Source organism: Microbacterium sp. p3-SID336 (genome assembly GCF_025143365.1).
In the GTDB taxonomy this organism is placed as follows: Bacteria; Actinomycetota; Actinomycetes; order Actinomycetales; family Microbacteriaceae; genus Microbacterium.
In genome coordinates this window covers 1-55995 of the sequence record NZ_JALXPE010000025.1, presented here as the reverse complement: position 1 = coordinate 55995, position 55995 = coordinate 1, and the positions used below count along the sequence as shown (strand labels likewise).

The window sequence follows — 55995 nt, the reverse complement described above, 5'->3', positions numbered from 1 at the left end:
GCATCATCGACGTTGGAGGGAACATCCATGAGCACCCCGCACCACGACCACACCCCGCACGACGCCCCCGCCGGCACGGACCCCCATCCCGCGCCGGCGACCGCCGACGCCCACGCGGGCCACGCCCCCGCGGGCCACGATGCCGCGGGCCACGATGCCCACGGCGGCTCCGACGCGCAGGCGGGCCATGATGCCCACGGCGGCCACGACGCGCAGGCGGGCTACGGCGGCCATGACGCGCAGGCGGGCTACGGCGGCCATGACGCGCAGGCGGGCCACGGCGGCCACGGGGGCCACGGCAGCGTTGCCGATCACGATGCCCACGCGGGCCACGACGCCCACGCGGGCCACGGCGGTCACGACGCCCACGCGGGCCACGGCGGCCACGGTGGTCACGGCGATCACGTCGCGCAGTTCCGGCGACTGTTCTGGATCATGCTCGTGCTCGCGGTCCCCACGGTCGTGCTGTCCGGCATGTTCGCGATGATCCTCGGCTACTCGCTGCCCGACGTCCCCGGACTCGCGTGGGTCTCTCCGGTGCTCGGCACCGTCATGTACATCTGGGGCGGCAGGCCGTTCCTCACGGGCGCCGTGTCCGAGCTCCGCGCGCGCAAGCCAGGGATGATGCTCCTGATCGCGCTGGCCATCACGGTCGCGTTCGTGGCCTCGTGGGGCGCCAGCCTCGGGCTGCTGCATCACGAGCTCGACTTCTGGTGGGAGCTCGCACTGCTGATCGTCATCATGCTGCTCGGCCACTGGATCGAGATGCGCTCGCTCGCCCAGACCACCTCGGCGCTCGACTCGCTCGCGGCGCTGCTGCCGGACGAGGCGGAGCGCGTGGAGGGCGACGAGGTCGTGCGGGTCGCACCGGCGGACCTCCGAGTGGGTGACGTGGTCGTCGTCCGCCCAGGCGGCAGCATCCCCGCAGACGGCCGCATCGTGGACGGCCGCGCGTCGATGGACGAGTCCATGGTCACGGGCGAGTCGCGCACCGTGTCGCGCGGCGTGGGAGACACGGTCACGGCCGGCACCGTCGCCACCGACTCCGGCCTGCGCGTCGAGATCACCGCGACCGGTGACGACACGACCCTCGCCGGCATCCAGCGCCTGGTCACCGAGGCGCAGAACTCGTCCTCCCGCGCGCAGCGGCTCGCCGACACCGCCGCGGGCTGGCTGTTCTGGTTCGCGCTGGGCGCCGCCGCGATCACCGCGGTCGTCTGGACCCTGTTCGGCCTTCCCGACGACGCCGTGATCCGCACGATCACCGTGCTCGTGATCGCCTGCCCGCATGCGCTGGGACTCGCGATCCCGCTCGTCGTGTCGATCGCGACCGAGCGTGCCGCCCGCGGTGGAGTGCTGGTCAAGGACCGTCTCGCGCTGGAGAGCATGCGCACGGTGGACACGGTCCTGTTCGACAAGACGGGCACGCTGACCAAGGGCGAGCCGGTGGTCTCCGAGGTGTCCGTCGCCGGAGACCTCGAGGCGGATCAGGTGCTGGCACTCGCGGCGGCGGCGGAGGCCGACAGCGAGCACCCTCTGGCGAAGGCGATCGTGCGCGCCGCGAAGGACCGGAACCTGGCGGTCCCCGCGAGCCGCGACTTCACGTCGTCGCCGGCGGTGGGTGTCACGGCGACCGTCGACGGCGCCACGGTGCGCGTGGGCGGGCCGCACCTGCTCACGGAGGAGGGAGCCGAGGAGCTCTCGGTGGCCGAGCAGTGGCGGGCGGACGGCGCGATCATCCTGCACGTCGTGCGCGACGGCAAGGTCATCGGCGCGCTCAAGCTCGCCGACGGGGTGCGGGCGGAGTCGCGCGAGGCGGTCGATGCGCTGCACGCGCTGGGAGTGCAGGTCGTCATGATCACGGGCGACGCGGAGGCGGTGGCGCACACCGTGGCCGCCGATCTCGGCATCGATCGGGTGTTCGCGGGCGTGCGCCCGGAGGACAAGGCGGCCAAGGTGCAGGAGCTTCAGGGCGAGGGACGCCGGGTCGCGATGGTGGGCGACGGCGTGAACGACGCTCCCGCGCTGGCGCAGGCAGACGTCGGGCTCGCGATCGGTGCGGGCACGGATGTCGCGATCGCCTCGGCCGGGGTCATCCTGGCCGGCGACGATCCGCGTTCGGTCCTCTCGGTGATCGAGCTGTCGCGGGCGTCGTACCGCAAGATGAAGCAGAACCTGTGGTGGGCCGCGGGGTACAACCTGCTGTCGGTCCCGCTCGCGGCGGGCGTGCTGGCGCCGATCGGGTTCGTGCTGCCGATGTCGGTGGGTGCCGTGCTCATGTCGTTGTCGACGATCGTGGTGGCGCTCAACGCCCAGCTGCTGCGTCGGCTCGACCTGAGACCGGAGGTCACGACCCGCGCGGTGCTGAAGCGCTGACGGCTGCTCGGGCCCGACGCTAGCGGCTCGGGCCCGAGACGTCGCTCTCCCGGTCCGTCGGCTCGTCGGCTGCGGCGTCGCGTCGCAGCCGTTCGAGCAGGACCAGCCCGGTGGCGAGGAGGATCAGCCCGATCACGACGCCCCAGGCGTCCGGCGTGGAGAGCAGCAGCGCGACGCCGAAGCCGAGCGGGATGAACGGCCCGAAGAAGTCGGTCCAGGTGACCGCGGGACGACGCAGGTCGCTCACGACCGCACCCGCAGGTCGGGCGGCGTGATCGTGGTGTCCGCCCTCTCGGCAGCCCTGGCCGCCTCGTGGCGCCGGTTGCGGGCGACGAGGACGAGCAGGGTGATGAGGACCCAGGTGACGGTGGAGATGCGGTTCGCCGTCAGCGGCGAGAAGCCGAGAGAGCCGGCGACCGTGACGACGGCGAGCAGGAACGCGAACCACTGGCCGGACTTGTCCAGGCCGCGGGGAAGCGTGAACATCGACAGCGTCACGATGCCCATCAGGATGAGCCCGATCACGCCGCCGACGATGAGTGACTCGGCCACGGCGCCGTCGTAGGGCATCTTCCAGCCCGCGGCGCCGACACCCGTGAGCGGGTTGTAGGTGAGGGCCTGGTCGACCACGGTGGTGAATGTGGAGTCGGTGTCGAAGCGTCCGGCGCTGTACAGCTCCAGGAAACCCTGGTCGCTGGACTTCACGAAGAGACGGCCGAGGTAGTTCGCGCCGGTCCACTCCGAGAACACCCCGGATTGCACGACGCCTGCGAGGATCAGGACGAGGCCGAACAGGGCCGCCACCTTGCGCCCGCCGCGCTGCGACCAGAACCAGTACAGGACGATGAAGGGAAGGCCGCCGAAGATGAAGACCTTCGAGACGCTGATCAGGCCGCCGAGGGTCATCAGGGTGACCAGCACCGCCACCAGCACGGGGCGGTTGTTCCACGCGTAGATCGCCGCCAGGCCTGCGACGCCGTAGAGCGCTCCGGCCTCGGAGGGCAGGTTGAAGATGCCCGAGTAGCGGCCCATCTGTGCCGCGAGGTCGGCCGTGGTCGTGCTGTCCTCGTTCGCCCAGAACGGGCGCATGAACGCGGCGACGTCGACGCGGGTCGAGAGGATGGCGATGGCGCCGTTGATCGCCATGGCGACCGCGACGATCTTGCAGAAGCGCTTCAGCAGTCGCTCGGAATCCTGTTCCGGCACGACCGACCAGATGAGCAGCATCAGCGCCAGCGGCGCGAGCACGTTGTCGAGTCCGCCGAGCAGGGAGCCAGGGGGATATGGCATCTCCCCAGCACTGGGGGCGATGACCCCGAGCGTCGCGACCACGACATAGCCGATCCAGGGCAGGAAGAATCGCAGGCCGCCCTGCGGCCGGAACCGCGAGAAGATCACCGGCAGCATGAGGAGCGTCAGCCCGTAGACAGCGGCCTGCTCCGTGCGGATGCTCTGCAGCAGATAGGGACCGAAGGTCGCCAGTGCCAGCGTGGTGACGACGAAACCCGCCGTGCGCGAGGGTCGCCGAACGTCGGTCTCGCTGGGGCTGGGGCTGAGAAGCGCGGAGGCCATCGGCCCGATCCTACCGCGGAGCGAGATATTGGTATGACGGTCACACAGGTGTCTGCTGATGCAGCACGAGGCGCCAACGGCCGTCCGACCACGCGTAGGTCGAGATCATGTCCGCCGTGTAGCGCTGCGTTCCGCGCCGGCCGCGGAAGCGGTACACGATCGCGGCCGCATCCACGCCGAGCTCACGCATCCGCACGTCCGCCAGGGAGAACTCGTCCCACGGTGGCGCCTGCTCCAGCCCCGCGATCGCCTCGTCCTTGGTCGCGACCATGCCGGGCATCACGAAGACCGCGTCCTCGCGGCACACCGCGCGATAGTGATCGAGGTCGCCGAGAGAGAGCAGCTCCTCGCTCGCCCGCAGCTCTTCCATCAGACCCATGGCGTCCCCCTCATCGTCGGCCGCTCCATCGCCGGAGCGCGCGCACTGCCACCACGACCGTGACCACCCAGGGCCCGACCACGATGATCGGGTCGAGCCACGTGTGCCGGAGATCGAGGCGTCCGCGGCCGAACCGGGAGGCGAGCGGATGGTGGGTGAACTCCGCGGCCACTCCGGTCTGCGTGATCGGCTCGTCCGGGCGGCGGGTGAAGAGGGAGCGCGCGTGTGCGGTCACGGCGTCCACCCGGTCGCCGAGCACCAGCAGGAGCCAGCGGGTGTTCTTCGTCTCGCTGAACCGCGCGTAGGCGAAGCGGCGGATCGCCCCGGAGACGCCGTGCAGGGGCTGCGCGGTGCCCCACACCGGAGGCAGCATGGCGTGCTCGATCGAGCGCTCCCGCCCGCGGTCGGGCCCCTGACGCTCCGGCACGTCCCAGTGCGCGCCGGTGTCGCCGATGTCGTCCACCTGCTGCCAGGTGCGGCGGTGCTCGGGCGCGAGGTCGGAACCCCACCCGGGGATGCGTGCGCGCAGCTCGTCGGCGGGCGGCGCGAGGTCGGGGCGGGAGGCTTCGTACGGCATGGTCACTCCTCTCCGACGACCACGAGCGGCTTGATGCAGTCGTCGAGTTTGGCCGAGAACACGTGGTAGGCCTCGGCGATGTGTTCCAGCGGGAATCGGTGGGTCAGCAGCTCGCTCGGCTGCACGTGACCGGCCTGGATGTGCTCCAGCAGGCGCGGCCACTGGCGCTTCACCGGAGCCTGGTTCGCACGCACGGTGAGCCCCTTGTTCACGATGTCGCCGAGGCGCACCGCGGTGACGACCGGCCCGTACGCGCCCAGGATCGACACGGTGCCGCCCTTGCGCACGGAGTCGATGGCCCAGTTGACGGCGACGGGAGAGCCGCCCTGCAGCTTCAGCTTGGCGCCGGTGACGTGCTGCACCACGCTGCCGTCCGCCTCGGCGCCGACCGCGTCGATCACGACGTCCGCTCCGAGGTAGCCGGTCGCCTTCTTCAGTGCGAGCACGATGTCGCCCACCTCGGACAGCAGCATGGTCTCGGCGAAGGCGAAAGTGCGTGCCTTCTCCAGGCGGTAGTCGAGGTGATCGACGACGATCACACGTCCGGCGCCCAGGAACCACGCCGAGCGGGCGGCCGCCAGCCCGACGGGCCCGGCGCCGAACACGACCACGGTGTCCCGCTCGGCGATGTCTCCGAGCTGTGCGCCGAAGTAGCCCGTGGAGTACGCGTCGGTGAGCAGCAGGGCGTCCTCCGAGCTCAGCCACTCCGGGATGATCGAGGGCCCCACGTCGGCGAACGGCACGCGCACGAACTCGGCCTGTCCGCCGTCGTAGCCGCCGGTGCTGTGCGAGTAGCCGTAGATGCCGCCGACCGCGGTCGCGTTGGGATTCACGTTGTGGCAGTTCGAGAACAGCCCGCGCCGGCAGAAGTAGCAGGAGCCGCAGAAGATGTTGAACGGCACCATGACGCGGTCGCCGCGCTGCAGGGTCTGCACCGAGGAGCCGACCTCCTCGACGATGCCGACGATCTCATGGCCGAAGGTGTGCCCGATGCGGGTGTCCGGCATCATGCCGTGGAACAGGTGCAGGTCGGAGCCGCAGATCGCGGCGCGCGTCACCCGGACGATCGCGTCGTTGGGATGCTGGATGGTCGGCTCGGGCTTCTCCTCGACGCGGATCTTGTATGGACCGCGGTAGGCCATCGCCTTCATCGGAGGGCTCCGCGGGCGGCGTGGGGGATCATGGCGTGCTCCTTGTCTCACGGGCGGGGGCCCGCGGCGTCGACGGGTGGCTGGGCGATCGACGCTAGACACCGCTGCCGTCGTCCCCGAGGGGATTGACGCGGCCGCGGATGGGGCGTAGCGACGCCGACGGTGCGCGTCCTTCCACGCGGCTGCCCCGGTCGGGGCAGCCGCGTTCCGCTGCCGGGCGTGGTCAGCCGGCCATCGGGGGAGCGCCGGCCAGGCGGGCGCGGCGGCTCCGCAGCCCCAGCACGATGCCGCCGAGGACCGCCGCGATCAGCGAGCCGAGCAGCACGCCGATCTTGACGTGGTCGTCGGCGACGCTGCTCGTGCCGTAGGCGAGCTCGCCCACCAGGAGGGAGACCGTGAACCCGATGCCGGCCAGCAGCGACATGCCCGCGAGATCGGGCCAGCGCAGCGATTCGTCCAGGCGCAGGCCGCGGACGCGGCTGAGGAGGAACGTCGTCAGGAGGATCCCGAGGGGCTTGCCGACCACCAGGCCGACGATGATGCCGATCGTGATGGGGTCCACGAGGGCAGAGACGAGTCCGTCGACACCGCCGATGTCGACGCCGGCCGCGAAGAACGCGAAGACCGGCACCGCGACCAGCGTCGCGACGATGCCCCAGCGGTCGGCGAAGTGCGCCGCCAGGCCGTCGTACACCGGAGCGCCGTCGGCATCCGTTCCGGTCCGCACGCGGGCACGGCGGGTGGGTCGCACCGGCACCAGGAAGCCGAGCAGGACGCCGGCGACGGTGGCGTGGACGCCGGAGGCGTGGATGCACACCCAGACCGCGACGGCCAGGGGGAGCAGCACCCACCACGAGCGGACGCCGTTCTGCGCGGCCAGAGCGAATCCGGCCAGGGGGAGCAGCGCCAGGATGAGCCACGGGGCGTCGATCGTCTCGGTGTAGAACGTCGCGATGATGGTGATCGCGATGAGATCGTCGATGATCGCGAGCGTCAGCAGGAACACCCGCAGGGCCGGGGGGAGGAACCGTCCGACGACGGCCAGCACGGCCACGGCGAACGCGATGTCGGTGGCCGTGGGGATCGCCCAGCCACGCAGCACGTCCTCGGCTGCGTTCGCGTTCAGCGCGACGAACAGTGCGGCGGGGACGGCCACGCCACCGACGGCCGCGGCGATGGGAAGGGCCGCGCGGCGGGGGTCGCGCAGCCGTCCGGCGACGAACTCCTCCTTCAGCTCGAGCCCGACCACGAAGAAGAAGATGGCGAGCAGTCCGTCGGCGGCCCAGGCTCCCACGCTCAGCTCCAGGTGCCATTCGGGGATGCCGAAGCGGAAGTCGCGGATGCTCTCGTACCAGGGAGCCGCGGGGGAGTTGGCCAGGATCAGAGCGGCGAGGGTGGCGGTCAGCAGCAGGCCGCCGCCGAGCACGTCGCTGCGGGCGGTGGAGCGGATGCCGCGCCACAGCTCGTGCGGTGCGAGTCGGAAGCGGGCAGGGGACGACGAAGAAGACACAGGGATACCTCACGGAAGAACGGGTGGGTGACGCGACGCAGCCGCACCCTTCCGGGCGCGGCTATCCCTGTGGCGGCGGGCACCCGGCGATCTCGCCGTGCGAGAGGGTGCCCCAGACGCTGGTCCACCCGTTGGTGCCGGGGTGCAGCACGACCCGCATCCACTCCGTCATCGGCGTCGCCGAGAAGAGACGGCGCGGGGCGCGCGTTGATCCGGCGACGTGGAGGAGGGGCACCCCACCAGGCTACCCGCCGGCAACGAGAAGAGGGACCGCCCTATGGGCGGTCCCTCTTGCTGTACGTGCCCCCGACAGGAGTCGAACCTGCGACCTACGGTACCGGAAACCGGCGCTCTATCCACTGAGCTACGGAGGCGTACCGATCGACAATATCACTCGTCGGGGGTGCTCTCCGACCCACCGGCCTCGGTGACCGGCGCGGCGCGCAGTGCGTCGAGGTCGGCGGCGAGCTTCTCGGCGAGGTAACGGTGCCCGTCGGTGGACGGGTGCTTGCGGCCGACCTCCACGTCGATCACGGCGAGATAGTTCTGCGGTGTGATCCAGTTCTCCGCCACGGGGGAGATGTACCACCAGCCGCGCGCGGCCGCGAGCTCGGACAGATCATGGTCGATGCGGGCGGTCGCCGCGCCGACGGGGAGCTCGTGCGGGGCGGGGCCGAGCACGACGATCGTCGCGTCGGGGTAGAGCGCGGCGAGTGCATCCCACGCGGCGGTCACGGCCTCGCGGTAGCCGTCTACACCCTGCGCCCTGTCGTTGATCGAGCCCTGGATGATCACGAGGTCGGGGTCGAGCGCGGGGTCGAGCGCCGCGATGCGCTCGCCGAAGGTGGGGCCGTCGAGGCCGGGCTTGAGGTATCCGCTGCCCCGCACGCCGTTCACCACGGTCGTGCCGTGCAGCAGATCCGCGAGCACGTACGCGTAGCCGAGCGTGGGGTCGGTCGCCGCGGAGCCGTACGTCCACGAGTCGCCGAACACCAGCACCGTCGGCTGATCGGGCAGCGCGAGCGGGGCCGGCGCGATGACAGCGGAGACCTGGTCGTCGCCGGCGGCGGCGCCCGCGACCGGCGCGGCGGAGGGTGCCGGCGTCCATGGCCGCCAGACGCCGAGCGCACCCGCGGACACGGCGAGGAGGAGGACGGTGGCGACCCCTGCGGTGCGCAGACGACGACGGATGGCGGGGGCCTTCATGGCATGAGAGTAGATCACGGTCGCGCGAACGCAAACTCGGCGCGGTCGCGGGCGGCGGTCGGCGCCTGGCCGCCCCCGTAAACTGGGGAGTCTATGAATCCTGAAACGCTCGCCACCGCCCTCCTCGCCGTCCTCGCTCCGATCGCCGAGGAACGACGTCCTGGCGAGCCGCTCGACCTCACCGCCGCCGACATCGTGCTGGAGCGTCCGCGCAACCGCGAGCACGGCGACTGGGCGTCGAACATCGCGATGCGTCTGGCCAAGCCCCTCGGCACGAACCCGCGCGAGCTGGCGCAGCAGATCGCGGAGGGGCTCGCCGAGGTGGACGGCGTCGCGAGCGCCGAGGTCGCCGGTCCCGGCTTCCTCAACATCCGTCTCGACGCCGCGGCCGCGGGCGCACTCGCCAAGGTGATCGTCGACGCGGGCCCGGCCTACGGCACGAACTCCTCGCAGGAGGGCGTGAGCGTCAACGTCGAGTTCGTCTCGGCGAACCCCACAGGTCCGCTGCACATCGCGCACACGCGCTGGGCGGCCCTGGGCGACGCGATCGTGCGGCTGCTCCTCGCAAGCGGCGCCACCGCGGTGCGCGAGTACTACATCAACGACGCCGGGGCGCAGATGGACCGCTTCGCCGCCTCCGTGCTGGCCGCCGCCAAGGGCGAGCCCACCCCGGAGGGCGGCTACCCCGGCGCGTACATCGCCACCCTGGCGGAGCGCGTGCTCGCGGCGCGCCCCGACCTTCTCGACCTCCCCGCCGCAGAGCAGCTCGACGTGGCGCGCGAGCTCGGGTACGAGTACCAGCTCGCCGAGATCAAGCACTCGCTGGACCGCTTCAACGTGCCGTTCGACGTGTGGTTCTCCGAGCGCACCCTGCATGCGAAGGACGCCGACGGCCTCAGCCTGATCGACCGTGCCGTGGACCGCCTGCGCGCGCAGGGGCATGTGTTCGACGAGGGCGACGCCGTGTGGGTGCGGACCACCGACTTCGGCGACGACAAGGACCGTGTGATCCGCCGCTCCAACGGCGAGTACACCTATTTCGCCGCCGACGCCGCCTACTACCTCGACAAGGGTGACCGGGGCTTCCGCGACAAGATCTACCTGCTCGGCGCCGACCACCACGGCTATGTGCATCGTCTGAAGGCGGTCGCGGGCGCGGCGGGCGACGACCCGCAGAAGAACATCCAGGTGCTGATCGGGCAGATGGTGTCCATCAACGGCGCCCGTCTCAGCAAGCGCGCCGGCAACATCATCGAGATGGACGACCTGCTCGACTGGCTCGGCACCGACGCGCTGCGCTACTCGCTGGAGCGCTCGCCCGCGGACTCGCCGCTGGACCTCGACCCCGAGCTGCTGCAGAAGCGCACGAATGACAACCCCGTGTTCTACGTGCAGTACGCGCACGCCCGCACGCACAACGTCGCGCGCAACGCCGCCGACTCCGGAGTCGACCGCTCCGAGTTCGCACCGGAGACCCTCACGCACGAGACCGAGGCGGCCCTGCTCGGCGCGCTGCAGGAGTTCCCGCGCGTGGTGGCGTTCGCGGCGCAGGTGCGCGAACCGCATCGCGTCGCCCGCTACCTGGAGGAGCTCGCGGGCCTGTATCACCGCTGGTACGACAACTGCCGCGTGATCCCGCTGAGCGACGACCCCGTGGAGAGCGTGCACCGCACGCGCCTGTGGCTGAACGACGCCGCCGGCCAGGTCTTCCGCAACGGTCTCGACCTGCTGGGCGTCTCCGCTCCGGAGCGCATGTAGCCACGGCGGCTCGCCGCGGTGCGGAAGGATGACCTCATGAGCGACGACAACCGCACGCTGCCGTATCCGGAGCCGTCGGCGGAGCAGCCGACCCTGGTGATCCCCGGCTCGCAGGAGGACCGGACGGCCGCTGCGACCCCGCGCCGTCGCCGATGGCCGTGGGTGCTGCTGATCGTCGTGGTGGTGCTCGCGGTGCTCGTGGTGGCCGCGGAGCTGATCGCGCGTGCCGTGCTGCCGGGGATCGTGCGATCGGTCGTCATCGAACAGCTCGACCTTCCGGCCGACCAGGAGCTCGACGTGGAGGCATCGGGGCTGCTGCTCCCGCAGCTGATCGGCGGGCGGCTCGACAGCCTCCACCTGTCCACCGACGCGGTGACGCTCGAGGGCATCACGGGCGCCGTGGACGTGACGGCGACCGGTGTGCCGCTGCGCGGAGGGGACCTCGGCGGTGCCGACGGTACGATCCGCATCGATCAGGACCAGTTCACCGCACTGCTCTCCGGGACGGATCTGCCGGTGCAGTCGGTCGCGCTCGAGGCGCCGAACGCGACGCTGAGCGGCTCCTTCGACGTGCTGGGCACAGCCGTGCCCGTCTCGGTGACGCTCACCCCGGGTGCGGTCGAGGGGGACCTGGAGCTCACGCCGGTGGCGGCGAGCGTGGGCGGAATCGACATCGACCTGAACCGCGTCGGGTCGTCGCTCGGCTCGCTCGGTGAGGGGATCACCGAGCCGCGGCGCGTGTGCATCGCCGATCAGCTTCCGGCCGGTCTCACGCTGACGGGACTCGAGATCGTCGACGGCGCGGCCGTGATCGATGTCGACGTCGACGGGGCGATCGTGACGGACGAGTCCCTCCAGGACAAGGGCACCTGCCCGCGCTGACCCGCGTCGGCGCGCTCAGCCGGCGACCGCGTCCATCCGCTCGGCGAGCCGTGCCGCCAGCCATTCGGGGCGTTGCAGCGGGATGCCGTGCCCGCACCCTTCCACGACCTCGACGGTGCTGCAGGGGAGGGCGTCGTGCAGGGCCGCGGCCGAGCGGTGCATGAGCGGCTTCTCCTTCTCGCCCACCAGCACCAGCGGAGACCCGGGGAAGTCCGCCCACCCCGCCGGAGGGACGAAGCGGAGGTTGGCCTCGACCGCCGTGAGCAGGGTCTCGCGCGAGATGCCGGCCGAGGTCTCCAGGTAGGCGGGCAGCAGGTCGTCCGGGATGAACAGCTCGCGCGCCTGCAGGCGGGCGAACCGCTCGTTCCGCGCGAGCCCCGCCGTCGCGCGCAGCAATGCCAGCGTCGGCCCGACGGCGCGCAGCGGCACCGCCTGAGCGCTGATCACGACGGCGTCCGCGACCAGATCGGGGCGCTGCGCGGCGAGCTGCACCGCGAGCTGGGCGCCCAGCGAGAAGCCGACGACGAGGGCCCGTTCGCCCTCGCGCTCCAGCAGCACGGCCAGCGCCGCGACGGTCTCCGCGTGAGACGTGTACGGCTCGGCGGCGCTGCGCCCGTGACCAGGGAGGTCGGGCACGAGCAGGCGGCGGCCGTCGTCCAGGTGCGCACGCACCGGGTCCCACATCCAGCCGGCCACCCCGCCGCCGTGCAGCAGCAGCAGCGGCCGTGAGCCGGCGGGCCCGAAGGTCTCGTGGTGCATGTCAGTCCCTTTCGAACGCGGCGGCCATGCGGCCGATGGTGTCGATGGCGCCCTCCAGCCGCTCGCGGTCGAGGGGACCGAGCAGCCGGGCGGCGGAGAGCAGGCCGATCGTGGCGCTGGAGAGTGCGAGCGCCAGCTCCTCCGGCTCCACGTCGGGGACGACGCGGTGGTGCTGCTGCAGAGTGCGGATCCAGGCGATGACGCCCTCGTGCCGTTCGCGGTAGCGGGCGTGGGGCTCTGCGGCGACATGCGCGCCGAGGATCCCGCGGTCGTCCAGGAACGCCGCCGTCATCAGCGGATCGTCGAGCAGGGCGCGCGCGGTCTCCCGGTAGGCGGCGCTCAGCGACGGATGCGCCCCGAGCTCCTGCTCGACGCGCTGGGCGATCCGGGCGTTGCCGCGCTGCAGCAGGGCGTCGAGGATGTCGCGCTTGGCGGAGAACTCCAGGTACACGGCGCCCTTGCCGATGCCGGCGCCCTCCGCCACCGCGGCGATGCTCATGGCGTCGAAGCCCTGCGCGAGGACGAGAAGCTCGGCGGCGTCGAGGATGCGGTCGCGGCGGTGGGGGACGAGCGGCCTAGGCATGCGCGTTCTCCGCGAGGTGCTGGAGCAGCGCGGGCAGCACGACGTCCGGGCGGTCGCGCTGCACCCAGTGGCCGGCGTCGGGGGCCACGACGAGCCGTGCATGCGGGAGCAGTCGCGCGGCGGTCTCGACGCGAGCGAGGGGCACTCCGGAGTCGCGGTCGCCGTGCACCAGGAGGACAGGGGTGTCGATCTCGGCGAGCCGGTCGGTGTAGACGGTGCGAAGGCCGTTCCACCCCACCTGGTCGCGCTGCCATTCGCCGAAGGTCGTCAGGCCGCGGCCGTCGGCCGCCTCGGCGAGCACCGCCCGGACGAGCTCGGGGGTGCGGGCCTCGGGGGAGCGCACGAGGTCGCGGAGACCGCGCTCCATCGCGGCGGGGTTGCGCGCGTACGAGCGGGTCATCGCGGCGAGCAGTCCGGTGCGCAGCAGCAGGAACGTGCTGAGCTGGGTGAGTGCGGCGGTGGGGCCGTCGGCGAGCCGCGGCATGAGGCCATAGCAGCCGAGAAGGGCGGCCGCTCTGGCCTCGCCGGGGCGAGCGAGCAGGTGCCCGAGCGTCATGCCGCCCCCGAGGGACAGCCCGGCGACCGCGTAGTCGCGCAGGGCGAGCGCGTCGACGAGGTCGCCGACGTACTGCACGAGCCGCTCCTGGGTGACGGGCCAGTCCGCGCGGGGACTCTCGCCGAACCCGGGGTGATCGGGCGCGATCACCCGGTGGCCTGCGGCGGCGAGCTCGGGCGCGATGCCGCCCCAGGAGAGGGCGGCACTGTCCGCTCCTCCTCCGTGCAGGAGCAGCAGGGGGAGGCCGCTCTCGTCGGCGGGCGCCCATTCGCAGACAGACACTTCGGCGCCGGGAAGGGTGATGCGGGTGCGTCGCGGAGTCATGCCCGTCCTCTCGTTGTGACCAATCTAGCACTTCTGGTCACAACGGGGACTGTCCCGCTCAGCTCGGGTGCGCCTCCTCGGCCGCGGCCCGCTGCGCCTCCCGCAGCTCGGCCGTGGCGATGCGCACGTCCACCTCGGCGCGCTGCAGGCGACGCTGTACGAACGTCCTGGCGCCGAAGCGCTCGTGCAGCCGATCCGTGCGCTCCTCCTCGGCCGTGACGATGTAGGCGCACGCCACGAGGATCACCTGCGTCGACAGGTTCAGCCAGATCAACAGCGCCAGCAGCGAGGCGAACGACGCCAGCAGCGGGTTGCTGGTGGCCCCGCCCACGAACAGCCCGGACAGCTGCTGCAGCACGATGAGGCCGAACGCCCCCAGCAGGGCGCCCGTCCACAGCGAGCGGGCCGCAGGGCGCACGCCGGACAGCAGCAGGAACGCGCCGATGATCAGCCCGGCATCCAGGGCGAACACCACCAGCAGCGACAGCAGGCGCACGGTCCAGGCGACCAGCGGCGAGTCGGACGGGAGTTCCAGCAGATCGGCGATCCACGTCGCACCGAGCTGACCGACGAACGTGAGGCCGGCCGCGAGCACGAACGCGACGCCGATGCCGAGGCCCAGCAGCAGATTGCGCACCATCACCCAGATGAAGAGGATGTCGTCCTGCACGGTGCCGGCGATGACGCGGATGGCCGTGCGCAGCGAGCCGATCGCGCCGAGTGCGGAGCCGATCAGCGCCACGAGGGAGATGATCCCGGCGATCGAGAAGGAGGCGGGCGAGCGCAGATCCTTCGTGTCGATCACGCCGTCCTCGCCGATCAGCCCGGGGACGGCCGACTGCACGGCATCGATGATGGCGCGCCACGCGTCCGGGTTGCCGGAGAGCCAGAGCGCCGCGATCGAGAAGCCGAGGAGCACACCAGCGAACACACTGAACAGCGCACGATATGTCACGCTGTCGGCGAGCATCGGGCCGCGTCGCTCCGAGTAGAGCAGGGCGGCGCGAACGGGGCGCCGCGCGAGCGCCCACGCGATGACCGGACCGGTGATGCGCGCGACGAGGCCGGGACGCGACGGCGCGTCGGAGGAGGTCTGGCTGTCTCGGGTGTCGGTGTCTGTCACGACCCCACCTTAGAAGGGCCGTCGCGGCCGTCCCCAGGGGGTTGACGCGGGTCGTCACCGTGCGCAGGGCGACGTGGGCGTTGCCCTAGAATCGGGGGCAACTCGATGTGCGCCCCCTCCGCCCGAGATCCGACCCACGATTGGTGCCCCGTGCTCGCTCCTGCCGACTCGCTCGCCCCGGAATGGCTCCTGGTCCCCGACGACCCGAACGACCTTGCGAGCGGCGTCTGGCCGGCCTCCGCCACGCGCGACGCCGACGGCGCGCTCGTGCTCGCCGGGGTGAGCGCCGCTGAGCTGGCGCGCACCTACGGCACCCCCGTGCTCGTGCTCGATGAGGACGAGGTGCGCACGCGCGCCCGTGCCTTCCGCGTCGCGTTCGACAGTGCCGCGTCCGCACACGGCACCACGGCCCAGGTGTACTACGCGGGCAAGGCGTTCCTGAGCACGACGGTCGCCCGCTGGGTGGTCGACGAGGGCCTGCGGATCGATGTGTGCACGGGCGGAGAGCTCGCGGTGGCGCTGGCGGCGGGCGTCGCGCCGGCGTCGCTGGGCTTCCACGGCAACAACAAGTCCGTCGCCGAGCTGGAGCGCGCCGTCGAGCTCGGCATCGGCACGATCGTGGTCGACAGCGCCATCGAGATCGAGCGGCTCGCCGCGATCACCGCACGCACGGACGCGGTGCAGCGGGTCATGGTCCGCGTCATCAGCGGCGTCCACGCCGAGACCCACGACTTCCTGGCGACCGCTCACGAGGATCAGAAGTTCGGCTTCCCGCTGCCGGAGGCCGCGGAGGCCGTCGCCCGCATCCGCGAGATCCCTGGGCTGGAGTTCGCCGGGCTGCACTGTCACATCGGCTCGCAGATCTTCGGCGTCGCCGGGTTCCGCGAATCCGCCGCGCGGGTGCTGGAACTGCACGCCGCGCTGCTCGACGGGGGACCGGTCCCGCAGCTGAACCTGGGCGGCGGCTTCGGCATCGCCTACACCCGCGTGGACGACCCCACGCCGATCGACGAGCTCGCCGGCGCGATCGTCGCCGCGGTGGCCGAGGGCTGTGCAGCACGGGGCATCCCGGTGCCCGCGCTCTCGTTCGAGCCCGGTCGGGCGATCGTCGGCACGGCCGGCGTCACGCTCTACGAGGTGGGCACCACGAAGGACGTCACGATCGAGTCGGGGGCCACGCGGCGCTATCTGAGCGTCGACGGCGGCATGAGCGACAACGCCCGCACCGCGCTCTACGGAGCCAGCTACTCCGCGCGTCTGGCCTCGCGGGAGGGCACCGGGGCGCCGCAGCTCAGCCGCGTCGTCGGCAAGCACTGCGAGTCCGGCGACATCGTCGTCGACCACGAGTACCTCCCGGCCGACCTCGTGCCCGGCGACCTGCTGGCCGTGCCGGCGACCGGCGCCTACTGCGCGTCGCTGTCGAGCAACTACAACCACGTCCCGCGGCCGCCGATCGTGGCGGTGCGGGACGGACGCTCGCACGTCATCGTCCGCGGCGAGACCGTGGACGACCTGCTGGCCCGCGACGCGGGCATCGACGGGGCGCATGCCCCCGAGGGAGACCGATGATCCACCCCCGAAGGAGCACCCATGACTGACTACCGACGACTTCGCGTGGCGCTGCTGGGCGCCGGAGCCGTCGGCTCCCAGGTCGCGGCGCTGCTGCTGCGGCACGGCGACGAGCTCGCCGACCGCGCCGGAGCCGCCCTGGAGCTCGCGGGCATCGCGGTGCGGGACGTCGACGCGCCGCGCGACGTCGAGCTGCCGAAGGAGCTCTTCACCACCGATGCGGAGTCGCTCATCCTCGGCTCCGACATCGTGATCGAGCTCATCGGGGGCATCGAGCCGGCGCGCACGAGCATCCTCCAGGCCATCGGCTCCGGGGCGGATGTGGTGACGGCCAACAAGGCCCTGCTCGCGACGCACGGCCCCGAGCTGTTCGAGGCGGCCGACCGCGTCGGCGCGTCCGTGTACTACGAGGCCGCGGCGGCGGGTGCGATCCCGATCATCCGCCCGCTGCGCGATTCGCTCGCCGGCGACCGGGTCGTGCGCATCATGGGCATCGTCAACGGCACCACGAACTACATCCTCGACCGGATGGAGACCGAGGGCGCGGACTTCGCCGATGTGCTGGCGGACGCACAGCGCCTCGGGTACGCGGAAGCAGACCCGACGGCCGACGTGGAGGGCTACGACGCGGCGCAGAAGGCCGCGATCCTCGCGAGCCTCGCGTTCCACACCGCCGTTCCGCTGGAGGCGGTGTACCGCGAGGGCATCACGGCCATCACCGCGTCGATGATCGAGGAGGCCCGCGCGGCCGGCTTCGTGATCAAGCTGCTCGCGGTGTGCGAGCGCATCGAGGCGAACGGCGCCGAGTCCATCTCGGTGCGCGTGTATCCCGCCCTGGTACCCGCCTCCCACCCGCTCGCCTCCGTCCACGGCGCCAACAACGCCGTCTTCGTGGAGGCCGAGGCCGCGGGCTCGCTGATGTTCTACGGCGCGGGCGCCGGCGGCGTGCAGACCGCCTCCGCCGTGCTCGGCGACGTGGTGTCCGCGGCGCGTCGCCACATCGCGGGCGGCGTCGGCGTCGGCGAGTCCACCAGGGCGAACCTGCCGGTCGTCCCGATCGGGCATGTCACCACCCGCTACCAGATCACGCTCGAGGTCTCCGATGCGCCGGGCGTGCTCGCCACGGTCGCCGGCATCCTGAGCGACGGCGGCGTCTCGGTCGCCACCGTCGTGCAGACCGTGGAGGGCGAGGACGAGCCGACCGCACGTCTCGTGATCGGCACGCACCGTGCCACCGAGCAGGCCCTGAGCGACACGGTCGACGTCCTCGCCGACAGCGACGTGGTCGCCAAGGTCGTGTCCGTGCTGCGGGTGGAAGGCGAGTGACCACCGTGACCGCTCCGGCATCCGAGGAGCAGGCTCCGGCCGCGACCCGCGAACTCATCGGTCGCACGGTCGAGGTCACGGTGCCCGCGACGAGCGCCAATCTGGGCCCCGGCTTCGACACGCTCGGCCTCGCGCTCAGCATCTACGACCGGCTCGAGGTCACCGCGCTGCCCGAGGGTCAGCTGGAGATCGCGGTCTCCGGTTCCGGCGCGGAGGACATCCCCCGCGACGACTCGAACCTGATCGTGCGCACCATCCGGTACGTGTTCGCCGATGCCGGGCGCACCATGCCGGGCCTGCGCATCGTGGCGCACAACGGCGTGCCGCACGGCCGCGGCCTCGGTTCCTCCGGGGCGGCCGTCGCCGCGGGCGTCCTGGCCGCGAAGGGACTGCTGGAGGGCGATCTCGACCTGTCGGACGCGGACCTGCTGCGTCTCGCGACGGAGATCGAGGGCCATCCGGACAACGTCGCCCCCGCGCTCTTCGGCGGACTCACGATCGCCTGGATGGGCGAGCGCGGGCCGCAGCACAAGAAACTGCTGGTGCACCGCGGCGTCTCGCCGCTCGTACTCGTGCCCCCGTACACGATGTCGACCTCGCAGGCGCGGTCGCTGCAGCCGCCGCAGGTCTCCACGGCCGATGCGGTCTTCAACGTGTCCCGCTCGGCGCTGCTGATCGCGGCGCTCATGCAGAGCCCCGAGCTGCTGCTCGATGCCACGGCCGACCGGCTGCACCAGGACTACCGGGCGCAGGCCATGCCGGAGACGCAGCGTCTGGTGCAGGCTCTGCGGGCCGCGGGCTTCGCGGCCGTCGTGTCCGGCGCGGGGCCGAGCGTGCTCGTGCTGGCGGACGGGCCGGGGAGCCGTCAGGATGCGGTGGAGGTGGCCAACCGGGTGTCCGACACCCCGTGGGAAGCGCTCCTGCTCGCCGTCGACGTTCGTGGTGGTACAGTGGGGGATCGAGCGGAGGGCTCCACGTAGATTCGTGAATCTGGCCCCATTGCACCTCTTGCAAGAACCGCACGCAAACCCCTGAGGCACAAGTGCCGAGGCAGGCTGACGCCGAGCGTCAGCCCGTGCGATCGTGCGCAGCACCCGTTGTGCGCGTTCACGCTCATTTTCCCATGACCTATAAGGGAGTACTCGTGGAGAACCTCTCCGAGACCCAGAACGATCAGGCTGCTCCGTCCACGGACGCGCCCGCCGCCGAGCAGGCCGCGGAGTCCGCGCCGGCACGGAAGCGCGCACCGCGCAGGGCCACCACGGCCACCGCCGCCGCGAAGGCGACGAAGGCGGCGGAGGAGTCCTCTGCCGCACCCGCCGAGGCCGCGGAGCCCGCAGAGGCGGCGCCCAAGGCGAAGGCCCCGCGCCGCACGCGGGCGAAGAAGGCCGATGCCGAGTCGCCTGCGGCCGAGACGGCCACCGCGGCCGAGGCTGCCCCGGCCGCCGAGGCTCCTGCCGCTGCCGAGACCCCCGCCGCCGAGGCTCCGAAGTCGGGGCGCGGGCGTCGCGGCACGAAGAAGGCGGATGCGGAGGCACCCGCTGCCGAGCAGGGCACGGGCTCCGCGGATTCCGCGACCGAGAACAGCGGAGCCGCCGAGGCTCAGGGTGAGGACGCGAAGGCGGCCCGCCCCCGCAACGCCCGCGCGAAGAACGGTGCGAAGAACGACGCCCCTGCGCAGAGCGACGCCACGGAGGGCGGCGACGACTCCGGTCAGGACGCCCAGGGCAAGGACTCCTCGTCCGATTCCTCCGAGGGCGGCGAGGAGCAGGGCGGTCGCGGCCGCAGCCGCAGCCGCAACCGCAATCGCGGGCGCGGCCAGGGCGGCGGCCAGGAGCAGCAGCCCGCCGCCTCCGACGACGATCAGGCCAACGGCAACGGCCGCAACCGTCAGCGCAACAAGCGCCGCGGCGGCGCGCCCGTCGACGAGTTCGAGACCGAGATCGGCGAGGACGACGTCCTGATCCCGATCGCGGGCATCCTCGACGTGCTCGACAACTACGCGTTCGTGCGCACGACCGGCTACCTCGCCGGTCCGAGCGACGTCTATGTCTCGCTCGGCCAGGTCAAGAAGTACAACCTGCGCAAGGGCGACGCCGTGGTCGGCTCGATCAAGCAGCCGCGTGAGGGCGAGCAGCAGGGCCGTCAGAAGTACAACGCGCTGGTCAAGGTCGACTCGATCAACGGCCTGTCGGTCGACGACGCCGCCACCCGCGTCGAGTTCGGCAAGCTGACGCCGCTGTACCCGCAGGAGCGTCTGCGCCTCGAGACCGCGCCCGAGAAGCTGACGCAGCGCATCATCGACCTGGTCGCACCCATCGGCAAGGGCCAGCGCGGCCTGATCGTCGCGCCGCCCAAGGCCGGCAAGACGATCGTGCTGCAGCAGATCGCGAACGCGATCGCGCAGAACAACCCCGAGGTGCACCTCATGGTCGTGCTCGTCGACGAGCGCCCCGAAGAGGTCACCGACATGGAGCGCACGGTGAAGGGCGAGGTCATCGCCTCCACCTTCGACCGCCCTGCCGAGGACCACACCACGGTCGCGGAGCTCGCGATCGAGCGCGCCAAGCGCCTAGTGGAGCTGGGCCGCGACGTGGTCGTGCTGCTCGACTCGATCACCCGTCTCGGCCGCGCGTACAACCTGGCTGCTCCGGCGTCCGGCCGCGTGCTGACGGGCGGGGTCGACGCGTCGGCGCTGTACCCGCCGAAGCGGTTCTTCGGCGCCGCCCGCAACATCGAGAACGGCGGCTCGCTGACGATCCTCGCCACGGCGCTGGTCGAGACCGGGTCCAAGATGGACGAGGTCATCTTCGAGGAGTTCAAGGGCACCGGCAACAGCGAGCTGCGCCTGTCCCGTGCTCTCGCCGACAAGCGCATCTTCCCGGCCGTCGACGTGAACGCGTCGAGCACCCGCCGCGAGGAGATGCTGCTGTCCGCCGACGAGGTCAAGATCACCTGGAAGCTGCGTCGCGCCCTGGCGGGTCTCGACCAGCAGCAGGCGCTCGAGGTCGTGCTCGGCAAGCTCAAGGAGACCCACTCGAACGTCGAGTTCCTCGTCCAGATGCAGAAGTCGATCCCCACGCTGCCCTCGGGTGCGCACGGGCACGACAACAACATCCGCTGAGACGCGACGTGTTCGAGTCCGTCCAGACTCTGATCGACGAGCATCGCCGGGTGCAGGAGGAGCTCTCCGACCCGGCGGTGCACGCCGACGCCGCGCGGGCGAAGCGCGTCAACCGCCGCTACGCGGAGCTGTCGCGCATCGTCGCGGCGCACGAGGCGTGGACGGCGGCGGTCGACGATCTGGAGGCGGCGCGCGAGCTCGCCCGCGAGGACGAGGCGTTCGCCGCCGAGGTCCCCGCGCTCGAGGAGGGCGTGCAGGCCGCCCAGGAGAAGCTGCGGCGACTGCTCATCCCGCGCGACCCCGATGACGCGCGCGACGTGATCATGGAGATCAAGGCCGGGGAGGGCGGCGCCGAGTCCGCGCTGTTCGCCGCCGACCTGCTCCGCATGTACGTGCAGTATGCGGCGTCGAAGGGCTGGAAGACCGAGCTGCTGGAGCGCAACGAGTCCGATCTGGGCGGCTACAAGGACGTGCAGGTCGCGATCAAGGGCTCCTCGTCCGATCCCGCTCAGGGCGTCTGGGCGCATCTGAAGTACGAGGGCGGCGTGCACCGCGTGCAGCGGGTGCCCGCGACCGAGTCCCAGGGGCGCATCCACACCTCGACCACGGGCGTGCTGGTGTTCCCCGAGGTGGACGAGCCCGAGGAGATCCAGATCGACCAGAACGATCTGAAGATCGACGTGTTCCGCTCGTCGGGCCCCGGCGGGCAGTCCGTGAACACCACGGACTCCGCCGTGCGCATCACGCACGTGCCGACCGGCATCGTGGTCTCGATGCAGAACGAGAAGTCGCAGCTGCAGAACCGCGAGGCCGCCATGCGTGTGCTCCGGGCGCGGCTGCTCGCCAAGCAGCAGGAGGAGCTGGACGCGGCGGCCTCCGATGCGCGCCGCTCGCAGATCCGCGGCATGGACCGCTCGGAGCGCATCCGCACGTACAACTTCCCGGAGAACCGGATCGCCGACCACCGCACCGGCTTCAAGGCGTACAACCTCGACCAGGTGATGGACGGGGCGCTCGACCCGATCATCGAGAGCGCGATCGCCGCCGACGAGGAGGCACGGCTCGCCGCGGTGGGCTCGGACTCCTGACGCCGGCATATCGGTGGCGCTAGGCTCGGGCCGTGCTCACCCTCCTGTACCGCGGTCTCATGTACCTCGTGTCGGCCGGACTCGGCCTCGTCGCGGCGGATCTGCTGCTCGACGGCTTCCAGATCCAGTGGGACCAATGGTGGGGCTTCGTCGTGTGCATCGTCGTGTTCGCCGTGCTGCAGAGCGTGCTGTCACCGTGGGTGAGCCGTCTCGCCGACCGTTATGCCCCGGTGCTGATGGGCGGGATCGGCATCTTCTCGACGCTGATCGCGCTCATGGTGGTCGTGCTGCTGCCCATCGGCGGTCTGCGCATCACCGACCTGACCGGGTGGCTGCTCGGATCGGTGATCGTCTGGCTCATCACGGCGCTCGGCAGCGTCCTGCTGCCGCTGATCTTCCTGCGGCGGCGGGTCGAGGCGCGCGGCGGCGGCCGTGCGCGGCGCCACGACCGTCAGATCGAGTAGTCCGGGGCGGTGAGTAGCGCCCTGGTGTCCTCGCCCGCAAGGCGCTGACGCGGCTTCGCCGGCACGCCGACCAGGACGCTGTCGGCCGGCGCGTCCTTCGTGACGACGGCGTTGGCGCCGACCACGCAGCGGTCGCCGACCGTGATCGGACCGAGGATCTTCGCCCCTGCCCCGACCGCGACGCCGTGGCCGAGGGTGGGGTGCCGCTTGCCGACGTCCCTGGTGCGGCCGCCGAGCGTGACGCCGTGGTACATCAGCACGTCGTCGCCGATCTCCGCGGTCTCACCGATCACCACGCCCATGCCGTGATCGATGAAGAAGCGGCGACCGATGCGCGCGCCGGGATGGATCTCGATCCCGGTCAGCCAGCGCGACAGCTGCGAGGTGGTCCTGGCGAGCAGCCGCAGCCGCCGACGCCACAGGGCATGGGAGACCCGGTGCGCCCACACGGCGTGCAGTCCGGGGTAGAGCAGCGCCACCTCCAGCCCGGTGCGGGCGGCGGGGTCGCGGAGGCGCGCAGCGGCGATGTCCTCGCGCATGCGCCCGATCATGCCCATCGACGGCCTCAGTCTTCGCGGAGGTCCTCGAACAGCGCGGTGGAGAGGTAGCGCTCCCCGGTGTCCGGGATGATCACGACGATCGTCTTGCCGGCGTTCTCCGGCCGTGCGGCCACGGTCAGGGCGGCGGCGACCGCGGCGCCCGAGGACATGCCGACGAGCAGGCCCTCCTTGGCGGCGAGTTCCCTGGCCACGCGCAGCGACTCGTCGAACTCCGCCGTGATGACCTCGTCGAGCACGTCGCGGTCGAGCACGGCGGGCACGAAGTTCGGGCCGATGCCCTGGATCTTGTGCGGGCCGGGGTGGCCCTCGGTCAGCACGGGGGAGTCCTTCGGCTCGACGGCGATCACCTGCACGCCGGGCTTCGCGGCCTTGAGTGCCTGGCCGGTGCCGGTCACGGTGCCGCCGGTGCCGACGCCCGCGATGAAGATGTCCACGGCGCCGTCGGTGTCGCGGAGGATCTCCTGGGCGGTGGTCTCGCGATGGATCTGCGGGTTGGCGGCGTTCTCGAACTGACGGATCCAGATCGCACCGGGCGTCTCCTCGACGATGCGCTCGACCTCCGCGATGGCCCCCTTCATGCCGAGAGTGGGGTCGGTGAGCACGATCTTGGCGCCGAACGCCTTGAGCAGCAGACGACGCTCCTTCGACATCGACGCGGGCATGGTGAGGATCACCCGGTAGCCGCGCGCGGCGCCGATCATTGCGAGCGCGATGCCCGTGTTGCCGCTGGTGGACTCGACGATCGTGCCGCCGGGCTTGAGCTCGCCGGAGGCCTCTGCCGCGTTGATCATGGCGATCCCGATCCGGTCCTTCACGCTGGACGCGGGGTTGTAGAACTCGAGCTTCGCGAGCACGGTCGCGCCGAGGCCTTCGGTCACCCTGTTCAGTCGGACGAGCGGGGTGTCGCCGAAGGCGGTCGTGATGTCGGGGTGGATGCCGGGCATGGGTATCGCCTTCCTTCGCGGGTTCGCTGCCGCACCAGCCTAGGCGAGGGCCCTGTGTGCGCGGGCAATGTGACGGCGGTGCACTCTACGCTGGAATGCATGCCCGACTCCTCCCTCGCCGCTGCCGTGCGCGCCGCGGCGCAGCGCCTCGCCGATGCCGGTGTGCCGGACCCCCTCGTCGACGCGGAGCTGCTGGCTGGCCACGTGCTCGACCGGCGCCGGGGCGAGGTGCAGGCGGCCATCGTGCGCGGCGACGCGGTCGACGAGGCGCAGCAGCACGCACTCGAGGCCCTCGTGGCGCGGCGCGAGGCGCGCGAGCCGCTGCAGCACATCACGGGCACGGCGCCCTTCCGGCACCTCGAGCTCGCGGTCGGCCCCGGGGTGTTCGTTCCCCGGCCCGAGACCGAGACCGTGGTCCAGTTCGCGATCGATGCGCTGCTGAACTCGGGAGAGCCCGCCCCCATCGGCGTCGACCTGGGCACCGGCAGCGGAGCGATCGCGCTGGCCATGGCGACAGAGGTGCCGCATGCCCGGGTGTTCGCGGCGGAGCTGTCGGACGACGCGCACGCGTGGGCGCAGCGCAACGTCGCGGGCGTCGAGAACCTCACGCTGGTGCTGTCGGATCTCGCCGACGCGTTCCCGGAGCTCGACGGCTCCGCGTCCGTCGTGATCTCCAACCCGCCGTACGTGCCGGACGCGGCGGTCCCGCGCGACCCCGAGGTGCGTCTGTTCGATCCGGCCCTCGCGCTGTACGGGGGTGCGGACGGGCTCGATGTCGTCCGCGTGCTCAGCTCCCGCGCGCTCCGTCTGCTCCGCCCCGGCGGGGTGCTGGTGATCGAGCACGGCGAACTGCAGGGTGCCGCGATCAGAGAGCTGCTGACGGCTGACGGGTGGCGGGCGGCGGCCACGCACCGCGACCTCACCCTCCGCGATCGCGCGACCACCGCGATCCGGCCCTGATCAGGCCGCTCAGAGCGACTCCCGCACCGGCCCCGCATAGAATCGAACCGTCATGTCCACCATCTTCGACTGCCGTGATGAGGCGCAGCTGCTCGCCGGCATGCGCCATGCGCGCCAGGCCATCGGCCGCGGCGATCTCATCGTCATCCCCACCGACACCGTGTACGGCGTGGCCGCGGACGCGTTCTCGCCCGTCGCCGTGCAGCGTCTGCTCGACGCGAAGGGCCGAGGCCGCGACCAGCCGCCGCCCGTGCTGATCGGCAGCCCCGAGACGCTGACGGCCCTGGCGGAGTCGGTCCCCGAGCCTGTCGAGCGGCTCGTCGAGGCGTTCTGGCCGGGCGGCCTCACGATCGTGCTGCCGGCCCAGCCCTCGCTGGTGTGGGACCTGGGGGAGACCAGGGGCACCGTCGCCGTGCGCATGCCCGAGGGTCGCGTGGCCCTCGAGCTGCTCGCCGAGACGGGCCCGCTCGCGGTCTCCAGCGCGAACCTCACGGGGCGGGACGCGGCGATCTCCGCGCTCGACGCCGAGAAGATGCTCGGCGACAGCGTCGCGGTGTACCTCGCGGACGGCCTGAGCGCGAACGGCATCGCCTCCACGATCGTCGACGCGACGTCGCTGGTGCGCCGGGGTCCGGGGGAGGAGAAGGGTGTGGTGCGCATCCTCCGCCACGGCGTGATCACGCGGGAGCAGCTGCACGAGGTCCTGGGCGACCTTCTCGAGCCGGAGCCCGATCCGGGGCAGCAGGACGGAGATTCGTGAAGCAGTATCTCTTCACGATCATCGTCACCGCCGCGATCACCTTCGTGCTGACGTGGGCGGTGTGGCGGCTGAGCCTCCGCTACAAGCTGTACCCGGGGATCCGGGAGCGCGACGTGCACACCACGCCCACCCCTCGGCTCGGAGGCGTGGCGATCTTCCTCGGCATCGTGGCAGCGTTCGCTGTGTCTGCGGCCAACCCGTTCTTCCAGAGCATCTGGACACCGCCGCAGACCATGTGGGCGATCCTCGCCGCATCGCTGCTGATCGCCGTCATCGGCGTGGTGGACGACCTGTGGGACCTGGACTGGATGATCAAGCTCGGCGCGCAGTTCCTCGCCGCGGGGATCATCACGGTCGGCGGCGGGCTGCAGATCCTGTCGCTGCCGTTCGGCGACCTCATCGTCGTCTCCAGCTGGCTCAGCATCACCATCACGATGTTCGCGATCGTCATCGTGATGAACGCGGTCAACTTCATCGACGGGCTCGACGGGCTGGTCGCGGGGGTCTGCCTCATCTCGAACGGCGTGTTCTTCGCGTACTCGTACATCTTCACGCGCGACTCCGGGGCGTCCAGCTACTTCAACCTCTCCACGTTCCTGGCGGCTGTGCTGATCGGGGCCTGCCTCGGCTTCCTGCCGTTGAACTGGAGTCCGGCCAAGCTCTTCATGGGCGACTCGGGCGCGCTCGTGCTCGGGCTGCTGATGGCGACCTCGGCGATCGCGATCACGGGCCAGATGGATCCGTCCGCGCTGGAGCCCGACCGCCTCGGCCGTTCGCAGCTGGTGGGTGCCTTCCTGCCGATCCTGCTGCCGCTGCTGGTCGTGCTGCTGCCGCTGCTCGACTTCGGCCTGGCGGTGCTGCGGCGGATGAGCGCCGGCCGCTCGCCGTTCTCGCCCGATCGCAAGCACCTGCACCATCGGATGCTCGACCTCGGCCACCGCGACCGCGACGCCGTCCTGATCTTCTACGCGTGGACCGCCGTGATCTCGCTCGCGGTGCTCCTGATGTACGTGGGCGCCCGAGAGGACTGGCCCGGCCAGTACCTGCCGGGCGTCGGCTTCGGTGTCGTCGGCATCGCGGCCTGCCTCGTCATCACCCTGAGCCCCTCCCGCCGCCGCAAGAGCCCCGCGGCCGCTGAACCCGACCCGACCCCCGTGGAGCCCCGATGAGCCCGAGTCCCGTTTCCAGCACCCCGATCCTCCGCCGCACACTGATCTGGTCCGCGGTGGCGACCGCCGTGCTGGCCCTGGTCGCCGGCGGCGTGGGCTTCGCCGTCTCGCAGGGGGAGGGCCTGGTCAGCGGACTGCTCGGCGTGCTCCTCGCGGCGCTGTTCCTCGCCATCACGGGCATCAGCATCCTGATCGCGAACCGCTGGTACGGGGACCCGCTGTACGTGCAGCTGTTCTTCGCGATCGTGCTGGGCGGCTGGCTGCTCAAGCTCGGGGTGTTCGTCGTCGTGATGATCCTGCTCGCGGGGCAGCCGTGGCTCGACCCGATGGTGTTCTTCCTGTCGATCGTGGCCGGCGTGATCATGTCCCTCGTGATCGACGTGGTGGTGCTGACGCAGATGCGCCTGCCGAACGTGAGCGACACGACCCTGCCGACCGAGGTGCCGGAGGACCGCGCACCCGGTGCCGCGAACGGACCGCTCGACGGCGCGGGGGACGGCGCCCCGCGGTCTTAGGGCACCCTTGGATTCTGATAGTGTTGAGGAGTGCCCGCCGCTCGCCCGCGAGCGCTTGCGCTGTGTAGCACACCGACCATCGTCGCCCCGGTTCTGACCGGTGCCCCGAAGCTGGAGCCCGCGCTGTTTAATCTTGCTGCGACCCTGACCCCCCGACTCGCGTCCTCCGATGGCGAGTTCCACGGCCCTTCGATCGATGAGTTCTTCCCGGAGATCCTCTTCCACGTCGGTCCCATCCCGGTGAACCGGATCCACCTGATCCAGCTGCTCTCCGTGATCGCCGTGGTCCTGATCCTCTGGCTGGGCACGCGCCGCATGAAGGTCGTCCCCGGGCGCTTCCAGAGCCTGGTCGAGATGGGCCTCGGCTTCGTCCGCGGCGGCATCGCGCACGACCTGCTCGGGCGCAAGGACGGCGATCGCTTCCTGCCGATCCTCACCACGATCTTCTTCATGGTGCTGTTCATGAACATCACGGGCATCATCCCGTTCCTGAACATGCCGGGCACGGCGATCATCGCGGTGCCGCTGACGCTCGCGGTGGTCAGCTACGTCACCTTCATCTACGCCGGCATCAAGAAGAGCCCGAAGAACTTCTTCAAGAACGCGCTCTTCCCGTCCGGTGTGCCGTGGCCCGTCTACTTCATCGTCACGCCGATCGAGCTCATCTCGACGTTCATCATCCGCCCGGTGACCCTCACCCTGCGACTGCTGATGAACCTGGTCGTCGGTCACATGATCCTGGTCCTCTGCTTCGCAGCGACCCAGTTCTTCTTCTTCACCGCGGGCGGCGGCTGGGCAGCCCTCGGTATCGGAACCCTCGCCTTCGGTGGCGCCTTCACTCTCTTCGAGATCCTGGTGGCCGTCCTGCAGGCATACGTCTTCACCGTCCTCACCGCGGTCTACATCCAGCTCGCGGTCGCAGAAGAGCACTGAGCGGGCGGGCAACAGCCCTCCCACCCAACGAAAGGAAAAACCCGTGGACGCAACTACGGTTCTCGCTGAAGTCAACGGCAACCTCGCGGCGGTCGGCTACGGCCTCGCAGCCATCGGTCCGGCCATCGGCGTGGGCATCGTCGTCGGCAAGACCATCGAGGGCGTCGCCCGTCAGCCCGAGCTGGCCGGTCGCCTGCAGGTCCTCATGTGGATCGGTATCGCCTTCACCGAGGCGCTTGCATTCGTCGGCATCGCCGTCGGATTCATCCCCTTCCCCGCGTAATCCCCACCGACTTCTGAAGGAGACAGGATGCTGAACGCTCTTGTCACGAACCTCGCGGCTGAGGGTGAGGCGGCCAACAACCCGCTGATCCCCGCGTGGTACGACATCATCTGGTCGGGCTTCTGGTTCATCATCATCCTCGTCGTGGTGTGGAAGGTCGCCCTTCCCCGTCTGACGAAGATGCTCGACGAGCGGTCCGCCGCCATCGAGGGCAACATCGCGAAGGCCGATGAGGCGCAGAAGCAGGCGGAGGCGGCACTCGAGGAGTACACCCGCCAGCTCGCCGAGGCGCGCACCGAGGCCGGCGAGATCCGCGAGGCCGCCCGTGAGGACGGCAAGAAGATCATCGCCGAGGCGAAGGAGACCGCGGCCAGCGAGGCCGCACGTCTGACCGCCACCGCGCACACGCAGATCGAGGCCGAGCGCCAGACGGCTCTCGTCTCCCTGCGCAGCGAGGTCGGCTCGCTCGCGCTCGACCTCGCCGGTGGCGTGGTCGGCGAGACGCTCTCCGACGACGCTCGCGCGGCCGCCGTGGTCGACCGCTTCCTCGCCGATCTCGAAGCATCCGAGAAGGCGGCTCAGTAATGGGCAGCGCGACCGCTCAGGCACTCGCGGCATCCACTCAGACGCTTGCCGCAGCGAAGGACATCACCCTCGACACCGCGCGGGAGCTGTTCGCCGCCGCGCGTGCCGTGGGCGATTCGTCTCAGCTGAGCGGCGCGCTCGCCGACCCCGCCGCTCCGGCTGCGGCACGGCAGCAGGTCGTCGCCGCAGTCTTCGGCGGACTCTCCGAGGCCTCCCGGGCCGTTCTGGGTGCCGCCGTCGCAGAACGCTGGTCGAACGCCGACCAGCTCGTCGACGGCATCGAGGAGCTCGCGATCCGGTCCGCCGCGATCGCCGAGTCCGGCGCCGACATCGAGGGGCAGCTGTTCGGCTTCTCCCGGGTCGTGGCCGCGAACCCCGAGCTCGAGCTCGCCCTGGGCAGCCGCCTCGGGGGAGACGACGCGAAGGGGGAGCTCGTGGAGCGCCTCCTGGCCGGCGCCTCCGCCGGTGCCGCGACCACGCTCATCGTCTCGTCGCTGGTGCGTCGTCCGCGTGAGCGCCGGGTGCGTCAGCTGCTGAGCCGCGCGATCCGGATCGTCTCGAACCAGCGCGGCCTCGTGGTCGCGACGGTGCACACGGCGACCGACCTCTCCGAGGCTCAGCGCACCCGTCTGCGTGACGCGCTCTCGCGTCGCTACGACGGCGAGGTGTCGCTCAACGTCGTCATCGATCCCGCCGTGGTCGGAGGTCTGCGCGTGCAGATCGCCGACGACGTCATCGACGGCAGCATCTCCGCACGACTCGCCGACCTTCGCCAGAAGCTCGCGGGCTAACACGACTTCGCGCGGGGAACCGCGCACCCAGATACAAAGGGAAGACAATGGCAGAACTATCGATCAGCCCCGACGTCATCCGTGACGCGCTGAAGGATTTCGCCGCCGCCTACGAGCCCACCGGGGCCGCGGCGACCGAGGTCGGCACCGTCATCGACGCCGCCGACGGCATCGCTCACGTCGAGGGCCTGCCCGGTGTGATGGCGAACGAGCTCGTGACGTTCGAGGACGGCACGAAGGGCCTGGCCCTGAACCTCGACGAGCACGAGATCGGCGTCGTCGTCCTGGGCGACTTCACCGGTATCGAGGCCGGTCAGGAAGTCACCCGCACGGGCGAGGTCCTCTCGGTCCCCGTCGGCGACGGCTACCTGGGCCGCGTGGTCGACCCGCTCGGCAACCCGATCGACGGCCTCGGCGCGATCGCGACCGAGGGTGTCCGCGAGCTGGAGCTCCAGGCTCCCGGCGTCATGCAGCGCAAGTCGGTGCACGAGCCGATGCAGACCGGCATCAAGGCCATCGACGCCATGATCCCTGTCGGCCGTGGTCAGCGTCAGCTGATCATCGGTGACCGCCAGACCGGCAAGACGGCCATCGCGATCGACACGATCATCAACCAGAAGGCCAACTGGGAGTCGGGCGACGTCAACAAGCAGGTCCGCTGCATCTACGTCGCCATCGGCCAGAAGGGCTCGACCATCGCTTCGGTGAAGGGCGCGCTCGAGGAGGCCGGCGCCCTGGAGTACACCACGATCGTGGCGGCTCCGGCGTCCGACCCCGCCGGCTTCAAGTACCTGGCTCCGTACACCGGCTCGGCCATCGGCCAGCACTGGATGTACGGCGGCAAGCACGTCCTGATCATCTTCGACGACCTGTCGAAGCAGGCCGAGGCCTACCGTGCCGTGTCGCTGCTGCTCCGCCGCCCGCCGGGCCGCGAGGCGTACCCCGGTGACGTCTTCTACCTGCACTCGCGTCTGCTCGAGCGGTGCGCGAAGCTGTCCGACGAGCTCGGCGCCGGTTCGATGACGGGTCTGCCCATCATCGAGACCAAGGCGAACGACGTCTCGGCGTACATCCCGACCAACGTGATCTCGATCACCGACGGCCAGATCTTCCTCCAGTCCGACCTCTTCAACGCCAACCAGCGTCCGGCGGTCGACGTGGGTATCTCGGTCTCGCGAGTCGGTGGTGACGCACAGGTCAAGTCCATCAAGAAGGTCTCCGGAACGCTGAAGCTGGAGCTGGCGCAGTACCGCTCGCTCGAGGCGTTCGCGATGTTCGCGTCGGACCTCGACGCTGCCTCGCGTCGTCAGCTCTCGCGTGGTGCCCGCCTGACCGAGCTGCTCAAGCAGCCGCAGTACTCGCCGTACCCCGTGGAGGAGCAGGTCGTCTCGATCTGGGCCGGCACGAACGGCAAGCTCGACTCGATCGAGGTCGAGGACGTGCTGCGCTTCGAGCGCGAGCTGCTCGACTACCTGCGTCGCAACACGAAGGTGCTCGACACGCTGCGTGAGACGAACGTGCTGGACGACGACACGGTGGCCGAGCTCGACAAGCAGACCGACAACTTCCTCCTGGAGTTCCAGGGCGGCAAGGGTCACGCCATCGGCGCCCCTGGTCACGAGGAGTACGCTGCGGCCGAGGCCGACGACGTCAACCAGGAGAAGATCGTCAAGGGTCGTCGCGCGTAATCGCGTGAGGTACTGATTCATGGGCGCTCAACTCAGGGTCTACAAGCAGAAGATCTCTTCTGCTCAGACGACCAAGAAGATCACGAAGGCGATGGAACTCATCGCGGCTTCGCGCATCCAGAAGGCGATGGCACGCGTCAAGGCGTCCACCCCCTTCGCGCGGGCCGTGACGAGGGCCGTGTCCGCCGTCGCGACGCACTCGAACGTCGACCACCCGCTCACCCGTGAGCCCGAGACGATCCGCCGCTCCGCGGTCGTGATCTTCTCGTCGGACCGCGGTCTCGCCGGTGCCTTCAACTCGCAGATCCTCCGTGAGGGTCTCGAGGTGGCGGAGCTGCTGCGCGAGCAGGGCAAGGAGCCGGTGTTCTACCTCGTGGGCCGCAAGGCCGTCGGCTACTTCCAGTTCCGGCGCATCGAGGCAGCAGCGGAGTGGACGGGCGACACCGACACCCCGTCGTTCCACACCGCGGAGGAGATCTCGTCGACGCTGCTCGACGCGTTCTCCCGCGGCGGTGACGACGGCGGCGTCGACGAGATCCACCTCGTGTACAACCGCTTCGTCAGCATGATGACGCAGTCGCCGGAGTCCGTGCGCCTGCTGCCGCTGGAGATCGCGGAGGCCGACGAGTCGGAGGCCGGCACTGCCGTCTATCCGCTCTACGAGTTCGAGCCCGACGCTGAGACGGTGCTCGACGCGATCCTGCCGGTGTACATCCAGAGCCGGGTCTTCAACGCTCTCCTGCAGTCGTCCGCTGCCAAGCAGGCGGCCACGCAGAAGGCGATGAAGTCCGCCAGCGACAACGCCGACAAGCTCATCACCGACTACACCCGCCTGCGCAACAACGCGCGTCAGGCCGAGATCACCCAGCAGATCGCCGAGATCGTCGGTGGCGCCGACGCTCTCGCATCGAGCTGACAGACCCTCAGGAAAGAGACGAAGAAATGACCACCACTGCCACGGCTGAGCAGCCGGCGACCGCGGTCGTCGGGCGCGTCGCCCGCGTCAACGGTCCGGTTGTCGACATCGAGTTCCCGCACGACTCGATCCCCGACATCTACAACGCGCTGAAGACCACGATCACGATCGGCGAGGAGTCCACCGAGATCACGCTCGAGGTCGCACAGCACCTCGGCGACGACCTCGTCCGCGCCATCGCCCTCAAGCCGACCGACGGTATCGTCCGCGGTCAGGAGGTGCGCGACACCGGTGAGGCCATCTCGGTCCCCGTCGGTGACATCACCAAGGGCAAGGTCTTCAACGTGATCGGCGAGGTCCTCAACGGCGAGCCCGGTGAGACCATCGAGGTCACGGAGCGCTGGCCCATCCACCGCAAGGCCCCGAACTTCGACCAGCTCGAGTCGAAGACCACGATGTTCGAGACGGGCATCAAGTCGATCGACCTCCTCACGCCGTACGTGCAGGGTGGGAAGATCGGTCTGTTCGGTGGCGCCGGTGTCGGCAAGACCGTCCTCATCCAGGAGATGATCCAGCGTGTCGCGCAGGACCACGGTGGCGTGTCGGTGTTCGCCGGTGTCGGTGAGCGCACCCGTGAGGGCAACGACCTGATCCACGAGATGGAGGAGGCGGGTGTCTTCGACAAGACCGCCCTCGTCTTCGGCCAGATGGACGAGCCGCCGGGGACGCGTCTGCGCGTCGCCCTGTCGGCTCTGACGATGGCGGAGTACTTCCGTGACGTGCAGAAGCAGGACGTGCTGCTCTTCATCGACAACATCTTCCGATTCACGCAGGCCGGTTCCGAGGTCTCCACGCTGCTGGGCCGCATGCCCTCCGCCGTGGGTTACCAGCCGAACCTCGCCGACGAGATGGGCCTCCTGCAGGAGCGCATCACCTCGACGCGCGGTCACTCGATCACCTCGCTGCAGGCGATCTACGTGCCGGCCGACGACTACACCGACCCGGCTCCGGCCACGACCTTCGCGCACCTCGACGCGACGACCGAGCTCTCCCGTGAGATCGCGTCGAAGGGTCTGTACCCGGCCATCGACCCGCTGACCTCGACGTCGCGCATCATGGACCCCCGCTACCTGGGCGAGGACCACTACCGCGTCGCCACCACGGTCAAGCAGATCCTCCAGAAGAACAAGGAGCTGCAGGAGATCATCGCGATCCTCGGTGTGGACGAGCTCTCCGAGGAAGACAAGATCGTCGTGTCGCGTGCGCGTCGCATCCAGCAGTTCCTCTCGCAGAACACCTACATGGCGAAGAAGTTCACGGGTGTCGAGGGTTCGACGGTTCCGCTCAAGGAGACCATCGAGTCGTTCGACGCGATCACCCGCGGTGACTTCGACCACGTCGCCGAGCAGGCCTTCTTCAACGTCGGTGGCATCTCCGACGTCGAAGAGCGCTGGGCGCAGATCCAGAAGGAGAACGCCTGATCATGGCGCTCAACGTCAGCCTCGTCTCCGCCGATGCGGAGGTCTGGACGGGAGAGGCGAGCCTGGTGGTCGCCAAGACCGTCGAGGGCGAGATCGGCTTCATGTCCGGTCACGAGCCGGTGCTGGCCATCCTCGCCGAGGGCCAGGTCCGGATCACCCAGACGGATGGCACCAAGGTGCTCGCCAACGCGCAGGACGGATTCCTCTCGATGGAGGGCGACGTCCTGACGATCGTGGCCGGCAACGCGGCTCTCATCGCCTGACAGCTCCGTCACTCGCGTCCGCCTCGTCACCTTCCCGGGTGACGGGGCGGACGCGTCTGCATGATCAGAGGTTCCATGAAGATCCTGCTTCCGCCGTCTGAGACCAAGCGCGCCGGCGGCGACGGCGGGCCGCTCGACCTGACGTCACTCGCGCTGCCTGGACTTCTCGCACAGCGCGAACCCGTCGTGTCGGCCCTCGTCGAGCTCGCCGCCGATGAGGAGGCATCCCGTCGGGTCCTGAAGCTCAGCGCGCGTCAGCTCGACGATGTGGAGCGCAATCGCACGCTGCGAGATTCCCCGGCGATGCCGGCGGTCGACCGATACACAGGGGTGCTCTACGACGCGCTGGATGCGGCGGGACTTCCGTCGGCCGCGCGGCGATGGCTGGGCGCGCACGTGTGGATCCACAGTGCGCCGTTCGGCCCGGTCGGTGCGCTCGACCCCATCCCCGCCTACCGTCTCGCCGCCGGCACCGCCCTGCCCGGCATCCCTCCGCTGCGCCGCCACTGGGCGGCAGCGACCTCTGCCGCGATCGCCGAGGCACGGCCTGCGTTCGTCCTCGATCTGCGCAGTGAGGCGTACGTCGGCCTCGGCCCCGTCCCCGACACGGTGCCGTCCGCGTACGTGCGCGTCGTCACCGCGCAGGGCAGGGCGCTCAACCACTTCAACAAGAAGTCCAAGGGGCTCCTGGTTCGCGCCATCGCCGAGGATCGCCCGCGCATCGGGTCGCTCCGAGCACTGCGCACCTGGGCCCACGGCCGGGGCATCGAGTTCAGGGACGGCGAGCCCGGGACGCTGGAGCTCGTCGTCGAGGAGTGAGGTCTTCATGCACCTCGTCGCGCATCGCATGCGCGCGACCTCGCTGACGCGCTAATGTGAGCAGCGCAGAATGCCAGAAACACCATTCTCTGGAGGGGAACCTTGGACGACTATTACGGCTATGGCCTGTCAGGCGGCGCCGCGATCGCGCTGATCCTGCTGTACACGGTAGTGCCGCTGGCGATCTACGCGCTCTACGCGTGGTTCTACATGATGATCTTCGAGAAGGCCGGCGTGCAGGGGAAGTGGCGCGCGTGGGTCCCGGTGTACAACACCATGATCTTCTACAAGCTCGGCGACCTGAGCCCCTGGATCGTCCTCTACCTGTTCGGCGCCGGAGTGCTCGGTGCGATCATCCCGTTCCTCGGCTGGTTCCTCATTCTGCCGCTTGTCGGCATCGCCGGACGCGTGGTGGAGCTGATCGCCGCGTGGCGGGTGGGGCTCAAGGTCCAGAAGGACGCCGTCTGGGTGATCCTGTACTTCTTCCTTCCGCCTGTCTGGCTCGGCATCAACGCCTTCGACAAGTCGCGGTGGAACCCGAACATCCAGCCCGCCTCGTGGGCAGGTAACGGCTTCCTCGGAGACCGCACGGTCTGGGACGGCGTCCCGGTGCAGCCCGCAGCCGTAGGGCCTCAGCAGGGTTACGGCGCCCCGCAGCAGCCGGGGTACGGCGCTCCACAGCAGGGCTACGGTGCTCCGCAGCAGGGCTACGCGCCTCCGGCCCAGCCCGGCTACGCGCCGCCGGCTGCCCCTGGCTATGCCCCGCCGGCCGCGCCTGCGGCTCCGGCGACGGGCGCGCCCATCCCGCCGGTCCCGCCGACCACCCCGCCGGCGCCTCCTGCCGCGCCGCCGACCACCCCGCCGGCGCCTCCCGCCGCGCCGCCGACGACCCCTCCGGCGCCGCCGACTGCTCCGCCCGCAGCGCCGCCCGCCCCGCCGACGGCGCCGAACGACCCCACGCAGCCCCCTGCGTGATCGCCTGACAACGAAACCCCCGGCACTCGCCGGGGGTTTCGTGCTGTGAACGGTGTCGGGGCCGCGATCGGGCCGCTAACGTGGAGGCATGGTCTTGTCGCAGCGCCGGTTCGGCGCCCCCGGTCCACGTCTCCGCCCATCGGACCGAGGTGCCAGCGAGGGGAACGAGTTCCACTACGATGTGTGAGTATCCTGCGACCGCCCTTTCCGCCGCAGGTCCATCGGAGGCAGGACGTGGCTGAGACGAAGACGCACACCGTCACGGTTGCGGGACGCCCGCTGCTGCTCTCCTGGGCAGGCGTCACCGACCAGGGGCGTCGACGGGAGACGAACCAGGACGCATTCCTCGCCGAGTTCCCGCTGTTCATCGTGGCCGACGGCATGGGCGGCCACGCCGGTGGAGAGATCGCCAGCCGCAGCACGGTCTCGCGTCTGCAGGCGATGGTCACCGCGGACGACGTGAACCGCGTCGGCATCGAGAACGCGCTGGCGCGAGCGGTCGACGACATCGCCGAGCACCCCGACACGACAGACGAGGGCACGGGGACCACGCTCACGGGCGTGTATCTCGACGAGACGGGGGAGCGGCCGCAGTGGGTGGCGCTCAACATCGGCGATTCGCGGGTGTACCTCCTCCGTGACGATCGACTCGTGCAGGTCACCACTGATCACTCGGTCGTGCAGGAGCTCATCACCGCCGGCAAGCTCAGCCCGGAAGAGGCCGAGGGGCACCCCTACAGCAACGTGATCACCCGCGCGGTGGGCGCGAGCGAGCTGACGGCGCCGGACTACGTGACGATCGACCTGCGCGCCGGCGACCGCTTCGTCATCTGCTCCGACGGCCTGACCAAGGAGCTCACGGACTACGGCATCCAGCACTTCCTGCGCGAGAACGCCGATCCCGGCGCTGGTGTGGACGCCATGCTGGCGGCGGCGCTGGAGAACGGCGGCCGTGACAACGTGACGCTCATCGTGCTGCAGGTGAGCGACCCGGCGGAGTCCTCCTCCCCAGAGGGCGACACCGCGGAATAGCCGCCGTGCGCTGTGGACAGCGCCGTCATCGGCCGCACTCTGCGGTGCACTGGGAGACATGGATCCGTCTCCTCTCGTGCTGCCTGCTGTCCCTGCGCCGCCCCGCCGCGGTTCTCTCCCGCTTCTGGCCGCCGTCGCTCCCGTGGGCGTCGGCATCGCGCTGTGGCTGACGACCGGCACGCCGCAGGCTCTCTGGTTCGCCGCGCTGGGGCCTTTCATGATGCTGGCGTCGGTGGCCGATGCCGCTCGCGGTCGGCGCCGCGACCGGCGGCGTGACGAGGCGACCGCGGCGACACAGTGGGCGGCCGCGGAGGAGGAACTCGTGCGGCGGCACCGCACCGAGCGTGCACAGCTCGACCGGCGGCATCCGGATGTGCTGGCCTGTCTGCGCGAGCCCCCGCTACGCGGCGCGGAGCCGCCGGATGCGTCGACTGCCGTGGTCGTGGGCCGCGGCAACCGCCGGAGCGCCGTGCGCTGCAGCGGTGGGGAGGGGGAACGAGCGACGGCGTTCCGGGAGCGGAGCGCGGAGCTCGCCGATGCCCCGCTCACGGTTCCCCTGGGCCGCGGAATCTGCGTGCGCGGCGCGGGTCCGGTCGCCACGGCCGCTGCCCGTGCTCTCGTGGTGCAGCTCTGCCTCCGGTTCGCTCCGGGCCAGTTGTCCCTCGTCGGCAGCGAGGTCCAGCGGTGGGAGGTCGCAGGGCTTCCGCACGCGCGGCGTGCCGGTCGCGGTGGGTTCCGTCTGGGAACAGGGGTTGCCGGCACGGCCGTCGCGGCAGACGCGGCAGACGCGGACGCGGTGATCTGCATCGCGGCCGGCGACGACGAGGTGCCGCCGGGGATCACGACCGTGATCGACGTCGTCGAGCCGGGAGCCGCCACGCTCCGCACCCCGGACGCGGTGCTGCCGCTCGCGGTCGAGTGCCTGTCCGGGCAGCAGGTCTCGGCGGTCGCCTCGTGCTGTCCTGATGCGGACGACAGGGAGGTGGGGCTGCCCCTGCACGTGTCGCTCGCCGAGCTCCCGGCCGCACCTGCGACGGCGGACGGCCTCCCGGTGACCCTGGGGCGCGACGGTCGCGGCGCGGAGGTCGTCGTCGACCTCGTGCACGACGGGCCTCATGCGATCGTGACGGGCATGACAGGGGCAGGCAAGAGCGAGCTGCTGATCACCTGGGTCACCGCGATCGCCCGCAGTTACGGACCGGAGCGGGTGGCGCTTCTGCTGGCGGACTTCAAGGGCGGTACCGCGTTCGAGCCGCTGCGTGCACTGCCTCAGGTCGCGTCCGTCGTCACGGACCTCGACGAGGGCGGGGCCAGGCGGGGCGTGTCCAGCCTGAGCGCCGAGATGCGCCGGCGGGAGGGGGTGCTGGCGGAGGCGGGCGCCCGCGACGTGCGGGAGGTCTCCCTGCCACGGCTGCTGATCGTGGTGGACGAGTTCGCCGCATTGCTGCAGGAGCACCCCGATCTCGGCGCGGTCTTCACCGACATCGCTGCGCGTGGTCGGGCCCTCGGAATGCATCTGATCCTCGGCACACAGCGCGCCGGGGGAGTGATCCGCGATGCCCTGGCGGCGAACTGCCCCCTGCGCCTCAGTCTCCGCGTGGCCGACGCCGCCGACAGCCGCGCCGTGATCGGCTCGGACGCTGCGGCGCTGCTGCCGGGAGGCTCTGTGGGGCGCGGACGGGCGCTCGTGCGGCGACCCGAGGATCGCGAACCGGTCGAGCTGCGGGTCGCCCTCACCGACGTCGCCGACGTGCGCGGGGCGTGCCTGCGGTGGGCGGAGGCGCGCCCCGCGGTCAGCCCCTGGCTGCCACCGCTGCCGCGGCGCCTGGACCTGGGTGACCTGGTCGGGGAAGGCGGAGAGCGTCCGCGCGGCGCGAGCTCGCCGGTGACGCTGGGGCTGGTCGACGATCCCGCGCATCAGTCGCAGCCTCATGAGCTGCTCCGGCCTGGACGCGACCGCGGTCTCGTCGTTCTCGGCGCGCCAGGGAGCGGCCGCACCGCCGTCGTTCGTTCCATCGCCGCGCAGTGCCACGACGCGGTCGTCGTGCCGCGGGATGCGGAGGCGGCTCTGGACCTCCTCACCTCCTGGACGAGCGGGAGCGCAGACGTGCCGCGGCTCGTGCTGTGCGACGACATCGACGCGCTGCACGCCGAACTCCCGACGGAGTACGCGCTGGAGTTCGTGCAGCGGTGGGAGCAGGCGCTGCGTGCGGGCGCCGCCACGACCTGGGTGCTGACGGCCGGTCGAGCCACGGGCCCGCTGGGCCGCGTGATCGACCTCGTGCCGCGGCGCGCCCTGCTGCGCATGGCCTCACGGGTCGAGCACCTGGCGGCAGGCGGCGACTCCGGGACCTTCGCCAGGGACCGCCTCCCCGGGCGGGCGGTGCTCGACGAGCGCGAGGTGCAGTTCGTGTGGGTGGACGAGACCGCTGCTCCCGCGGCGAGACCCTCACCGGCGCATGCGCCCGTGTGGAGAGCGCAGCACGCGCTCACCGCGCTGGTCACGCCCGGCGCCGCCCGCGTGATCGCGGGACTGCGGGACGCCCATCCGGAGTGGAACGTCGTCGCGGTGGGGACGGAGCCAGGCGCGACCGGAGTCGCGTGTGTGCTGGTCGGCGATGCGGAGGCCTGGCAGCGGCAATGGGCCCTGTGGCAGGGCGTGCGCGCGGAGGGGGAGGTGCTCGTCCGGGCAGAGCGCCCGTCCGACCTTCGCCAGCTGCTCGGCGTGCGGGAGCTTCCGCCCTACGCGCGACCGCATGCAGGACGAGCCTGGTCCGTCGTGGGAGACACGCCACCTCGTCGGGTGGTGGTCGAGGGGCTCTCGGCGTGACGATTCGCGCGGCTGCGCGGCTGCGCGGCTGCGCGGGTGCGCGGGTGCGCGGGGCTGTGGCTCGGGAGGGACTCAGATGCCCGCGCCGGGGCGCACGGCACCCACCACGCCGCCGCCGCCGAGCACCGTGAGCGGAAGCGCCTCGGCGAGGCCCGCGACATCGGCATCGCTGAGAGCGCCGGCGCGAGCGAGGAGCGTGGCGGCGACGATGGTCGAGGCGCGGGCGGCGCCGTCCAGCATCTTCAACGCCGCAGTCGTGCCGTTCGGCGCCACCATCACCATCACGCCCTCGGCCCCGCCCTTGGTGAAGACGCCGAGCCGCTCGGTGGCGATGGTGTCGGGGCGACCGGGGCCCTCGATCGTCCAGGGGTTCTCGCGTACAGCGCGCACGAGCGAGCCGGCCACCCGGTGCAGCGCGAACGGCGAGCGGTCGGATGCCGTGCCGATGCGGTGGATCGCACGCGCCAGCCCGGTCAGCGTGAGCGCGTGCACCGGGGCGCCGCAGCCGTCCACCGAGGTGTGTGCGATCTTCTCGCCGGTCAGGCGCTCGACCACGTCGCGGATGTGGCCCTGCAGGGGATGCGCGGGGTCGAGGTACCCGTCCGTCGACCACCCCGTCGCCACGCAGGCGCGGAGCATCGCGGCGTGCTTGCCCGAGCAGTTCATGCGGACGCGCGCCTGCTGGCCGTGCTCGCGGATCATCTCGTCCCGCGTGGCGGAGTCGCTCGGCCACGCGGGCGGGCACGCCAGGTCGTCTTCGTTGAGCCCGCCCGCGGTGAGGATGTCGCGCACCACGGCGGCATGGCGGTCGGTGCCCGTGTGGCTGGCCGTGGCCAGGGCGAGCTGCTCGCCCTCCAGCACGGCGCCGGCAGTGATGCACGCCACCGCCTGAAGGGGCTTGAGGCTCGATCGCGGCAGGATCAGCGCATCGGCGTTGCCATGCCGTGCCAGGATCTCTCCGTCGGGCGACAGCACGACGGCCGCGCCGGCATGGCGTGACTCGACGAAGCCGCTCCGTTCCACGACGGCGAGCTCCACGGAATCCTGAACGGTGAGTGTCTCCAGCACCCGACAACTCTATCGGCGGCGGCCTCCCGACGTCGGAAGGCCCTGGCAGACTGAGGTCATGGCAGAGCAGAGCACCCCCCGCGCCCTCGGCGAGCATCGCTACGCACTCACGTCCACGTGGACGGGGAACACGGGGACCGGCACGAGCGGCTACCGCGACTACCGCCGCGACGTCACGATCGAGGTGGCGGGCAAGCCCGAGCTGCTGGCCTCGGCCGACAAGCCTTTCCGCGGCGATCCGTCCCGCTGGAATCCGGAGGATCTGCTGCTGGCCTCGCTCTCCGAGTGCCACCTGCTGTCGTATCTGCACGCCTGCGTCACCGCCGGGGTCGTCGTCGTCTCCTACCGCGACGAGGCGACGGGGCTCATGCGCGAGGACGGGGCCGGGGGCGGCTCGTTCGCGGAGGTCATGCTGCGCCCGCAGGTGGTCGTCGCTGACGCGTCCATGATCGAGGCGGCCGAACGGGCGCATCGACAGGCCAATGAGTGGTGCTTCATCGCGAATTCGATGAACTTCCCGGTGCGACACGAGGCCACGGTCACCGCTCGCGCGTGATCCCCGTGGGAGGAGGGTCGCTCAGCGACGCTCGTGGGGGAGAGCCTGCTTGATCTTCTCGATCGTGCCCTGCGCCGGCGCCTCGTTGTAGGTGCCCGCAAGCTCCTGACCGGACAGGGCGTGGATCGCCGCCATGATCTCGTCCGTGGCGAGGCGCCGCGCGCGGCCGCTGGTCGCCGGCCCGTGCGGTGAGAGGTCGAGCGGCTCGCCGAAGCGCACGGTCACGCGCTCGGAGAGCGTCGGCATCTTCGCGCCGACCGGCATCACCTTGTCGGTGCCGATCAGGCCGACGGGAACGACGGGGGCGCCGGTCTGCAGCGCGAGGAAGGCCACGCCCGTGCGGCCCTTGTACAGGCGACCGTCTGTCGAGCGCGTCCCCTCGGGGTACAGCGCCACGGCGAGACCATCGTCGAGCAGCTGCCGCTGCAGGTCCAGCGCGTCGAGCGCGGCCTGGCCGGCACCACGTCGCACCGGGATCGCGCCGATCGCCTCGAAGAAGGTCTTGGAGAGCCGGCCGCGGAAGCCGGTGCCCTCGAAGTAGCTCGACTTCGCGAGGAAGTGCACGGGACGCGGGGCCGCCACCGGGATCGCGATCGAGTCGATGAACGACAGGTGGTTGCTGGCGAAGATGACCGGTCCCGTGGCGGGGACGTGCTCGCGGCCCTCGATGCGGGGCCGGTAGATGAATCGCGCGAGCGGCGCGATCAGACTGCGGCCGAGCGCATAGGTGAAGCCGGCGTGTCGCGGCTCCGGGGTGTTCTCTGAGGGGGTTTCGGGCTCCACGGACTGCTCAGAGGTCATCAGAGCAGGTTACTCCCGACTCCATGCCCGCACAGGAATGAAGACTCGCGCCGTCGCCTCCCAGGGAGGGCAAAGGGGTATGGGGGAGGATGGAGTGTCCCGCCCGCGATCTCGAGGTCTCACTGTGCGTAAGCGTCCGCTCGTCGTCCTGTCCACCGTCGCTGCGGCGACCCTGCTGCTGGCCGGCTGCGCCGGCAACGGCGGCCCGCAGAGTTCGGGCACGCCCGACCCCTCGGCATCGAGCCAGTGTGCGCTGGATGCGCAGCCGGGTGCGACCTCCGACGCGGTCGAGGTGGCCGGGGAGGGCGCGGACACCACGATCACGGTGCCCGCGGATGCGAAGTTCGCCGACGTCGAGCGCACCATCATCTCGGAGGGCGAGGGCGACGATGTCGTGGTCAACGATCTCGTCTCGGTCCAGTTCCAGATCGTCGACGCCGCGACAGGAGACGTGCTCGACTCGTCGGCCCGTGGTGAGGACGGCCTGATCCCGGTGCTGCTCGACCCCAACCAGTCCTCGCTGTTCGTGGCCGCGCTGGAGTGCGAGCCGGTCGGCTCCCGCGTCGTGCTCGCCCTTCCCGGCAAGATGCTCGGCGACAGCGCGAACAACGTCGTGGTGTACGCCGAGGCCGTGGATCGTCTGCCCGAGGTCGCCGATGGCACCCCGGTCGACCCCACCCCCGGCATGCCCGAGGTGAAGCTCGACGACGACGGCAAGCCCACCGTGACCATCCCGGACGGCGACGCCCCGGCCTCGACGCAGGTGGCGGTCCTGAAGCAGGGCGATGGTGCGACGGTGGCCTCGGGCGACCTCGTCGTGGTGCAGTACCTCGGCGTGAAGTGGTCGGACGGCGAGGAGTTCGACTCCAGCTGGAGCCGTGACGCCGCACCCGCACAGTTCCAGACCACGGGCGTGGTCGCCGGCTTCCAGAAGGCGCTCGAGGGGCAGAAGGTCGGCTCCCAGGTGCTGGTCGTGATGCCCCCGTCCGACGGCTACGGCGCGAGCGAGGGCCACGAGCTGCAGAACGAGAGCCTCGTGTTCGTGGTGGACATCCTCGCCACGACGCCGGTGCAGTCCCAGCAGTAGCGCGGGAGGGGCCGGGGGCTGTCCTAGGCTGGCGTCATGCGTCGCATCATCGTCCTCGGCTCCACCGGCTCCATCGGCACCCAGGCGCTGGACGTGATCCGCGCCAACCCGCGGCGGTTCGAGCTGGTCGGGCTCGCCGCCGGTTCCAACACCGCCCTGCTCGCTGAGCAGGCCGCCCGCTTCCAGGTCGAGGACACAGCCCTCGGCGCGGCGGAGGCCGAGCAGCTCGTCCGCGACGTGGACGCCGACGTGGTGCTCAACGCGATCACGGGCTCGATCGGGCTGGGATCGACGCTGGCCGCGCTGCACGCTGGTCGTACGCTGGCCCTCGCCAACAAGGAGTCGCTCATCGTCGGCGGCGATCTGGTGCTCGCGGCAGCAGCGCCTGAGCAGATCGTGCCCGTGGACTCCGAGCACTCGGCCCTCGCGCAGGCGCTGCGTTCCGGAACCCATGCCGAGGTCAGGCGGCTCGTCGTGACGGCCTCCGGCGGCCCGTTCCGCGGGCGCACGCGCGCCGAGCTGACCGCCGTGACCCCGCAGGAGGCTCTCGCGCACCCGACCTGGAACATGGGTCGTACCGTGACCACCAATTCGGCCACGCTCGTGAACAAGGGGCTCGAGGTGATCGAGGCCCACCTGCTGTTCGATGTGCCCTACGACGACATCGAGGTGGTCGTGCATCCGCAGTCGATCGTGCACTCCATGGTCGAGTTCATCGACGGTTCGACCATCGCGCAGGCCTCTCCGCCGGACATGCGGCTGCCCATCTCCCTCGGCCTCGACTGGCCCCACCGCATCGGCGGCGTGGGGCGTCCGCTGGACTGGACGGCGGCGACGTCCTGGACGTTCGAGCCGCTCGACGACGAGGCCTTCCCCTCGGTGTCACTCGCCAAGGCGGTGGGCCGCGCGGGCGGGACGTTCCCTGCCGTGTACAACGCCGCGAACGAGCAGGCGGTCGACGCGTTCCACGAGGGGCGGCTCCCGTTCCTCGGCATCGTCGACACGATCGCCCGCGTCGTCGACGCGCACGAGGCACCCGATGCGCTCTCGGTCGAGTCGCTCGCCGACGCCGAGGCATGGGCGCGCCGGACGGCCGACGACCTCATCGCGACGGCCTGAGAAGGCGACCAGCCGCCGCTCGTTCCCGCGCGGGCGTTCGGTCCGCGCGGCGGCCCCGTTTCCCTGCGCGGAGCACGCGCCCGTCGCCGCGGCCCCGGATTACCGCGGGTGTGCGGTCAGCGGGGCGACCCTGTTCTCCCGCGCGGGGCGCACCTGCCCCTCCGCCACCCGTCGAGCGACCGCCGCAAGGCGCGCGCAGTCAGTCCTCGTCGGGGTAGGGGACCGGCCAGCGCGACGGCGGCACAGGCCAGCCCGCCGCCTTGAGTGCGCGGCGCGAGAGCTCCCGGGCGGAGTAGGGGGTGCGCACGCCGCGGATGTCGCGGTAGTCCTGGTGCCCGGGCCCCGCCCAGAGGATGGCGTCGCCGTCGCCGACGAGACCCACGGCCGCGACGATGGCCGCTTCGGGCGGCGAGTACTCGTGGATTTCGGCGTCCGGCCTGGCGCGACGCGCACCCTCCACGAGAGTCGCCCGGATCGAGGCGGGGTCCTCGAAGCGCGGGTGGTGGTCGGTCACGACGAGGATGTCGCTGCCCTCGACCGCGGTCCGCGCCATGTCGAATCGCTTGCTGGCGTCACGGTCGCCGTCGGCGCCGAACAGCATCAGCACCTTGCCCGGCGTGACGCGCCGTATCGCGGCAAGGGTCTTCTCGAACGCATCGGGAGAGTGGCCGAAGTCGACGAACACCGCAGGGCCGCGGTCGCCGGAGACGAGCTGGGTGCGGCCGGGGAGGTACGCGCGGATGCCGCCGTCGCGCGTGAGCGCCTCGACGATGCGCCCCCAGTCGTACCCGCCCTCGAGCAGCATCACGATCGCGAGCGCCGCGTTGGCGGCCATGTGCGGTCCGATCACGGGCACCGTGGTGGTGAGCGTTCCCGCGGGTCCCGTCATGGTGAAGGTGGTGCCCGTGGTGCGCTCGTCGTCGATCACGACCACCCAGTCCGCGCGGGAGGCGGCGTCGGGGTCGGCGGCGATCGACGGCGTGCCGACCGTGACCACCGGGATCTCGGCGCGTTCGACGACCTGCGTGCCGGAGGCGGAGTCCAGGCAGATCACGCCGCGCAGTGCGCGGTCGGGCCGGAACAGCGGCAGCTTCGCCTCGAAGTACTCCTCCATGTCGGCGTAGTCGTCGAGGTGGTCGTGGCTGAGGTTGGTGAAGCCGGCGACGTCGAAGCGGATGCCGTCGACCCGGTGGCGCGACAGCGCCTGCGCGCTCACCTCGACCGCGACGGCCTCGACCTCGCGCTCGCGCATGAGGGCGAGCAGGGCGTGCATCTCTGAGGCCTCGGGGGTCGTCAGTCGGGACACGATGATCTCGCCGGCGATGTGGCGCTCGGCCGTGGACGACAGCCCCGTCACGACGCCCATCTGCTCGAGGATGCCCTCCAGCAGGTGCGACACGCTCGTCTTGCCGTTCGTGCCGGTGGTCGCGAACAGCAGCGGGAGCGGGTCCTCTGCACCCGTGCCGTAGACCCAGGCGCTCAGGTCGCCGAGCACGCCACGCGGGTCGTCGACCACCACGATGGGAAGACCGGCGTCCGCGGCGATCGCCGCCCCCGGCTCATCGGTGATGACGGCGACCGCGCCCTTCTCCGCCGCGGTCGCAGCGAAGTCCGCACCGTGGCGGTTCAGCCCCTGGATGGCCACGAACGCCTCGCCGGGGCGCAGGTCGGCCGTGGCGAGCGTGATGCCGCTCAGAGAGATCCCGGACAGCTCGCCACGCACGGAGCGGGCGAAACGGGAAGCGAGTTCGGACAGCTCACGCCGGGGCGGGTTCGCGGGGCGGAGCACGGGGGGCAGGCTCGGTTGTTGTTCAATCGACATGTCGGATCCATGATCTCACGCCGGGGCGCGGAACCTCCGCTCCGCACCCGCCGCGCGCCGGGCGACGCGTGGCGGGTGCGGACTCGGCAGGAGCGTCGGCTCAGGCCCTGCGGCGGTACGCCAGCACCGCGACGACGAGGGCAGCGACGCCGGCGACCAGACCCCCGGCGCCCAGAGCGATTCCGACAGGGTCGGCGACCACGCCGCCGTCCGCTTCCGCCTCCGCGGCGTGCGCGTCCCCGTCGGCATGATCGCCGTGCTCTGCGGCGCCCGCGTCCGCGACGGTCACGACGGGCGCGGGCGCGTCGAGCTCGTGCGGATCCTCGCCGTCCTCGGCGAGCTGCGTCCACTCGGTCGCCCCGTCGACGCACTGCTGCACGACAGGGAAGGCGAGCGTGTTCGGCGTGTCCTCGTCGAGGCCCACCGACATGCTCACGGCGCCGCGCAGATCCGTGGGCACGGGCGTCAGCGCGGTGTAGGTGACGGCGCTGACCAGACCGTCGTCGCCGCGCTCCACCTGGATGGACCAGTCGCCGTCGAGCGTCGGCGCGACCGAGGCCAGGCCGTCCGGCATGGTGATGCGCAGCGCCGTCGTCGGCGAGGTGCCGCAGCCGTGGGCGAACGAGAACGTGAGGACGCCGTGGCCGCCGGGGGCGAGGGCGTCCGGGGTCACGGAGACGTGTGCTCCGGCCATCAGCGGGGCGCCCAGAGCGAGGGCGATGCCGCCGACGGTGCCACCGACGGCGACGGCGGCGCGGCGGCGGAGGGGGCGGACGGTGTGCGAGGTGATGCGGGACATGAGGGTTCTCCAATGCTCGTGTGCGGGGCGCGCGGAACGGCGCCCTCGCGGAAGGGCCGCCCGGAGGCGACGGTTCGGCGTGCGGCGGATCAGCCGCGGGCGAGCACGGGCGGACCGCGTCGGGAGACGGCTGCGGCGACAGCCCGGTCGACCGCCGGGAGAACGAGGGAACGCAGCGCTGCGGGTCGGCCCGGCACGCCACCGGGGTGCGGGCTCGCGCGCCGCAGCAGTGCGCGGAACCACCCGGCGACCGCCCGCACCATGCTCTCGGCATGCCAGAGGAGCACGGTGGTCAGGACGGCCGCGGCGATGTGCGCGCCAATCATCCCGGTGTCGACGGGCGCGACCGGAGCGCCGCCGACCGCCGTGAGCGCCGCGAGTGCGAGGTGGTGCGCATGTCCGCCGCCGGCAGCGGCCGTGCCGGCACCGGCCGCGGACGGCGCGCCGAGCAGCTGGAACAGCACATGGAACGCGCCCTGGGCCGTGAGCACCGCGACGGCGACGCGGATGCGCGAGGGACGGCTGCCGATCAGCACGGCGGTGGGCGTCAGGAACAGCACAGCCACCGCCGCGATCAGCAGCGGGTGCGGGGCGGTGCCGCCGCCGATCGTGTGCGAGACCGCGGCGATCAGGGTGGCCACCGCGGACACCGCGGCGGCATGCACGAGTCGCAGCTGCCGGGAGGTCACCGCACCAGCCTAGCGACGCGGGCGGAGCAGGGCGGATTCCTAGCTCAGGGCACTACGGTTGGCACGTGGAAATCCTGCTCTATGTGGGCGGCATCCTGTTCATGCTGATCGGCCTCGGCCTCTCGATCGGTCTGCACGAGGTCGGCCATCTCGTCCCCGCGAAGCTCTTCGGCGTCCGCGTCGGCCAGTACATGATCGGCTTCGGCCCTCGACTGTGGTCGAAGCGGATCGGGGAGACCGAGTACGGGTTCAAGCTGCTCCCGCTCGGCGGGTTCATCTCGATGTCCGGCATGTACCCGTCGTCGAAGGACCGCGGGCCGGCGTCGGGCGTCTTCCGCACGCTCATCCAGGACGCCCGGTCGGCCAACGACGAGACGATCGCCGAGGGCGCGGAGGACCGCGTCTTCTACAAGCTGCCTGTCTGGAAGCGCGTCGTGGTGATGCTCGGCGGCCCGCTGATGAACCTGCTGCTCGCGGTGCTCATCTTCATCGTGCTCGTCAGCGGGATCGGGGTGCAGCAGGGCACGACCACGATCGCGGCGGTGAACGAGTGCGTCGTGCCCGCGTCGTCCTCGGCGACCTCGTGCTCCGCGGATGACCCGCCGTCGCCCGCAGCGGAGGCCGACGTGCAGCCGGGCGACGTCCTCGTCTCCATCGACGGTCAGCCCGTGTCCACCTTCGACCAGGCCACGCAGATCGTGCAGGCGTCTCCGGGGGAGACCCTCGAGCTGGTGGTGCGGCGCGATGGCGAGGAGCGGACGCTGAGCCTCACCCCGATCGCGGCCGAGCGCACGATCACCGACGCCAGCGGCACGCCCGTGCTCGACGAGGACGGCGACCCCGTGGTGAAGGAGGTGGGGTACGCGGGGATGATCGCCCAGATGGGCTACGTCCAGCAGCCGCCGAGCGTCGGCGTCGAGATGGCCGCGGACAACGTGGCCAGGGTCGCCTCGCTCATCGTCACCCTCCCCGTGCGCCTCTGGGATGTCGGCGTCTCGCTGGTCACCGGGGGCGAGCGCGACCCCAACGGGCCGCTGAGCGTGGTCGGCGTGGGTCGCCTGGCCGGTGAGGTCGCCGCGACCGATGCGCCCGTACTCAACCGCTTCGCCGTGCTGCTCGGGCTGCTCGGGTCGCTCAACGTGGCGCTCTTCGTGTTCAACCTGATCCCGCTGCTGCCCCTCGACGGCGGTCACATCGTGGTCGCGCTCTGGGAGGGAGTGCGACGCGCGTGGGCGAAGCTGTTCCGGCGGCCGCCGCCCGCCCCGGTGGACGCCACGCGCCTCGTCCCACTGACCGTGGTGGTCGCGGTGCTGTTGATCGGAATGGGCGCACTGCTCCTGGCGGCCGACCTGTTCAACCCGGTGAAGCTGCTGGGCTGACCGGCGTCCCGGCGGACGCGGCTCAGGCGAGCGCGTGCGTCACGAGGCGTTCGAGCGTGCGGATGCCGTCGCGCGACAGGATCGATTCCAGGTGCCCCTGCACGGAGGCGAAGCCCTCGCCGCGCAGCGCGTACACGTCGCCGGTCCCCGGGTCCGCGCTGACTTCAGCGCCTCCGACGGTCGAGGTCCCGGGGGCGACGCGGGCGGTGAAGGTGTTGTAGAAGCCGATCGACGCGTCCTCGCCGAACACGGGCACGGCCTTCTGCAGGCCCTGGTGCGGTGCATCGAGCGGAGCCAGCGCCACGCCCAGACGGTCGGCGAGGATCTGGTGGCTCAGACAGACCGCCAGCAGCGGGCTGCCGCCGTCGAGCCGAGCCGTGACGACCTCGCGCATCCGGGCGATACGGGGGCTGTCGACGTCACGGGGATCACCGGGACCGGGTCCTGCCACCACCAGGTCGGCTGCGGCCACGGCGTCGTCCGCGACCTCGTCCCAGGCGGCGATCGTGACGTCGAGCCCGAGGTGGCGCAGCTGGTGGGCGAGCATGGTGGTGAAGCGGTCCTCGGCATCGACGACCAGTGCCGAGCGGCCCGAGAAGGGACCGGTGAAGTCCTCGCCCTGCGGGTTCAGCCAGAACTCAGCGAGCCGCGCGTTGCGGGAGGAGAGCAGTGCGGCCACCTCGGCGTCGTCGGCGAGCGACCGACCGGCACCGGGGGCATCCGCGTCGCTGCGCGCTTCCGCGACGCGGTCGCGGTCGATCGCGCCGATCGCGCCCAGCACACCGGCCGCCTTGCCATGTGTCTCGGAGACCTCGCCGTGCGGGTCGGAGTGCCGCACGAGCGTCGCACCCACCGGCACGCTCAGCCGACCGTCCTGCAGATACACGGTGCGGATGAGGATCGGCGCGTCCAGGTCGTGGCCGCCGTCGGCGTTCGGCGTGAAGAGGGCGGCGACACCGGAGTAGTACCCGCGCGGCTTGCGCTCGTGGCGGCGGATGACCGCACAGGCGTTCTGCATGGGAGAGCCGGTCACGGTCGGGGCGAACATCGTCTCGCGGAGGATGTCACGAGGGTCCAGCGCGCTGCGGCCCCGCAGCATGTACTCGGTGTGGGTGAGCCGCGACATCTCCTTGAGGTGCGGGCCCGTGATGCGACCGCCGTCCGCACAGACGGCGCTCATCATCTTCAGCTCCTCGTCGACCACCATGAAGAGCTCCTCGGTCTCCTTGGTCGACGCGAGGAAGTCGATCAGCGTCTCCTTGGTGGCGCCCCCTGCGGGGTGACGGAACGTGCCGGAGATGGGGTTCATGGTGACGACGCCGCCGCGCGCCACGACGTGGGCCTCGGGGCTCGCACCCACCGCGATGTGCCCGGGGGTGAACACCGCGAAGGTCCAGTACGCCCCGCGCTCGTGCGTGAGCAGCGCGCGGAACCAGGTGAGCGCGGCGGTGCGCTCGTCCGTGTCGACGGCCGCGGTGTAGTCGCGCCGGATGACGAAGTTCGCGCCCTCGCCGCGGCCGATCTCGTCCGCGATCACGGTCTCCACGATGGCCGCGTACTCCTCGTCGGCGATGTCGAAGCCGCCGTCGCGCAGCGGCACCGCGGCGTCCGGAAGCGCAGCCAGGAGCTCGGCGGTCGGCAGGTGCAGATGCTCGTCGACGACCAGGCAGCGCAGGGGGGCGCCGTCGTCCTGGGCGACGAAGCCGCGCTCACGCACCTGCCGATAGGGGACCATCGCGAACACCTCGCGCGGGATGCCGTCCGCCGTGAGCGGGATGTCGGCCAGCAGCTCCACGTCGGCGACGTCGCCGCTGAGCAGCTCGACGGTGTCGGCGCCGTCCCTGGCGATCAGCACGAAGGACGCGTCCGGGTCGGCGCTGAGCTCGGCGAGTCGTGAGAGGGTCATCGATGTCTCCTGTGCAGGGCTCCGGCTCGGCGCAACGAAAAGACCGCCCCGGAGGCGGTCTGGATTCGTGGGAACGCGAACACACCGCCTAGGAGGCGGGCCACCAGGTGAAGTTCGCGAGCATGGGGCGAAACTACCACACCGCCCGCACGCGGCCGGAGCGGATGACGGGCGCGGCCATCCAGCCCTCGCGCATCCTGGCGGCGTAGGCTGGAGTGGTGCCAGCTGTGAACCTTGGGATGCCCAGAGTCCCCGAAGTCCTCGCCCCGCGCCGCAAGTCTCGCCAGATCAAGGTGGGCAAGGTGCTCGTCGGCGGCGACGCCCCGGTGAGCGTGCAGTCGATGACGACCACCAAGACGACCGACATCAACGGGACGCTGCAGCAGATCGCCGAGCTCACCGCCTCGGGCTGCGAGATCGTGCGCGTCGCCGTGCCGTCTCAGGACGACGCGGACGTGCTGCACATCATCGCGAAGAAGAGCCAGATCCCGGTGATCGCCGACATCCACTTCCAGCCGAAATACGTCTTCCAGGCGATCGACGCCGGCTGCGCCGCCGTGCGCGTGAACCCCGGCAACATCCGCAAGTTCGACGACCAGGTGGGCGCGATCGCCAAGGCCGCCCAGGATGCGGGCGTCTCGCTGCGCATCGGGGTGAACGCCGGATCGCTCGACCGCCGTCTGCTGGAGAAGTACGGCAAGGCCACACCGGAAGCCCTGGTCGAGAGCGCCGTGTGGGAGGCATCGCTGTTCGAGGAGCACGACTTCCACGACTTCAAGATCTCCGTCAAGCACAACGACCCGGTCGTCATGGTCAAGGCGTACCGCCAGCTGGCCGAACGCGGCGACTGGCCGCTGCACCTCGGCGTGACCGAGGCCGGCCCCGCGTTCCAGGGCACCATCAAGAGCGCGACCGCGTTCGGCATCCTGCTCGGCGAGGGCATCGGCGACACGATCCGTGTCTCGCTCTCGGCGCCGCCCGCCGAGGAGGTCAAGGTCGGCCACCAGATCCTGCAGTCGCTGAACCTGCGCGAGCGCAAGCTGGAGATCGTGTCGTGCCCCTCGTGCGGTCGCGCGCAGGTCGACGTCTACACGCTCGCCGAGGACGTGACCGAGGGGCTCAAGGACATGACGGTGCCGCTGCGCGTCGCCGTGATGGGGTGCGTCGTGAACGGCCCCGGTGAGGCGCGCGAGGCCGACCTCGGCGTCGCCTCGGGCAACGGCAAGGGACAGATCTTCGTCAAGGGCGAGGTCATCAAGACCGTGCCGGAGGAGGACATCGTCGCCACCCTGATCGAGGAGGCGAACCGGATCGCCTCCGAGATGGGGCCGGACGCACCGCTGGGCACCGCCCAGGTCGTCACGGCCTGACCGCACACCTCTCACCGCGCGCACCTCAGGAGAAGCATGCCCTCGTCGACCGTCGTGACCTTCGCCGCCGGTGCCGTCAGCGGAGAGGCGGTGGTGACGCACGTGCAGCCGGGGCCGGACGGCACGGTCGTCGTCGTCGATGCCACCCCGTTCCACCCCGTGGATCACACGTGGCCCGACCAACCGGGCGACTCGGGTGGGATCACGCTGGGCGACGCCGCTCTCGGCGTCACGGAGGCCGTGATGGCCGCCGTGTCCGACGAGGGTGCCTTCGCGGTGGGAACGGACATCCCGGTCAAGCGCGGCGGGGAGGGCTGGACCTGGCTGGTCGGGCACCGGCTGGCGGAGTCGGCGCCGGAGAGCCTGGTACCCGGCGCCACGGTGGGACTCGAGGTCGATGCCGCGCGACGCGCGGGCCTCAGCCGCGGTCACACCGCCTGCCACCTCGCCTCGCTGGCGCTCGATCTGGCCGTGGCCGACCTGTGGCGCAAGGATCCGGGTGCCGATGCGCTCGGCACGCCGGACTTCGAGGGACGCGCGAACCAGTCCAGTCGGATCCACGAGGACGGCGCCGTGGACGAGTACCGCCTGGGCAAGAGCCTGCGTAAGGCGGGCTTCGACACCGAGGCCTTCGCCGCGACGCTCGCCGAGCGGCAACAGCACCTCAACGCGCAGCTGGCCGCGTGGGTGGCCTCGGCTGCCTCGAGCCGCATCGAGACCGAGGGCGCGACCATCGTGGACCGTCGGCGCTGGCACTGCGAACTGCCGGAGGGTGAAGCGGTCATACTGTGCGGTGGCACGCACGTGGATTCCCTCGCCGCGTTCGCGGAGATCACCGTCACCCTCGACCTCTCCGACCCGCAGCTGCTCGTCATGCGGACGACCGTCGTCCCCGCCTGAGCCGGCGCGCGACCGCTCGGATCCCGACGGAGGGTCAGGCGGGCTCGAACTCCACCTCTCCGCGGGAGATGTCGGCGCGCGCGACGCGCAGACGAACGACATCGCCGGGCTTCGCATCGGCGGACGCGGGCGCCGTCGCGCTCACGGCGGGGTCCGCGAGCTGGATGGCCATGCGCTCCCCGCGAAGCTCGATGACGGTGGCCTCGACAGTCGACCCCACGAGCGGAGTGAGCAGTGCCGCCTCCACCGCGTTCACGGTCGCGGCGTCGAGTCGTCCTGCGCGCTGACCCGACTCCTGCATGAGCGCGGGCAGATCCGACAGCGACTCGCGCGCCCACGGCGGGACGGGGCGCCCCTCCGACACGGCGAGACAGATGGCGAGGCTCCACCGATCGACCAGGCGTCGCAGGGGAGCGGTCGCGTGCGCGTAGGGGGCAGCGATCGCGGCCTGCACGGCATCGTCCGGTGCCTCGCCGTCGAACACCACGTAGCCCGCGCCGCGGAAGAGCGAGGCGGCGGCCTCCAGCACCGGCAGGGTGAGCGGGTCATCGCGGTCGAGCCCGCGCAGGTAGTCGCCGTAGGCGCCGTCCGTCCACGGGCGCCCGAGAGCCCGCGTCTGCAGCCGGAAGGCACGGAACGCGTCCTCGTCCGGCTCCGGCATCGTGCGCAGCACGCCCACCCCGGCGTCGAGCATGAGCGTCGCCGCGGCCATGCCGGTCATGAGCGAGAGCTGCGCGTTCCACTCCTCGACGGGCAGGGGCCGCCGACGCTCGATCGCGTAGGTGCCGTCGTCGGCGCGCACGACCTCCTCGTCGGGGAGGTTCAGGCTGGCGCCGCCTCGCGCCTGCTCCTGCGCCAGTCGCAGGGCGCCGATCTCCGGCAGCAGCGCCGCCGGTCCGTCCTCGCCGCGGTCGAGCGCACTCTGGGTCGCCACGTAGTCGAGCTGTGCGCGCGAGCGGATGAGGGCGCGCTCCAGCCGGAACCGTTGCACGGCACCGTCCGCGTCCAGGGTGAAGGTCCAGACGAGTGCCGGGCGGTCGACGTCGGGGAGCAGTGACGCGCGGTCCTCGCTCAGAACGGGAGGGTGGAGGGGGATCGAGCCGTCGGCCGCGTAGATCGTCTGGCCGCGTCGGCGGGCCTCCGCATCGACGGCGCCGCCGGGAGTCACGAACGCGGGAACGTCAGCGATGGCGTAGCGCACGGTGTAGCCGCTGTCGGCGCGTTCCAGATGGAAGGCCTGGTCGAGGTCGCGCGACCCTTGCGGGTCGAGCGTCGCGAACGGCACGTCCCGGAGATCCAGCTCCGGGGTGGATGCGGTCGCCGCCGCGGCCTCTTCGAGCACGGCGGCGGGGAACTCCTGCGGGGCGTCGAGCTCGGCGCGCAGGGCGGCCAGCGCGGAGGCGAGCTCGGTCTGGGCGGCGGACGGAGCGACATGCGAGCGGCGCTGGGGCATGCCCCCAGCCTAGGTCGCGGTATCTCCCGGTCTCCGCACTGCCGCATGTCCGAGGTGGCGGGTAACATTTCACATATCCCTCTTCGGACTCGCCAAAGGAGACTGTCATGAAAGCACTCGTGTACCACGGAGCAGGAGCCAAGAGCTGGGAGGACGTGCCCGATCCCACGATCATCGCCCCGACGGATGCGATCGTCCGTGTCGAGTGCACGACGATCTGCGGCACGGACCTGCACATCCTGAAGGGCGACGTACCCGGGGTGACCGACGGCCGGATCCTCGGTCACGAGGGCGTCGGCATCGTGACCGAGATCGGTGCCGCGGTGACCGAGCTCGCCGTCGGCGACCGCGTCATCATCTCCTGCATCAGCTCGTGCGGGAAGTGCGCCTCGTGCATCGCGGGGCTGCAGTCGCACTGTCGTGCCGAGGAGGGGGCTGCCGGCATCGGCTGGATCCTCGGGCACCTGATCGACGGCACGCAGGCGGAGCTGGTGCGCATTCCGTTCGCAGAGACGTCCCTGCACCGGGTGCCGGAGGGGGTGTCGCCGGAGACGGCGATGCTGATCAGCGACATCCTGCCCACCGGTCATGAGATCGGCGTCAAGTACGGCGCCGTCAAGGCGGGCGACGTGGTGGCGGTCGTCGGTGCCGGTCCGGTCGGCCTGGCCGCGATCATGACGGCGGGGCTGTACGGCCCTAGCAAGGTGATCGCGATCGACCTGGATGCGAACCGGGGTGCGCAGGCGAAGACCTTCGGCGCCACGCACGGCGTCGTCGCCTCGGACGCCGACTGGCGCGAGCAGGTGCTCGCCCTCACGGACGGGCTGGGCGTCGACGTCGCGATCGAGGCCGTCGGTGTGCCGAAGACCTGGGACATGGTCCTGGAGATCGTGCGTCCGGGTGGGCACGTGGCCAACGTGGGAGTGCACGGCACCTCCGTGCAGTTCCCGCTCGAACGGCTGTGGATCGAGAACCTCACGATCACGACCGGGCTCGTGAACGCCAACACCGCCCGCATGCTGACGCGCCTGCTGGGGGAGAAGCGGATCGATCCGAGCGGCTTCGTGAGCCACCGGTTCGCTCTCGCCGACATCGAGAGCGCGTACGACACGTTCAGCAGGGCCGCGGAGACCAAGGCGCTCAAGGTGCTGCTGCAGGCCTGAGCCTCCGGCGGACCGGCGCCTCGAGCGCCGGTCCGCCGACCGCCGGCTGCGC

General features: G+C 71.1%; 53 protein-coding genes and 1 tRNA gene. 32 read left to right on the top strand and 22 right to left on the bottom strand.

Translation table 11 applies throughout. The annotated features are described in order from the left end of the window. The first annotated feature begins 27 nt into the window (after positions 1-27). Positions 28-2376, top strand: coding sequence for a heavy metal translocating P-type ATPase (locus tag M3C17_RS09320; protein ID WP_396819934.1), 2349 nt, complete (start codon positions 28-30; stop codon positions 2374-2376). Positions 2377-2395: 19 nt separating this feature from the next. Here the strand turns inward: M3C17_RS09320 and M3C17_RS09315 are convergent, their stop codons facing one another. The 9 genes from M3C17_RS09315 to M3C17_RS09275 all read right to left on the bottom strand — a co-directional run bounded on the left by M3C17_RS09315 (position 2396) and on the right by M3C17_RS09275 (position 8771). Further along, complete coding sequence (locus M3C17_RS09315) at positions 2396-2623, bottom strand: hypothetical protein (RefSeq protein WP_259977399.1); 228 nt, start codon at positions 2621-2623, stop codon at positions 2396-2398. Further along, complete coding sequence (locus tag M3C17_RS09310) at positions 2620-3948, bottom strand: hypothetical protein (RefSeq protein WP_259977398.1); 1329 nt, start codon at positions 3946-3948, stop codon at positions 2620-2622. The genes M3C17_RS09315 and M3C17_RS09310 overlap by 4 nt, the downstream gene beginning before the upstream one ends. A 40-nt stretch (positions 3949-3988) precedes the next feature. Further along, the gene (locus M3C17_RS09305; protein ID WP_259977397.1) at positions 3989-4327 is read right to left on the bottom strand and encodes a nuclear transport factor 2 family protein; all 339 of its coding nucleotides are present in this window, start codon (positions 4325-4327) and stop codon (positions 3989-3991) included. A 10-nt stretch (positions 4328-4337) separates the two neighbouring features. Beyond that, on the bottom strand, positions 4338-4904 hold the full coding sequence (locus M3C17_RS09300) for a hypothetical protein (protein ID WP_259977396.1): 567 nt from the start codon (positions 4902-4904) through the stop codon (positions 4338-4340). 2 nt (positions 4905-4906) lie between these two features. Further along, on the bottom strand, positions 4907-6055 hold the full coding sequence (locus tag M3C17_RS09295) for a zinc-dependent alcohol dehydrogenase (RefSeq protein ID WP_259977395.1): 1149 nt from the start codon (positions 6053-6055) through the stop codon (positions 4907-4909). Between the two features lie 223 nt (positions 6056-6278). Then, entirely contained in the window at positions 6279-7565 is a 1287-nt protein-coding gene (gene nhaA, locus M3C17_RS09290; RefSeq protein ID WP_259977394.1) for a Na+/H+ antiporter NhaA, read from the bottom strand. A gap of 61 nt (positions 7566-7626) precedes the next feature. Next, complete coding sequence (locus tag M3C17_RS09285) at positions 7627-7800, bottom strand: hypothetical protein (protein ID WP_259977393.1); 174 nt, start codon at positions 7798-7800, stop codon at positions 7627-7629. A gap of 66 nt (positions 7801-7866) precedes the next feature. Next, positions 7867-7939, bottom strand: a tRNA-Arg gene (locus M3C17_RS09280). 16 nt (positions 7940-7955) lie between these two features. Next, entirely contained in the window at positions 7956-8771 is an 816-nt protein-coding gene (locus tag M3C17_RS09275) for an SGNH/GDSL hydrolase family protein (RefSeq protein ID WP_259977391.1), read from the bottom strand. A 93-nt stretch (positions 8772-8864) separates the two neighbouring features. Here M3C17_RS09275 and argS point away from each other — a divergent pair, with 93 nt between their 5' ends. Both argS and M3C17_RS09265 read left to right on the top strand, forming a co-directional pair. Then, positions 8865-10529 (top strand): arginine--tRNA ligase, encoded by a 1665-nt coding sequence (argS, locus tag M3C17_RS09270; RefSeq protein WP_259977390.1) that lies wholly within the window; start codon positions 8865-8867, stop codon positions 10527-10529. Positions 10530-10565: 36 nt separating this feature from the next. Continuing rightward, entirely contained in the window at positions 10566-11411 is an 846-nt protein-coding gene (locus tag M3C17_RS09265) for a DUF2993 domain-containing protein (RefSeq protein WP_259977389.1), read from the top strand. A 15-nt stretch (positions 11412-11426) separates the two neighbouring features. On the opposite strand, the gene M3C17_RS09260 is transcribed toward M3C17_RS09265, so the two are convergent. The 4 genes from M3C17_RS09260 to M3C17_RS09245 are packed head-to-tail and all read right to left on the bottom strand — an operon-like array spanning position 11427 to position 14756. Next, positions 11427-12170: an alpha/beta fold hydrolase gene (locus M3C17_RS09260; RefSeq protein WP_259977388.1), complete on the bottom strand. Its 744-nt coding sequence runs from the start codon at positions 12168-12170 to the stop codon at positions 11427-11429. 1 nt (position 12171) lies between these two features. After that, positions 12172-12753 carry a TetR/AcrR family transcriptional regulator gene (locus M3C17_RS09255; protein WP_259977387.1) on the bottom strand — a complete coding sequence of 194 codons (582 nt, stop codon included), beginning with the start codon at positions 12751-12753 and terminating at the stop codon, positions 12172-12174. After that, positions 12746-13633 carry an alpha/beta fold hydrolase gene (locus tag M3C17_RS09250; RefSeq protein WP_259977386.1) on the bottom strand — a complete coding sequence of 296 codons (888 nt, stop codon included), beginning with the start codon at positions 13631-13633 and terminating at the stop codon, positions 12746-12748. The genes M3C17_RS09255 and M3C17_RS09250 overlap by 8 nt, the downstream gene beginning before the upstream one ends. Before the next feature lie 58 nt (positions 13634-13691). After that, complete coding sequence (locus M3C17_RS09245) at positions 13692-14756, bottom strand: YihY/virulence factor BrkB family protein (RefSeq protein WP_259977385.1); 1065 nt, start codon at positions 14754-14756, stop codon at positions 13692-13694. A 150-nt stretch (positions 14757-14906) separates the two neighbouring features. On the opposite strand from M3C17_RS09245, the gene lysA reads away from it, so the two are divergent. The 6 genes from lysA to M3C17_RS09215 all read left to right on the top strand — a co-directional run bounded on the left by lysA (position 14907) and on the right by M3C17_RS09215 (position 22327). Beyond that, a complete protein-coding gene (lysA, locus tag M3C17_RS09240; RefSeq protein ID WP_259977384.1) occupies positions 14907-16325 on the top strand; it encodes a diaminopimelate decarboxylase in 1419 nt (472 codons plus the stop codon). Positions 16326-16346: 21 nt separating this feature from the next. Further along, positions 16347-17651 carry a homoserine dehydrogenase gene (locus M3C17_RS09235; RefSeq protein ID WP_259977383.1) on the top strand — a complete coding sequence of 435 codons (1305 nt, stop codon included), beginning with the start codon at positions 16347-16349 and terminating at the stop codon, positions 17649-17651. A 5-nt stretch (positions 17652-17656) separates the two neighbouring features. Further along, positions 17657-18631, top strand: a complete 975-nt coding sequence (gene thrB, locus M3C17_RS09230) for a homoserine kinase (protein ID WP_259977400.1) — start codon at positions 17657-17659, stop codon at positions 18629-18631. A gap of 164 nt (positions 18632-18795) precedes the next feature. Further along, positions 18796-20775 carry a transcription termination factor Rho gene (gene rho / locus M3C17_RS09225; protein ID WP_396819937.1) on the top strand — a complete coding sequence of 660 codons (1980 nt, stop codon included), beginning with the start codon at positions 18796-18798 and terminating at the stop codon, positions 20773-20775. An 8-nt stretch (positions 20776-20783) separates the two neighbouring features. Further along, a complete protein-coding gene (gene prfA / locus M3C17_RS09220) occupies positions 20784-21863 on the top strand; it encodes a peptide chain release factor 1 (protein WP_259977381.1) in 1080 nt (359 codons plus the stop codon). 32 nt (positions 21864-21895) lie between these two features. Beyond that, positions 21896-22327, top strand: a complete 432-nt coding sequence (locus M3C17_RS09215) for a phage holin family protein (protein WP_259977379.1) — start codon at positions 21896-21898, stop codon at positions 22325-22327. On the opposite strand, the gene epsC is transcribed toward M3C17_RS09215, so the two are convergent. Both epsC and cysK read right to left on the bottom strand, forming a co-directional pair. Next, positions 22315-22884 carry a serine O-acetyltransferase EpsC gene (gene epsC / locus M3C17_RS09210; RefSeq protein WP_259977378.1) on the bottom strand — a complete coding sequence of 190 codons (570 nt, stop codon included), beginning with the start codon at positions 22882-22884 and terminating at the stop codon, positions 22315-22317. The genes M3C17_RS09215 and epsC overlap by 13 nt on opposite strands. 8 nt (positions 22885-22892) lie before the next feature. Continuing rightward, on the bottom strand, positions 22893-23831 hold the full coding sequence (gene cysK, locus M3C17_RS09205; protein WP_259977377.1) for a cysteine synthase A: 939 nt from the start codon (positions 23829-23831) through the stop codon (positions 22893-22895). 99 nt (positions 23832-23930) lie between these two features. On the opposite strand from cysK, the gene prmC reads away from it, so the two are divergent. The 16 genes from prmC (at position 23931) to M3C17_RS09125 (ending at position 39831) form a co-directional block, all read left to right on the top strand. Continuing rightward, positions 23931-24791, top strand: a complete 861-nt coding sequence (gene prmC, locus M3C17_RS09200; RefSeq protein WP_259977376.1) for a peptide chain release factor N(5)-glutamine methyltransferase — start codon at positions 23931-23933, stop codon at positions 24789-24791. 52 nt (positions 24792-24843) lie between these two features. Beyond that, positions 24844-25551, top strand: a complete 708-nt coding sequence (locus M3C17_RS09195) for an L-threonylcarbamoyladenylate synthase (protein WP_259977375.1) — start codon at positions 24844-24846, stop codon at positions 25549-25551. Then, the gene (locus tag M3C17_RS09190) at positions 25548-26720 is read left to right on the top strand and encodes an MraY family glycosyltransferase (protein WP_259977374.1); all 1173 of its coding nucleotides are present in this window, start codon (positions 25548-25550) and stop codon (positions 26718-26720) included. Before M3C17_RS09195 ends, M3C17_RS09190 begins: the two co-directional genes overlap by 4 nt. Further along, a complete protein-coding gene (locus M3C17_RS09185) occupies positions 26717-27235 on the top strand; it encodes a hypothetical protein (protein ID WP_259977373.1) in 519 nt (172 codons plus the stop codon). Before M3C17_RS09190 ends, M3C17_RS09185 begins: the two co-directional genes overlap by 4 nt. A gap of 144 nt (positions 27236-27379) precedes the next feature. Continuing rightward, the gene (atpB, locus tag M3C17_RS09180; protein ID WP_036292497.1) at positions 27380-28168 is read left to right on the top strand and encodes a F0F1 ATP synthase subunit A; all 789 of its coding nucleotides are present in this window, start codon (positions 27380-27382) and stop codon (positions 28166-28168) included. A 43-nt stretch (positions 28169-28211) separates the two neighbouring features. Further along, positions 28212-28451, top strand: a complete 240-nt coding sequence (gene atpE, locus M3C17_RS09175; protein WP_259977372.1) for an ATP synthase F0 subunit C — start codon at positions 28212-28214, stop codon at positions 28449-28451. A gap of 27 nt (positions 28452-28478) precedes the next feature. After that, a complete protein-coding gene (locus M3C17_RS09170) occupies positions 28479-29036 on the top strand; it encodes a F0F1 ATP synthase subunit B (RefSeq protein WP_136035260.1) in 558 nt (185 codons plus the stop codon). Continuing rightward, positions 29036-29827, top strand: a complete 792-nt coding sequence (locus M3C17_RS09165) for a F0F1 ATP synthase subunit delta (protein ID WP_259977371.1) — start codon at positions 29036-29038, stop codon at positions 29825-29827. Before M3C17_RS09170 ends, M3C17_RS09165 begins: the two co-directional genes overlap by 1 nt. A 47-nt stretch (positions 29828-29874) precedes the next feature. Further along, complete coding sequence (atpA, locus tag M3C17_RS09160) at positions 29875-31515, top strand: F0F1 ATP synthase subunit alpha (protein WP_259977369.1); 1641 nt, start codon at positions 29875-29877, stop codon at positions 31513-31515. Between the two features lie 19 nt (positions 31516-31534). Further along, a complete protein-coding gene (locus M3C17_RS09155; RefSeq protein ID WP_259977366.1) occupies positions 31535-32431 on the top strand; it encodes a F0F1 ATP synthase subunit gamma in 897 nt (298 codons plus the stop codon). 26 nt (positions 32432-32457) lie between these two features. Beyond that, positions 32458-33912: a F0F1 ATP synthase subunit beta gene (gene atpD, locus M3C17_RS09150; RefSeq protein ID WP_025103152.1), complete on the top strand. Its 1455-nt coding sequence runs from the start codon at positions 32458-32460 to the stop codon at positions 33910-33912. A 2-nt stretch (positions 33913-33914) separates the two neighbouring features. Then, positions 33915-34175 carry a F0F1 ATP synthase subunit epsilon gene (locus M3C17_RS09145; protein ID WP_259977363.1) on the top strand — a complete coding sequence of 87 codons (261 nt, stop codon included), beginning with the start codon at positions 33915-33917 and terminating at the stop codon, positions 34173-34175. A gap of 75 nt (positions 34176-34250) precedes the next feature. Further along, positions 34251-34994, top strand: a complete 744-nt coding sequence (locus M3C17_RS09140; protein ID WP_259977362.1) for a YaaA family protein — start codon at positions 34251-34253, stop codon at positions 34992-34994. A 102-nt stretch (positions 34995-35096) separates the two neighbouring features. Further along, on the top strand, positions 35097-35969 hold the full coding sequence (locus tag M3C17_RS09135) for a DUF5684 domain-containing protein (RefSeq protein ID WP_259977361.1): 873 nt from the start codon (positions 35097-35099) through the stop codon (positions 35967-35969). Positions 35970-36203: 234 nt separating this feature from the next. Then, a complete protein-coding gene (locus M3C17_RS09130; RefSeq protein ID WP_259977359.1) occupies positions 36204-37001 on the top strand; it encodes a PP2C family serine/threonine-protein phosphatase in 798 nt (265 codons plus the stop codon). 58 nt (positions 37002-37059) lie between these two features. Next, on the top strand, positions 37060-39831 hold the full coding sequence (locus tag M3C17_RS09125; protein WP_259977358.1) for an FtsK/SpoIIIE domain-containing protein: 2772 nt from the start codon (positions 37060-37062) through the stop codon (positions 39829-39831). A gap of 72 nt (positions 39832-39903) precedes the next feature. Here the strand turns inward: M3C17_RS09125 and M3C17_RS09120 are convergent, their stop codons facing one another. Next, positions 39904-40899, bottom strand: coding sequence for an asparaginase (locus M3C17_RS09120; protein ID WP_259977357.1), 996 nt, complete (start codon positions 40897-40899; stop codon positions 39904-39906). A gap of 58 nt (positions 40900-40957) precedes the next feature. Between M3C17_RS09120 and M3C17_RS09115 the strand changes: the two genes are divergently transcribed. Next, entirely contained in the window at positions 40958-41455 is a 498-nt protein-coding gene (locus M3C17_RS09115; protein ID WP_259977356.1) for an OsmC family protein, read from the top strand. Between the two features lie 21 nt (positions 41456-41476). Here M3C17_RS09115 and M3C17_RS09110 read toward each other — a convergent pair whose 3' ends face one another. Next, entirely contained in the window at positions 41477-42256 is a 780-nt protein-coding gene (locus M3C17_RS09110) for a 1-acyl-sn-glycerol-3-phosphate acyltransferase (RefSeq protein ID WP_259977355.1), read from the bottom strand. Between the two features lie 124 nt (positions 42257-42380). On the opposite strand from M3C17_RS09110, the gene M3C17_RS09105 reads away from it, so the two are divergent. Next, positions 42381-43343, top strand: coding sequence for an FKBP-type peptidyl-prolyl cis-trans isomerase (locus tag M3C17_RS09105; RefSeq protein ID WP_259977353.1), 963 nt, complete (start codon positions 42381-42383; stop codon positions 43341-43343). Positions 43344-43379: 36 nt separating this feature from the next. Next, positions 43380-44462 carry a 1-deoxy-D-xylulose-5-phosphate reductoisomerase gene (gene dxr, locus M3C17_RS09100; protein ID WP_259977352.1) on the top strand — a complete coding sequence of 361 codons (1083 nt, stop codon included), beginning with the start codon at positions 43380-43382 and terminating at the stop codon, positions 44460-44462. A 199-nt stretch (positions 44463-44661) separates the two neighbouring features. Here dxr and M3C17_RS09095 read toward each other — a convergent pair whose 3' ends face one another. From M3C17_RS09095 to M3C17_RS09085, 3 genes are all read right to left on the bottom strand, one after another. After that, positions 44662-46284, bottom strand: a complete 1623-nt coding sequence (locus tag M3C17_RS09095) for a Mur ligase family protein (RefSeq protein ID WP_259977349.1) — start codon at positions 46282-46284, stop codon at positions 44662-44664. A gap of 100 nt (positions 46285-46384) precedes the next feature. Beyond that, a complete protein-coding gene (locus M3C17_RS09090) occupies positions 46385-47083 on the bottom strand; it encodes a YcnI family protein (protein ID WP_259977347.1) in 699 nt (232 codons plus the stop codon). Positions 47084-47172: 89 nt separating this feature from the next. Continuing rightward, entirely contained in the window at positions 47173-47772 is a 600-nt protein-coding gene (locus M3C17_RS09085) for a hypothetical protein (RefSeq protein WP_259977346.1), read from the bottom strand. A 65-nt stretch (positions 47773-47837) separates the two neighbouring features. Here M3C17_RS09085 and M3C17_RS09080 point away from each other — a divergent pair, with 65 nt between their 5' ends. Beyond that, positions 47838-49151 carry an RIP metalloprotease gene (locus M3C17_RS09080; RefSeq protein WP_259977345.1) on the top strand — a complete coding sequence of 438 codons (1314 nt, stop codon included), beginning with the start codon at positions 47838-47840 and terminating at the stop codon, positions 49149-49151. Positions 49152-49173: 22 nt separating this feature from the next. Here the strand turns inward: M3C17_RS09080 and M3C17_RS09075 are convergent, their stop codons facing one another. Beyond that, the gene (locus tag M3C17_RS09075; RefSeq protein ID WP_259977344.1) at positions 49174-51057 is read right to left on the bottom strand and encodes a chorismate-binding protein; all 1884 of its coding nucleotides are present in this window, start codon (positions 51055-51057) and stop codon (positions 49174-49176) included. A 239-nt stretch (positions 51058-51296) separates the two neighbouring features. On the opposite strand from M3C17_RS09075, the gene ispG reads away from it, so the two are divergent. Together ispG and M3C17_RS09065 are read left to right on the top strand one after the other, a co-directional pair. Beyond that, the gene (gene ispG / locus M3C17_RS09070; RefSeq protein ID WP_259977343.1) at positions 51297-52427 is read left to right on the top strand and encodes a flavodoxin-dependent (E)-4-hydroxy-3-methylbut-2-enyl-diphosphate synthase; all 1131 of its coding nucleotides are present in this window, start codon (positions 51297-51299) and stop codon (positions 52425-52427) included. Between the two features lie 36 nt (positions 52428-52463). Beyond that, the gene (locus M3C17_RS09065) at positions 52464-53327 is read left to right on the top strand and encodes a hypothetical protein (RefSeq protein ID WP_259977342.1); all 864 of its coding nucleotides are present in this window, start codon (positions 52464-52466) and stop codon (positions 53325-53327) included. Between the two features lie 34 nt (positions 53328-53361). On the opposite strand, the gene M3C17_RS09060 is transcribed toward M3C17_RS09065, so the two are convergent. Further along, positions 53362-54780: an RNB domain-containing ribonuclease gene (locus M3C17_RS09060; protein ID WP_259977340.1), complete on the bottom strand. Its 1419-nt coding sequence runs from the start codon at positions 54778-54780 to the stop codon at positions 53362-53364. Positions 54781-54887: 107 nt separating this feature from the next. Here M3C17_RS09060 and M3C17_RS09055 point away from each other — a divergent pair, with 107 nt between their 5' ends. Beyond that, positions 54888-55943 (top strand): zinc-dependent alcohol dehydrogenase family protein, encoded by a 1056-nt coding sequence (locus M3C17_RS09055; protein ID WP_259977339.1) that lies wholly within the window; start codon positions 54888-54890, stop codon positions 55941-55943. The last annotated feature ends 52 nt before the right edge of the window (positions 55944-55995 follow it).

Bases quoted from the DNA above. Each gene is read 5' to 3' on its own strand.
- M3C17_RS09320 (WP_396819934.1), top strand. From the start codon at position 28: ATGAGCACCCCGCACCACGACCACACCCCGCACGACGCCCCCGCCGGC.
- M3C17_RS09310 (WP_259977398.1), bottom strand. From the start codon at position 3,948: ATGGCCTCCGCGCTTCTCAGCCCCAGCCCCAGCGAGACCGACGTTCGG.
- M3C17_RS09305 (WP_259977397.1), bottom strand. From the start codon at position 4,327: ATGGGTCTGATGGAAGAGCTGCGGGCGAGCGAGGAGCTGCTCTCTCTC.
- M3C17_RS09300 (WP_259977396.1), bottom strand. From the start codon at position 4,904: ATGCCGTACGAAGCCTCCCGCCCCGACCTCGCGCCGCCCGCCGACGAG.
- M3C17_RS09295 (WP_259977395.1), bottom strand. From the start codon at position 6,055: ATGAAGGCGATGGCCTACCGCGGTCCATACAAGATCCGCGTCGAGGAG.
- M3C17_RS09275 (WP_259977391.1), bottom strand. From the start codon at position 8,771: ATGAAGGCCCCCGCCATCCGTCGTCGTCTGCGCACCGCAGGGGTCGCC.
- argS (WP_259977390.1), top strand. From the start codon at position 8,865: ATGAATCCTGAAACGCTCGCCACCGCCCTCCTCGCCGTCCTCGCTCCG.
- M3C17_RS09265 (WP_259977389.1), top strand. From the start codon at position 10,566: ATGAGCGACGACAACCGCACGCTGCCGTATCCGGAGCCGTCGGCGGAG.
- M3C17_RS09260 (WP_259977388.1), bottom strand. From the start codon at position 12,170: ATGCACCACGAGACCTTCGGGCCCGCCGGCTCACGGCCGCTGCTGCTG.
- M3C17_RS09255 (WP_259977387.1), bottom strand. From the start codon at position 12,753: ATGCCTAGGCCGCTCGTCCCCCACCGCCGCGACCGCATCCTCGACGCC.
- M3C17_RS09250 (WP_259977386.1), bottom strand. From the start codon at position 13,633: ATGACTCCGCGACGCACCCGCATCACCCTTCCCGGCGCCGAAGTGTCT.
- M3C17_RS09235 (WP_259977383.1), top strand. From the start codon at position 16,347: ATGACTGACTACCGACGACTTCGCGTGGCGCTGCTGGGCGCCGGAGCC.
- epsC (WP_259977378.1), bottom strand. From the start codon at position 22,884: ATGGGCATGATCGGGCGCATGCGCGAGGACATCGCCGCTGCGCGCCTC.
- cysK (WP_259977377.1), bottom strand. From the start codon at position 23,831: ATGCCCGGCATCCACCCCGACATCACGACCGCCTTCGGCGACACCCCG.
- prmC (WP_259977376.1), top strand. From the start codon at position 23,931: ATGCCCGACTCCTCCCTCGCCGCTGCCGTGCGCGCCGCGGCGCAGCGC.
- M3C17_RS09195 (WP_259977375.1), top strand. From the start codon at position 24,844: ATGTCCACCATCTTCGACTGCCGTGATGAGGCGCAGCTGCTCGCCGGC.
- M3C17_RS09185 (WP_259977373.1), top strand. From the start codon at position 26,717: ATGAGCCCGAGTCCCGTTTCCAGCACCCCGATCCTCCGCCGCACACTG.
- M3C17_RS09170 (WP_136035260.1), top strand. From the start codon at position 28,479: ATGCTGAACGCTCTTGTCACGAACCTCGCGGCTGAGGGTGAGGCGGCC.
- M3C17_RS09165 (WP_259977371.1), top strand. From the start codon at position 29,036: ATGGGCAGCGCGACCGCTCAGGCACTCGCGGCATCCACTCAGACGCTT.
- atpA (WP_259977369.1), top strand. From the start codon at position 29,875: ATGGCAGAACTATCGATCAGCCCCGACGTCATCCGTGACGCGCTGAAG.
- M3C17_RS09155 (WP_259977366.1), top strand. From the start codon at position 31,535: ATGGGCGCTCAACTCAGGGTCTACAAGCAGAAGATCTCTTCTGCTCAG.
- atpD (WP_025103152.1), top strand. From the start codon at position 32,458: ATGACCACCACTGCCACGGCTGAGCAGCCGGCGACCGCGGTCGTCGGG.
- M3C17_RS09145 (WP_259977363.1), top strand. From the start codon at position 33,915: ATGGCGCTCAACGTCAGCCTCGTCTCCGCCGATGCGGAGGTCTGGACG.
- M3C17_RS09140 (WP_259977362.1), top strand. From the start codon at position 34,251: ATGAAGATCCTGCTTCCGCCGTCTGAGACCAAGCGCGCCGGCGGCGAC.
- M3C17_RS09125 (WP_259977358.1), top strand. From the start codon at position 37,060: ATGGATCCGTCTCCTCTCGTGCTGCCTGCTGTCCCTGCGCCGCCCCGC.
- M3C17_RS09115 (WP_259977356.1), top strand. From the start codon at position 40,958: ATGGCAGAGCAGAGCACCCCCCGCGCCCTCGGCGAGCATCGCTACGCA.
- M3C17_RS09110 (WP_259977355.1), bottom strand. From the start codon at position 42,256: ATGACCTCTGAGCAGTCCGTGGAGCCCGAAACCCCCTCAGAGAACACC.
- dxr (WP_259977352.1), top strand. From the start codon at position 43,380: ATGCGTCGCATCATCGTCCTCGGCTCCACCGGCTCCATCGGCACCCAG.
- M3C17_RS09095 (WP_259977349.1), bottom strand. From the start codon at position 46,284: ATGTCGATTGAACAACAACCGAGCCTGCCCCCCGTGCTCCGCCCCGCG.
- M3C17_RS09090 (WP_259977347.1), bottom strand. From the start codon at position 47,083: ATGTCCCGCATCACCTCGCACACCGTCCGCCCCCTCCGCCGCCGCGCC.
- M3C17_RS09075 (WP_259977344.1), bottom strand. From the start codon at position 51,057: ATGACCCTCTCACGACTCGCCGAGCTCAGCGCCGACCCGGACGCGTCC.
- ispG (WP_259977343.1), top strand. From the start codon at position 51,297: ATGCCCAGAGTCCCCGAAGTCCTCGCCCCGCGCCGCAAGTCTCGCCAG.
- M3C17_RS09065 (WP_259977342.1), top strand. From the start codon at position 52,464: ATGCCCTCGTCGACCGTCGTGACCTTCGCCGCCGGTGCCGTCAGCGGA.
- M3C17_RS09060 (WP_259977340.1), bottom strand. From the start codon at position 54,780: ATGCCCCAGCGCCGCTCGCATGTCGCTCCGTCCGCCGCCCAGACCGAG.
- M3C17_RS09055 (WP_259977339.1), top strand. From the start codon at position 54,888: ATGAAAGCACTCGTGTACCACGGAGCAGGAGCCAAGAGCTGGGAGGAC.